Annotated in this window: 51 protein-coding genes (1 of these 51 cut by a window edge); 26 read left to right on the top strand and 25 right to left on the bottom strand. The window is 64.5% G+C overall.

The features are described from left to right. A protein-coding gene (locus AC1RCO_RS28905) for an FMN-dependent NADH-azoreductase (protein WP_492618305.1) crosses the window boundary here: on the bottom strand, positions 1 to 559 show its 5' portion. Its footprint begins 62 nt before the window's first position; only the first 559 of its 621 coding nucleotides appear in the window; it begins with the start codon at positions 557 to 559; the stop codon falls past the left edge of the window. After that, positions 556 to 1,002: a GNAT family N-acetyltransferase gene (locus tag AC1RCO_RS28900; RefSeq protein WP_492618304.1), complete on the bottom strand. Its 447-nt coding sequence runs from the start codon at positions 1,000 to 1,002 to the stop codon at positions 556 to 558. Before AC1RCO_RS28900 ends, AC1RCO_RS28905 begins: the two co-directional genes overlap by 4 nt. Before the next feature lie 87 nt (positions 1,003 to 1,089). Here AC1RCO_RS28900 and pdxR point away from each other — a divergent pair, with 87 nt between their 5' ends. Beyond that, positions 1,090 to 2,493 (top strand): MocR-like pyridoxine biosynthesis transcription factor PdxR, encoded by a 1,404-nt coding sequence (pdxR, locus tag AC1RCO_RS28895; protein WP_492618303.1) that lies wholly within the window; start codon positions 1,090 to 1,092, stop codon positions 2,491 to 2,493. A 728-nt stretch (positions 2,494 to 3,221) separates the two neighbouring features. Here pdxR and AC1RCO_RS28890 read toward each other — a convergent pair. The 10 genes from AC1RCO_RS28890 to AC1RCO_RS28845 form a co-directional block, all read right to left on the bottom strand. Next, positions 3,222 to 3,503, bottom strand: a complete 282-nt coding sequence (locus tag AC1RCO_RS28890) for a hypothetical protein (protein WP_492618302.1) — start codon at positions 3,501 to 3,503, stop codon at positions 3,222 to 3,224. Positions 3,504 to 4,196: 693 nt separating this feature from the next. Beyond that, on the bottom strand, positions 4,197 to 4,880 hold the full coding sequence (locus tag AC1RCO_RS28885) for a hypothetical protein (protein ID WP_492618301.1): 684 nt from the start codon (positions 4,878 to 4,880) through the stop codon (positions 4,197 to 4,199). A gap of 240 nt (positions 4,881 to 5,120) precedes the next feature. Continuing rightward, a complete protein-coding gene (locus AC1RCO_RS28880; RefSeq protein WP_492618300.1) occupies positions 5,121 to 5,657 on the bottom strand; it encodes a hypothetical protein in 537 nt (178 codons plus the stop codon). A gap of 282 nt (positions 5,658 to 5,939) precedes the next feature. After that, entirely contained in the window at positions 5,940 to 7,424 is a 1,485-nt protein-coding gene (locus AC1RCO_RS28875; RefSeq protein WP_492618299.1) for a reverse transcriptase domain-containing protein, read from the bottom strand. Positions 7,425 to 7,876: 452 nt separating this feature from the next. Further along, complete coding sequence (locus tag AC1RCO_RS28870; RefSeq protein WP_492618298.1) at positions 7,877 to 8,677, bottom strand: amino acid ABC transporter ATP-binding protein; 801 nt, start codon at positions 8,675 to 8,677, stop codon at positions 7,877 to 7,879. Positions 8,678 to 8,693: 16 nt separating this feature from the next. Beyond that, on the bottom strand, positions 8,694 to 9,935 hold the full coding sequence (locus tag AC1RCO_RS28865; RefSeq protein WP_492618297.1) for an NAD(P)/FAD-dependent oxidoreductase: 1,242 nt from the start codon (positions 9,933 to 9,935) through the stop codon (positions 8,694 to 8,696). Positions 9,936 to 9,981: 46 nt separating this feature from the next. After that, positions 9,982 to 10,692 carry an ABC transporter permease gene (locus tag AC1RCO_RS28860; RefSeq protein ID WP_011060496.1) on the bottom strand — a complete coding sequence of 237 codons (711 nt, stop codon included), beginning with the start codon at positions 10,690 to 10,692 and terminating at the stop codon, positions 9,982 to 9,984. Then, complete coding sequence (locus tag AC1RCO_RS28855) at positions 10,689 to 11,408, bottom strand: ABC transporter permease (protein ID WP_492618296.1); 720 nt, start codon at positions 11,406 to 11,408, stop codon at positions 10,689 to 10,691. Before AC1RCO_RS28855 ends, AC1RCO_RS28860 begins: the two co-directional genes overlap by 4 nt. A gap of 86 nt (positions 11,409 to 11,494) precedes the next feature. Then, the gene (locus AC1RCO_RS28850) at positions 11,495 to 12,247 is read right to left on the bottom strand and encodes a transporter substrate-binding domain-containing protein (RefSeq protein WP_123576563.1); all 753 of its coding nucleotides are present in this window, start codon (positions 12,245 to 12,247) and stop codon (positions 11,495 to 11,497) included. Positions 12,248 to 12,263: 16 nt separating this feature from the next. After that, complete coding sequence (locus AC1RCO_RS28845; RefSeq protein ID WP_047285528.1) at positions 12,264 to 13,139, bottom strand: MurR/RpiR family transcriptional regulator; 876 nt, start codon at positions 13,137 to 13,139, stop codon at positions 12,264 to 12,266. Positions 13,140 to 13,270: 131 nt separating this feature from the next. Between AC1RCO_RS28845 and AC1RCO_RS28840 the strand changes: the two genes are divergently transcribed. The 4 genes from AC1RCO_RS28840 to nahK all read left to right on the top strand — a co-directional run bounded on the left by AC1RCO_RS28840 (position 13,271) and on the right by nahK (position 19,695). Beyond that, the gene (locus AC1RCO_RS28840; RefSeq protein ID WP_492618295.1) at positions 13,271 to 14,317 is read left to right on the top strand and encodes an Ldh family oxidoreductase; all 1,047 of its coding nucleotides are present in this window, start codon (positions 13,271 to 13,273) and stop codon (positions 14,315 to 14,317) included. A 196-nt stretch (positions 14,318 to 14,513) separates the two neighbouring features. Continuing rightward, a complete protein-coding gene (locus tag AC1RCO_RS28835) occupies positions 14,514 to 15,698 on the top strand; it encodes a porin (protein ID WP_492618294.1) in 1,185 nt (394 codons plus the stop codon). 261 nt (positions 15,699 to 15,959) lie between these two features. Beyond that, positions 15,960 to 17,123 carry a nitric oxide-sensing protein NosP gene (gene nosP, locus AC1RCO_RS28830; RefSeq protein ID WP_011060502.1) on the top strand — a complete coding sequence of 388 codons (1,164 nt, stop codon included), beginning with the start codon at positions 15,960 to 15,962 and terminating at the stop codon, positions 17,121 to 17,123. Then, positions 17,053 to 19,695: a hybrid sensor histidine kinase/response regulator NahK/ErcS' gene (gene nahK, locus AC1RCO_RS28825; protein ID WP_492618293.1), complete on the top strand. Its 2,643-nt coding sequence runs from the start codon at positions 17,053 to 17,055 to the stop codon at positions 19,693 to 19,695. The genes nosP and nahK overlap by 71 nt, the downstream gene beginning before the upstream one ends. Before the next feature lie 185 nt (positions 19,696 to 19,880). Here nahK and AC1RCO_RS28820 read toward each other — a convergent pair whose 3' ends face one another. The 6 genes from AC1RCO_RS28820 to AC1RCO_RS28795 all read right to left on the bottom strand — a co-directional run bounded on the left by AC1RCO_RS28820 (position 19,881) and on the right by AC1RCO_RS28795 (position 25,108). Then, positions 19,881 to 20,546, bottom strand: coding sequence for a response regulator transcription factor (locus tag AC1RCO_RS28820; protein WP_011060504.1), 666 nt, complete (start codon positions 20,544 to 20,546; stop codon positions 19,881 to 19,883). Between the two features lie 54 nt (positions 20,547 to 20,600). After that, complete coding sequence (locus tag AC1RCO_RS28815) at positions 20,601 to 21,143, bottom strand: PQQ-dependent catabolism-associated CXXCW motif protein (protein ID WP_053150450.1); 543 nt, start codon at positions 21,141 to 21,143, stop codon at positions 20,601 to 20,603. A 232-nt stretch (positions 21,144 to 21,375) separates the two neighbouring features. Continuing rightward, positions 21,376 to 22,167 (bottom strand): ABC transporter permease, encoded by a 792-nt coding sequence (locus tag AC1RCO_RS28810; protein ID WP_492618292.1) that lies wholly within the window; start codon positions 22,165 to 22,167, stop codon positions 21,376 to 21,378. Beyond that, positions 22,164 to 22,922, bottom strand: a complete 759-nt coding sequence (locus tag AC1RCO_RS28805; RefSeq protein ID WP_342404092.1) for an ABC transporter ATP-binding protein — start codon at positions 22,920 to 22,922, stop codon at positions 22,164 to 22,166. Before AC1RCO_RS28805 ends, AC1RCO_RS28810 begins: the two co-directional genes overlap by 4 nt. Beyond that, positions 22,919 to 23,893 (bottom strand): YVTN family beta-propeller repeat protein, encoded by a 975-nt coding sequence (locus AC1RCO_RS28800; protein WP_072444718.1) that lies wholly within the window; start codon positions 23,891 to 23,893, stop codon positions 22,919 to 22,921. The genes AC1RCO_RS28805 and AC1RCO_RS28800 overlap by 4 nt, the downstream gene beginning before the upstream one ends. Before the next feature lie 30 nt (positions 23,894 to 23,923). Then, positions 23,924 to 25,108, bottom strand: coding sequence for an ABC transporter substrate-binding protein (locus AC1RCO_RS28795; protein ID WP_492618291.1), 1,185 nt, complete (start codon positions 25,106 to 25,108; stop codon positions 23,924 to 23,926). A 119-nt stretch (positions 25,109 to 25,227) separates the two neighbouring features. On the opposite strand from AC1RCO_RS28795, the gene AC1RCO_RS28790 reads away from it, so the two are divergent. From AC1RCO_RS28790 to AC1RCO_RS28770, 5 genes are all read left to right on the top strand, one after another. Beyond that, positions 25,228 to 25,386 carry a hypothetical protein gene (locus AC1RCO_RS28790; protein WP_015635009.1) on the top strand — a complete coding sequence of 53 codons (159 nt, stop codon included), beginning with the start codon at positions 25,228 to 25,230 and terminating at the stop codon, positions 25,384 to 25,386. 2 nt (positions 25,387 to 25,388) lie between these two features. Then, the gene (locus AC1RCO_RS28785) at positions 25,389 to 26,660 is read left to right on the top strand and encodes a sensor histidine kinase (RefSeq protein ID WP_492618290.1); all 1,272 of its coding nucleotides are present in this window, start codon (positions 25,389 to 25,391) and stop codon (positions 26,658 to 26,660) included. After that, positions 26,660 to 27,298: a response regulator gene (locus tag AC1RCO_RS28780; RefSeq protein WP_015635011.1), complete on the top strand. Its 639-nt coding sequence runs from the start codon at positions 26,660 to 26,662 to the stop codon at positions 27,296 to 27,298. Before AC1RCO_RS28785 ends, AC1RCO_RS28780 begins: the two co-directional genes overlap by 1 nt. Positions 27,299 to 27,340: 42 nt before the next feature. Further along, positions 27,341 to 27,577, top strand: a complete 237-nt coding sequence (locus AC1RCO_RS28775) for a ribbon-helix-helix domain-containing protein (protein ID WP_041752124.1) — start codon at positions 27,341 to 27,343, stop codon at positions 27,575 to 27,577. A gap of 101 nt (positions 27,578 to 27,678) precedes the next feature. Beyond that, positions 27,679 to 27,903, top strand: coding sequence for a type II toxin-antitoxin system RelE/ParE family toxin (locus tag AC1RCO_RS28770; RefSeq protein ID WP_230493603.1), 225 nt, complete (start codon positions 27,679 to 27,681; stop codon positions 27,901 to 27,903). 871 nt (positions 27,904 to 28,774) lie between these two features. Here AC1RCO_RS28770 and AC1RCO_RS28765 read toward each other — a convergent pair. Continuing rightward, positions 28,775 to 29,434, bottom strand: a complete 660-nt coding sequence (locus AC1RCO_RS28765) for a pentapeptide repeat-containing protein (RefSeq protein ID WP_125063684.1) — start codon at positions 29,432 to 29,434, stop codon at positions 28,775 to 28,777. A 78-nt stretch (positions 29,435 to 29,512) separates the two neighbouring features. Continuing rightward, positions 29,513 to 31,408 (bottom strand): quinoprotein ethanol dehydrogenase, encoded by a 1,896-nt coding sequence (exaA, locus tag AC1RCO_RS28760; protein WP_492618289.1) that lies wholly within the window; start codon positions 31,406 to 31,408, stop codon positions 29,513 to 29,515. 254 nt (positions 31,409 to 31,662) lie between these two features. On the opposite strand from exaA, the gene pedF reads away from it, so the two are divergent. The 10 genes from pedF to AC1RCO_RS28710 all read left to right on the top strand — a co-directional run bounded on the left by pedF (position 31,663) and on the right by AC1RCO_RS28710 (position 43,243). Next, positions 31,663 to 32,124, top strand: a complete 462-nt coding sequence (pedF, locus tag AC1RCO_RS28755; RefSeq protein ID WP_011060515.1) for a cytochrome c-550 PedF — start codon at positions 31,663 to 31,665, stop codon at positions 32,122 to 32,124. 5 nt (positions 32,125 to 32,129) lie between these two features. Then, a complete protein-coding gene (locus AC1RCO_RS28750) occupies positions 32,130 to 33,005 on the top strand; it encodes a substrate-binding periplasmic protein (protein ID WP_492618288.1) in 876 nt (291 codons plus the stop codon). A gap of 8 nt (positions 33,006 to 33,013) precedes the next feature. Next, positions 33,014 to 33,778, top strand: a complete 765-nt coding sequence (locus tag AC1RCO_RS28745; RefSeq protein WP_492618287.1) for a quinoprotein dehydrogenase-associated SoxYZ-like carrier — start codon at positions 33,014 to 33,016, stop codon at positions 33,776 to 33,778. A 35-nt stretch (positions 33,779 to 33,813) separates the two neighbouring features. Continuing rightward, complete coding sequence (locus AC1RCO_RS28740; protein ID WP_492618286.1) at positions 33,814 to 34,743, top strand: quinoprotein relay system zinc metallohydrolase 1; 930 nt, start codon at positions 33,814 to 33,816, stop codon at positions 34,741 to 34,743. 323 nt (positions 34,744 to 35,066) lie between these two features. Continuing rightward, a complete protein-coding gene (pedH, locus tag AC1RCO_RS28735) occupies positions 35,067 to 36,842 on the top strand; it encodes a PQQ-dependent alcohol dehydrogenase PedH (protein WP_011060519.1) in 1,776 nt (591 codons plus the stop codon). Between the two features lie 421 nt (positions 36,843 to 37,263). Further along, complete coding sequence (gene exaC / locus AC1RCO_RS28730; protein ID WP_492618285.1) at positions 37,264 to 38,784, top strand: acetaldehyde dehydrogenase ExaC; 1,521 nt, start codon at positions 37,264 to 37,266, stop codon at positions 38,782 to 38,784. Positions 38,785 to 39,058: 274 nt separating this feature from the next. Continuing rightward, entirely contained in the window at positions 39,059 to 39,130 is a 72-nt protein-coding gene (gene pqqA, locus AC1RCO_RS28725; protein WP_011060521.1) for a pyrroloquinoline quinone precursor peptide PqqA, read from the top strand. A 61-nt stretch (positions 39,131 to 39,191) separates the two neighbouring features. Then, the gene (gene pqqB / locus AC1RCO_RS28720; protein ID WP_492618284.1) at positions 39,192 to 40,106 is read left to right on the top strand and encodes a pyrroloquinoline quinone biosynthesis protein PqqB; all 915 of its coding nucleotides are present in this window, start codon (positions 39,192 to 39,194) and stop codon (positions 40,104 to 40,106) included. A 262-nt stretch (positions 40,107 to 40,368) separates the two neighbouring features. Further along, positions 40,369 to 41,532, top strand: a complete 1,164-nt coding sequence (gene ercA, locus AC1RCO_RS28715; RefSeq protein WP_011060523.1) for an alcohol dehydrogenase-like regulatory protein ErcA — start codon at positions 40,369 to 40,371, stop codon at positions 41,530 to 41,532. Beyond that, positions 41,516 to 43,243 (top strand): PAS domain-containing hybrid sensor histidine kinase/response regulator, encoded by a 1,728-nt coding sequence (locus tag AC1RCO_RS28710; RefSeq protein WP_065363545.1) that lies wholly within the window; start codon positions 41,516 to 41,518, stop codon positions 43,241 to 43,243. The genes ercA and AC1RCO_RS28710 overlap by 17 nt, the downstream gene beginning before the upstream one ends. 44 nt (positions 43,244 to 43,287) lie before the next feature. Here AC1RCO_RS28710 and AC1RCO_RS28705 read toward each other — a convergent pair whose 3' ends face one another. Further along, positions 43,288 to 43,836 (bottom strand): YniB family protein, encoded by a 549-nt coding sequence (locus AC1RCO_RS28705; RefSeq protein WP_015635024.1) that lies wholly within the window; start codon positions 43,834 to 43,836, stop codon positions 43,288 to 43,290. A 164-nt stretch (positions 43,837 to 44,000) separates the two neighbouring features. On the opposite strand from AC1RCO_RS28705, the gene AC1RCO_RS28700 reads away from it, so the two are divergent. The 4 genes from AC1RCO_RS28700 (at position 44,001) to AC1RCO_RS28685 (ending at position 48,923) form a co-directional block, all read left to right on the top strand. After that, positions 44,001 to 44,669 carry an ABC transporter ATP-binding protein gene (locus AC1RCO_RS28700; protein WP_103291573.1) on the top strand — a complete coding sequence of 223 codons (669 nt, stop codon included), beginning with the start codon at positions 44,001 to 44,003 and terminating at the stop codon, positions 44,667 to 44,669. A gap of 1 nt (position 44,670) precedes the next feature. Next, entirely contained in the window at positions 44,671 to 47,151 is a 2,481-nt protein-coding gene (locus tag AC1RCO_RS28695) for an ABC transporter permease (RefSeq protein WP_404673268.1), read from the top strand. Then, the gene (locus AC1RCO_RS28690) at positions 47,141 to 48,226 is read left to right on the top strand and encodes a lipocalin-like domain-containing protein (protein ID WP_011060528.1); all 1,086 of its coding nucleotides are present in this window, start codon (positions 47,141 to 47,143) and stop codon (positions 48,224 to 48,226) included. The genes AC1RCO_RS28695 and AC1RCO_RS28690 overlap by 11 nt, the downstream gene beginning before the upstream one ends. A 109-nt stretch (positions 48,227 to 48,335) precedes the next feature. Next, on the top strand, positions 48,336 to 48,923 hold the full coding sequence (locus tag AC1RCO_RS28685; RefSeq protein ID WP_026020035.1) for a hypothetical protein: 588 nt from the start codon (positions 48,336 to 48,338) through the stop codon (positions 48,921 to 48,923). 269 nt (positions 48,924 to 49,192) lie between these two features. Here the strand turns inward: AC1RCO_RS28685 and AC1RCO_RS28680 are convergent, their stop codons facing one another. Beyond that, a complete protein-coding gene (locus AC1RCO_RS28680) occupies positions 49,193 to 49,579 on the bottom strand; it encodes a hypothetical protein (protein WP_065363547.1) in 387 nt (128 codons plus the stop codon). Positions 49,580 to 49,763: 184 nt separating this feature from the next. Between AC1RCO_RS28680 and AC1RCO_RS28675 the strand changes: the two genes are divergently transcribed. Continuing rightward, complete coding sequence (locus tag AC1RCO_RS28675; RefSeq protein WP_072444700.1) at positions 49,764 to 50,129, top strand: hypothetical protein; 366 nt, start codon at positions 49,764 to 49,766, stop codon at positions 50,127 to 50,129. Between the two features lie 12 nt (positions 50,130 to 50,141). Here AC1RCO_RS28675 and AC1RCO_RS28670 read toward each other — a convergent pair whose 3' ends face one another. The 3 genes from AC1RCO_RS28670 to AC1RCO_RS28660 all read right to left on the bottom strand — a co-directional run bounded on the left by AC1RCO_RS28670 (position 50,142) and on the right by AC1RCO_RS28660 (position 54,160). Next, positions 50,142 to 51,563 (bottom strand): FAD-binding oxidoreductase, encoded by a 1,422-nt coding sequence (locus AC1RCO_RS28670; protein ID WP_011060532.1) that lies wholly within the window; start codon positions 51,561 to 51,563, stop codon positions 50,142 to 50,144. Positions 51,564 to 51,703: 140 nt separating this feature from the next. Then, the gene (gene hglS, locus AC1RCO_RS28665; RefSeq protein WP_492618283.1) at positions 51,704 to 53,098 is read right to left on the bottom strand and encodes a 2-oxoadipate dioxygenase/decarboxylase HglS; all 1,395 of its coding nucleotides are present in this window, start codon (positions 53,096 to 53,098) and stop codon (positions 51,704 to 51,706) included. A gap of 135 nt (positions 53,099 to 53,233) precedes the next feature. Continuing rightward, a complete protein-coding gene (locus AC1RCO_RS28660; protein ID WP_011060534.1) occupies positions 53,234 to 54,160 on the bottom strand; it encodes an alpha/beta fold hydrolase in 927 nt (308 codons plus the stop codon). Positions 54,161 to 54,396: 236 nt separating this feature from the next. Here AC1RCO_RS28660 and AC1RCO_RS28655 point away from each other — a divergent pair, with 236 nt between their 5' ends. Continuing rightward, positions 54,397 to 55,479, top strand: coding sequence for a diguanylate cyclase (locus tag AC1RCO_RS28655; protein WP_050783808.1), 1,083 nt, complete (start codon positions 54,397 to 54,399; stop codon positions 55,477 to 55,479). Positions 55,480 to 55,712: the final 233 nt, after the last annotated feature.

Raw genomic sequence — 55,712 nt, 5'->3', positions numbered from 1 at the left:
GGGTTGCACGCACGGCCTCTTCACCGAACACCAACCCTTGCAGATAAGTGAACTGCAGGTCGAACAGGCCGAGGGTGTTCAGCACCTGGCGCAGGTAAGGCGTCAGAAAATCCGGTTGGCGTGCCCGTTCGCCCTGGTGAAAGCCGCCGGAACTGACCAGTACATGCACCGGGCGGTCCTTGAGCAGGCCGACCTTGCCCTCCGGGCCGGAGCTGAAGGTCCGGTGAATGCGCAGCACGTAGTCGATCCACAGCTTGAGCGCCGCCGGCAGGGTGAAGTTGTGCATGGGCGTGGCAATGAGCAGGGCATCGCTGCGCTCCAACTCGCCGATCAGCCCTTCGGACACCTCGAACAGTGGCGCGTCGAAGGGCGTGGGGGTGGTCAGGGCGTGGGCGTAGTCCATGCCCAGGGGTGGCAACGGATTGGCCCCCAGATCGCGCTCGACCAGTTCCAGGTGCGGATAGCGTTGGCGCAGGGAACTCACCAGTTCCAGTGCCAACTGGTTGCCATGGGAAACCTGCCCACGGGGGCTGGCGTTGATCAGTAGAAGGTTGTTCATGCCGGCTCCCCACCTTGAAGTCGCTGAGTGAAATGCATGCCACGGGCCAGCAACCCCTGACGGAAATAGAAGCGCTGGGCCAGGGGCATATGCAGGCCGGTATCCAGGACCAAGTGATCGCATTGACGCTGCACGGCCTCATCACGCACGGCGCTCAGCAGCCGCGCACCCAAGCCGCTGCGCTGAAGCTCCGGGCTCACGACCAGGTCATCGACGTAGATGAAGCGCCCGTAGAGCAGGTTTTCCAGCTCGCGGTAACCCGCCAGGCCGACGATGCGCTCAGCGTCCCACGCGGCAAGCAAGCGGTAGCCCTGTTCGGCCTGCCGTGCCCATTGGGTGACATAGGCCGCCGGGCTGGTGAGGTGGGGGCGCAAGACACGCATCAAGTCGAAACTGGCCGCCAGGGCCGCTTCGCTTTCGAGGTGTTGAAGGGTGTAGGGCATGTCCGTCATCCGCTGAAAAGAGATGACCCACTTTAGAAGGTCAATGGCTTAAGCTACAGGGCCAAAAAATGCATAAATGACTAGGCCATGATCCTTCCTTTCGAATTGGACCGCAGCCAGACGGCGCCGATCTATCGCCAGCTTTACCAGCGGTTTCGCGAGTCTATCGCCGATGGCCGCCTGCGTCCGGGGGACCGAGTGCCGGCGGTTCGCGCCTTGGCGGCGGAACTCAACCTGGCGCGGGGCACCGTGGAAGCGGCCTACCAGCTGCTGATAGGCGAGGGCTACCTGACTGCTCGCGGGGCCGCCGGGACCATTGTCACCCCGCAACTGGCGCCGGTTTCGGCGCCCACGCAGCGCGCCCCAGTGGCCCCCACGACCTACCAGGCCACCCATGCCGGCACCTCGCCCCTGGCCCTGCAAATGGGCCTGCCAGCGCTGGATGCCTTTCCGCGCAAGCTCTGGACCCGCCTGGCGGGCCGGCACCTGCGCCAGGCGGGCGTCGAAGGCCTGGTCTACCCGGACGCGCGCGGCTACGCCCCGTTGCGGGCGGCCATTGCCTCCTACCTGGGGATTTCCCGGGGCATCAGCTGCCACCCGGAGCAGATTTTCGTCTGCGCCGGCTACCGCGCCTGCCTCGACTTGATCAGCCACACGCTGATGCGCCCGGGCGCCACCTGCTGGCTGGAAGAGCCCGGCTACTTCATGGCCAGGAGCGCGCTGCTGGAAGCCGGCGCACAGTTGGTGCCGGTGCCCGTGGACGATCAAGGCCTGGACGTCGCCCAAGGCATCGCCCGCGCCCCGGAGGCCGGCTTTGCCGTGGTCACCCCGACCCACCAGAGCCCGCTGGGGGTGTCGCTGTCCCTGCCGCGGCGCCTGGCCCTGCTGGACTGGGCCAACCGGCAGGGCAGCTGGATCATCGAGGACGACTACGACAGCGAATACCGCTACCAGGGCAAGCCCTTGCCGGCGCTCAAGAGCCTCGACCAGCAAGGTCGCGTGCTCTACACCGGAACCTTCAGCAAAGTCCTGTTTCCAGGCCTGCGCCTGGCCTACCTGGTGGTGCCCGCCGAACAGACCCCAGCGTTCGCCCGCCAGGCGGATCGTTTGCACAACCACTGCCCGCACCTGCTGCAAGCGACCGTCGCGGCCTTTCTCAACGAGGGGCACTTTGCCCGGCACCTGAACAAAATGCGCGGCCTGTATGCGCGTCGGCGGCAATGGCTGGTGGAGGCGTTGCACCAGCAGGTGGGTGGGCGCTTGCAGATAGACCCGCAGGCGGGGGGCATGCATGTGGTGGCTGGGCTGGGGGAGGGGGACGATTTGCAGATTGCCCAGCGGGCTCGGGGGGAGGGGATTGCGGTGGAGCCGTTGTCGCAGTGGTATCTGGGGGGCGAGGTTAGGCAGGGGTTGGTGATGGGGTTCACCAATGTGGTCAGTGCCGAGCAGGCGGCGAGCGTGGCGTTGCGGTTGGCTCGGGCCATTGGCTGAAAAGGGGGCTACGGCCGCTGAGGCTGGAGTCTTCCCTGTGGCAGCCCCCGCCATTTGGCAGGCCACACCCCCTGTGGCGAAGGCTCAAGGGCCAGACCAAAACCTGTAGCCGCTGTCGAGCGCAGCGAGGCTGCGCACGAGGACGCAGTCCTCGCCAAACCTGCCGATGCTTTTCACCTGGCTGCATACGGTTCTGCGTACATATCCGTTGCTGCGGTCACGGCTGCTTAGGGTTTCGCTCTTACAGCGGGTCACTTTTGAAGAGCGCAAAGTAAGCAGTTTCCTGATGGCCCTGACCGTCGAAATCTGTAGCCGCTGTCGAGCGCAGCGAGGCTGCGCACGAGGACGCAGTCCTCGCCAAACCTGCTGATGCTTTTCACCTAGCTGCATACGGTTCTGTGGACATATCCGTTGCTGCGGTCACGGCTGCTTAGGGTTCCGCTCTTACAGCGGGTCACTTTGGAGAGGCCCAAAGTAACCAAAGGCCTCCTGCCCCCGCATCCGGCGCCTCGCTAAGGCTCGGCGTTCCCTCTCTCCGGCATTGCTCCGGGGGCCCGCCGCCACAGGCCATCCATGGCCTGATGGCGGCTAGCTCGGCATCCATGCCGAGCTGCCCCCTGCGCAACGCCTGCGTTCGGCCTTCTGGAGGGGGCAGGAAGATCAAGAGCAAGATCAAAAGCCAAAGCAAAACCAAGCGCGTTTTACGCGCTGGTTGAGTTCAATGGCGTTCAGGGCTCTTGCGCTGTTCGCCACTGAATCACCTCCAGCACCGCGCAACCCTCCCGGGTGAGCAGATGCACCCCTCGGGTGACCCGCGTCAGATCGCAGTCGGCAATGTCTTTCAGGTTAAGCGTGGACAGCGTGTCCATCAGATCCCGCACCACGGTGAAACGATGGGCCGCACTGCTGGCCAGATCGCTCAGGGAGGCTTGGGTGTCGAGGTAGAAAACGGCTTGGCTGGCGTCGTGGGTGTCGACGGCGGTAAAGCGCGAGAGTGGCTGGTCAATCATCGGTATAGCTCCTGTGCATGGAGCAATCACCTGTGTTGCCGACTACGAGGAAAATGACCGCTGCGCGCGTATATGACGACCGGAGAACTAACGCGCACAGCCGTCATAAGATCCTGTCGCGGGCACCGGAGAGGCGACTGCAAAGGTGTTTGGGACGCTGATGCTGCGTTGTAATTCGACCGGCCAAGGTCGTCGCGGGTGTTGCTGCGAGGGGGACTATAGGGGCGGTGTTTGGAGGCGGCAACCGTGCATTGGGTGAGATGTTTGAACGGTTATGTCGTAACAGTTAGTAACTGTCGCATCAGCTGAATTGCCTCTGGTTTTGTAGACAGGCTTGAGAGGCAGCTTTCGGCCAAAAGCAGTCAGTTACGAATATCTATTATCGCGACTCAGCTACATGAAAAATGAAACCTGGTTCCTATTGGTAGGAGAATCTAAACTCGCTTAGCGCGGCACACGACAGAAGCGTGATCACCTGATGGCTTGGAACGATATCGGGGACGTGAACGAGGCGATTCAGAACCTAATTCTGAGCTGTCATGCTCTCGGCGCGGAAGGGGTCTGATCGTCATCCAGCTCTTTTGCTGACTCCAATGCCCCCATCGCCGGCCACTTTGACCGCGATCATTGGCTTGCGTAAACACAAAACTATGTTCCAGCGACCTAAGGAAAATATGAATGGCAGGCCAATCGCTATCGGTAGCGTTCAATTTTCTCAAGCTCTGAGTCAACACCTAAGTCCCGCACATATTCTTCATAAGTGTCTTTATATATACGCCACGCTTCTTGTACCAGCTTATTATGCTCACCAATCTGGCCATACATATGAGCGATACTAGATTTTATTTTTACCTCCTCAGATACTGGCTTGTGTGAGGCTAGGTCTTCACCAGACTCACAAAGCTCTACCAATTCGCACGCTATATTTCTTATAGCCGTCATATAGGAATATATTGCAGTATGGGAAACTACAAACTCATACCTAACTAAATCCTGATATGTAATACCTTCAATTACATGCAGATTGCTTTCAAACATTCCTTTTATATGGATCTTCCAGCGTAATGACAAAACATTCAGCGCAGGAAACGACTCAAGGAGTTCCGATAGATTTCTAGAGTTTTTTGAAGCACTTGCATAAACAGCCAATAATGCTCCTGACCTAAGTGCCTTTTCTCTCTCAATAGTTTGTTGACTATTTCTAATCTGTTGAGTACCTAGATGGGCAGCCCCAAGTATTGCAGCTACGGCTCCGAATGCTTGGGCCCAAGATGCCAGACCGGCTGAGTTATTCAACCAACTATAAAGCAGACTCAGATTCCAAGATCCAAGCGACCACAAGTTTGCAAAAATGCAACCTGACAGAAACAACCCCAAACAAACGCACCAGACTACCCAATCCCGTCTCAAAAGACTTCTCCAATTTTTATCTATCTATTTATCTGTGCCGATTTCCCGACCTACCGGCAAATAGCGTCATGCCCATCATTCAAAGAAACACTTTCAGAAATACAGCAGTGCTATGTACCCGAACTTTCGCTGGATTGATGTGTCGCATTATAACCGGATTAGCTGTCCTACCATCCGCCCCCACAACCAAGTAGCGACTTAACTATTTCAATATTCTTTTATCGGTTCAAATGTCGCCGAGCTTGACAGTGCAAAAAATGGATGTTCTCCAAGTCCACCAGCGCTATGCAACTCTTTTATAAGCTCCTGACACTCTTCAAAACGGGTGCGGACTATCGACATATCTAAATGAGTTTGCCACCCAACAGGGTTATCCTGCGACTCTGAGTCTATGGTGAGTGTCAGTTCATGCCTTTCCGTTCGCCCATGAGCCATATTATTTCTGAACTTAAGAACCGCAGCAACTCCCGGATATGCTTGCTCCAGACTAAGCACAGGAAGCCCGACGGCGTCACGCAATATCCTGTATTTAGCCCAAACAGACTTACTCTCTTTTGAAGGAAACCAATCCGGAATTATTTTTGCGCCTAAATGATTCAAGTATGCCTCTATCGAAAACGCGCTCATAACCATGACACTTATCAGGTCAAAAGCGAAACCCGGCTCCTCTTTTTCGGCGATGCGCAAGTATCTTTTGGCAGACGCACTAAAAAATGCAAATGTATTTAATTCTTTATATCCCATATCTTTTCCTGAGTGGTTCTAGCATTCATAAATAGAGTCTCGGGATGCGACCACAGCAATCGACATATTCGACGGTGCGGACGACTGGAGCCCTTGCACACACGATGCGTGCGTTAGAAGTTCTATGGGCTTTCCCAGAGTCAGCTCTTGGCCGTGGACTGTCTTCCGTGAAGGGCGGCTCTGAGTCCTTTTCTACCTCATCGCGACTGGCAGAATACGGCTAAAAGCAGATCTTTCGATCTATCAGAATTTTACAAATTATTAAATTTAATCGAACACCCATCAACGATAATCATAGTTTAAAGAGTCGGGATTCATAACCCTTTCAATGCCACTCTCAATCAATCCTTTTTTCAAGGCCATGTGTATTAGTAAAAAGCTAGGAATTTCAAGCAGATGAGTTTTTGAACAAGTATTTAGCAGCTGTGTTCGAGATGCATTAAATGGAAAACGATTTGATCTGTTGTGGCCGTGACTTATCAGCAACTTTGAACGCAACTTCAAAACCCGATGAATTACGGAGAGGAGCCACCCATCAAGCATCTTTAGCTGAGTGACGTCGTCAACCAAGGGATAAAAACTCATAACACCTTTGAAATATATCCTTTTGGCTCTACCGGACAAATAGTCTTTAATTTGTTTATTACTGAGGCCTCCATACATGTACCTGCGGACCTCTAACATGGCCGACAACAGATTGACATCTCTATCATTGGCCGGTATGCGTTGACCTGCAAGATTCTGCTGCTTGAGAGGTTGAATCAAATTACGATACAAAATATATGAAATTTGTTTTTGAATTTTCTTTAGCGACTTATCCTTAATTGAAACCCTGTCAACTGAAAGAGAGTATCCTAAGAAATTTAGACTTGTTTTTGCAACAATCTCAGATGGCAAACCATCCTTTGTTAATATTGATATCCCTTCGGATTTTGCGGCATTAATTTTAACACCAGCTTGCTTGGAAAAACTATTGATAAAACCAAATGCGTTGCATATCTTAGAATAATCCGGTGACCACACAATTGTATCATCGGCATAGCGTGAAAACTTCACGCCTTCCCGCTCCAAATCTTGGTCGAACTTCCAGCAGGTTAGATTTGCCAGAAACAAACTAATCGATGTGCCTTGGGGAACTCCAACCGTCCTCTCTTTCAGAAACGAATTAACTATGAATCTTTCTTCCGAACTTATAAAAAATCCATTCTCCTGGAACTGATCTTTAAGGAAAGAATGAGAAATAGAGCCAAAGAAATCTGAAAAATCAAATTCAGCTAAGAAAGTCCTTTCATTCCTTCGAAGATCAACGGAGATGTCTTGTATCGCGAAATGAACGTTCCTATCGTTGCGATAGGCATAGGAAAATGAGCTAAACCGATGTCGATTTTTAGCCAGAAGCCTATTGAAAAAATGCTTTGATATAGCCGCGTCGGGGATTTGGTAAATCGCTACTTTTCTTATTCCACCATCAGGCTTAGGGACAGATTTTACATATGGGCTATTTGGGGTATACGTACGATCTTCTATTTTTTTTGCCATTGACCGAGCAATGCTTTTGTACTTGCCCTTCACATAGAATGGGTTATATTTTTTATCAATACCCCAATAGTCTGGTGTATAAATTTTTTTGGGAGGTACGGCATCTCCAAGACGCCTTGCATTCCTTTTAGCTTCAAGATGCACTCTATTATGGTATTCGTGATACCGAGTAATTAATTTCTCAGCTTCCTCACGAATTATGCATTCCAGTTGTTTCTCTAACCGCATACTCCCCCCAAACAAAAAAGCCTGAGTTAGACTCAGGCTTTTCCACGGTATCAACCCAAGTAAAAGTAAGTTATCACATGGTTGGGAAGGCTGTGACGCCGTCCCCCCATCAGTGCGAGTCCTCGCAGCTGAAGACCGGCTATTGCTAGTCGGTAGAAGGCAACACCGTTATCCCCATAGGGGAATCTGAGCATGATAGCGATTAGCCTGCGTCTTGCAAACTTTTCATTTTTTACAGTTACTAGATAACATCGAAAAGTCAACGACACCTGTGACCCCATTCAACAACCGGCCACTATGCCAGGCTTGTACGGCGCTTAACGGCTGCAATGGGTAGATCTACGACCCTCGCGATGGCAGCTGTTGGCCGATAGCAGTCTCTCACTAAGTGAAGCAATAAATACCTCTACTTAAGCTAAACAGGCGCCGCACAATACGCGGCGCCCATCCACTCAATGCACAATCTGTGCAAGAAACGCCTTAGCCCTCTCACTCTTCGGCGCCCCAAAAAACTCCTCCGGCGGCGCATCCTCCACAATCCGCCCCCCATCCAAAAACAGCACCCGCCCAGCCACCTGCCGGGCAAAGCACATCTCGTGGGTTACGCAGAGCATGGTCATGCCGCTATCGGCCAGCTTGACCATCACGTCCAGCACTTCGCACACCATCTCCGGGTCCAGCGCCGAAGTCGGTTCATCGAACAGCATGATCTTCGGCTCCATGCACAACGCCCTAGCAATCGCCACGCGCTGTTGCTGCCCGCCGGACAGTTGGCTCGGGTACTTATTCGCCTGATTCTCAATCCCCACCTTGGCCAGAAACCCCCGCGCCAGTTCTTCAGCTTTTTTCCGCGACAACCCGCGCACGGTCATCGGTGCCAGGGTGCAGTTGTCCAGCACGCTCATGTGCGGGAATAGGTTGAAGTGCTGGAACACCATGCCCACTTGGCTGCGCACTTGCGCTGCTTCGCGGGTGTTTTGCGAGAGGTCGGTGCGGTCCACCAGGATGCGGCCTTTTTCGGCGATTTCCAGGCGGTTGATGCAGCGGATCAGGGTGGATTTACCCGAGCCGGAAGGCCCGCAGAGGACGATGCGTTCGCCCTGGCGCACCTTGAGGTCGATGTCGTGCAGTACATGAAAGGCGCCGTAGAACTTGTTCAGCCCGGCAATATCGATCACCACTTCACGCGGGTCGGCAACGGGCTGGGCGGGCGCTTGGCGGGCGGCGGGAAGCGGGGCGGTCTGGGTCTGCATGGCGGTTCTCCGTCGGTCAGTTGAAGCGCTCGGCGCGGTAGGGGGTGGGGTCGGTAAACGGGGTTTCGCCGGTGACCATCTGCGCCAGCAGTTGGCCGCTCACCGGGCCCAGGGTCAGGCCGTGGTGGGCGTGGCCGAAGTTGAACCACAGGCCAGGGTGGCGCGGGGCCGGGCCGATCACTGGGCACATGTCCGGCAGGCACGGGCGGCGGCCCAGCCAGGGTTCGGCGTCGAGGCGTTCGCCCAAGGGGTAGAAGTTCCGGGCCAGGGCTTCGCAGCGGCGCAGTTGGATTTCGTTGATGGGGTCGTCGCGGTCGGCGAATTCGATGCCGGTGGTCAGGCGGATGCCGCCCACCATCGGCGCCAGGACGTAGCCGCCCACCGGGTCGAGGATCGGGTGCTGCAGGCGGGTGCCGGGCAGGGCGGCGTAGTGCATGTGGTAGCCGCGCTTGATCGCCAGGGGAATGCGGTAGCCCAGGGGCTCGAAGAGGCCGCTGGCTTGCGGGCCCAGCGCCACCACCACTTCCTGGGCGCTGATCGGGCCGAGTTCGCTGTGCACCTGCCAGCCGCCTTCGATCTGGGTCAGGCTCAGGGCATCACCGATGACGAATTGGCCGCCGCGCTGCTTGAACAGTTCGGCGTAGCCGCGGGTCAGGCCGCCGGGGTCGCTGACGGTCTTGGGGTCGAGCCAGTGCAGGCCGCCTACTACTTCGGGGTGCAGGCCGGGTTCCAGGGCCAGCAATTCGGCGCGGTCCAGTACCCGGTAGTTGAGCTCGTAGTCGCGCAGGTCGGCGGCGGCGCGCTGGGCGAAGTCGAAGGCCTCCTGGTCGTTGAAGGCTTCGAGCCAGCCGCCGTCGGCGATCAGCTGCAGCATGTTGGCCGGGCGGGCCAGGGCCAGGTGTTCGGTGATGCAGCGTTCGATCAGCGGCAGCATGGCGCGGGTGGCGGCAGCCAGGCCCTTGGGCGAGGAGTGGCGCCAGTATTGCAGCAGCCAGGGGCCGGCCTTGGGCAGGTGGCGCAGGCTGTAGCGCACGTCCGATTGCTGGTTGAGGCCGTAGCGCACCAGCTTGGTCACTTCCCGGGGGAAGGCGTAGGGAATCACGCTGGCGCGTTCGATCAGCCCGGCGTTGCCGTGGCTGGTGCCGTTGCCCGGGGGCTGGCGGTCCAGCAGGACCACTTGGCGGCCGCGGGCCTGCAGGTGCAGGGCGCTGCTGACGCCGACGATTCCGGCGCCCAGAACGAGGGTTTGGCAATGCATGTTTCAGTCCTTATGACAGGGGCCGCGCGGCGGCCCGCTCAAGGGTTCAGTTCAGGTGCCGGCCCAGGCGGCCTTCCAGGTATTTGAGGCTGCGCCGCACCACTTCGACGATCAGCAGGTACAGCACCGCGGCCCACAGGTAGATCTGGAAATCGAAGCTGCGGGAGAAGGCCAGCTTGGTCACCCCCATCAGGTCGTAGATGGTCACCAGGGAGGCGATGGCGCTGGCCTTGATCATCAAAATCAGCTCGTTGCCCAACGGCCCGATGGCGATCAGCAGCGACTGCGGCAGTATCACTTTGCGAAACGCGGTCCAGCGCGACAGGCTCAGGGCCTTGCAGGCTTCGCGCTGGCCCTGGGCTACGGCCAGCAGGCTGCCGCGCAGGATCTCCGCCTGGTAGGCGGCGGTGTTCAGGGTGAAGGCCAGCAGGGTGCAGAACCACGCGTCGCGGAAGAACCACCACAGGCCCACGTCCTGCCAGAAGCCTTTGAACGAACCCAGGCCGTAATACAGCATGAACAGCTGGGCCAGCAGCGGCGAGCCACGGAAGAAGTACACATAAGCCCCGGTGAAGCGCCGCAGGAAACGATTGCTGGACAGCCGCCCGAGGGCGATCAGCAGGCCGAGCACCGCGCCCAGGCTGAAGGAGATCGCCACCAGCTTGGCGGTCACCAGCAGGCCGTCAATAAAGCGCGGGCCGTAGCGTTCCAGCAGTTCCTGGTTGAGGAACAGGTTCAGCAGGTCATCCAGGTTCATGGCTGCAGGCTCCGTTGCGCACGGTTGAAGCGTCGTTCGAGAAAACTGAACAGGTGCCCGGACAGCGCCGAGAAGAACAGGTAGCCAAAGCACGCCACGCTGTAGAACAGCATGGGTTCCTTGGTCACGCTGACCGCGAGGTTGGTCTGGCGCATCAGGTCCACCAGGGAAATGGTCGACACCAGGGAGGTGTCCTTGAGCAGCGACAGCCAGTTGTTGGAAAGCCCCGGCAGAGCGATGCGCGTCAGTTGCGGCAGCAGTATTCGGTTGAAGGTGGTGCGCCGCGACAGGCTCAGGGCGCGGGCGGCTTCGTACTGGCCCTTGGGCAGGGTCTTGAACGCGGCCAGCCAGATCTCGCTGGAGAAGGCGGCGAACACCAGGCTGAAGGCGATCATCGCGGCAACGAAGGTGTTGATCGCCACTTCACCGGGGTAGCCCAGGGCGCCGAGGATCTTCTGCGCGGCAATCTGGCAGCCGTAGTAGATGATCAGCAGGGTCAAGAGCTCCGGCAGGCCGCGAAACACCGTGGAAAAGGTCGTGGCCCAGGCCCGCGCCCAGCGGTTTTTCGAGCGCGCGGCCAGGGCTACGGCCAGGCCCAGGGGCAGGCCGATGGGCACGCAGGCGAGCGCCAGGGCGATGGTCACCAGGGCCCCGGCAAGCAGGGCCGAGCCCCAGCCGCCGCTGGCGAAGGACAGGAGTGACAGCTGTTCGAACATGCGCGAACCCTCTGGAAAAATGAACCGTGCAGGGCGCCGCCGCGCTCAAGAGAACGCGGGGCAAGGGCAGCGGCAAAGGCGGGCGGTCAGTAGATGTCGAAGGCGAAGTAGCGGCTGGAGATTTTCTTGTAGGTGCCGTCGGCGACGATCTCGTCCAGGGCCTTGTTCAGGCGCTCGCGCAGGGCGTTGTCTTCCTTGCGCACTGCGATCGAGGCGTCGGCGGTGGTGCCATTGACATCGCCGATGATCTTGCAGCAATCCTTGCCGGTGCTTTCAGCCCAGGCCAGCAGCGGGAACTTGTCGGCGATCACCCCGTCCACGCGCCCGGCGGCCAGGTCGCTGTTGGCTTCGTCCAGGGTCGGGTAGAACTTCACGTCGGCACCGGCCGGGCCGTAGTGGTCCTCGGCGTAGATGGCCTGGGTCGAGGAGGCCTGGGCGCCCACGGTGCGGCCCTTGAAGTTGGTCTGGGCGTCGGTGATGTCCGAGTCCTTGGGCACCGCCACCGACAGCGGGGTGCGGTAGTAGTGGTTGCTGAAGGCGATCTTCTTCTTGCGTTCGTCGGTGGCGATCATCGAGGCCACCACGGCGTCGTATTTCTTCGCCAGCAGCGCCGGGATGATGCCTTCCCAGTCCTGGGCGACGATCTGGCATTCGACCTTCATCTGTTTGCACAGGGCGTTGGCGATGTCCACGTCGAAGCCGTGCAGTTGGTTGTTGGAGTCCACGTAGTTGAAGGGCGGGTAGGCGCCTTCGGTGGCGATCTTCAGGGTTTCAGCCTGGGCCGTGGAGGCGGCGATGACCAGGGCGCAAGCGCCGGCGAAGCGGAGGACGTTGTTCATGGAGCACCTCGGTTATTTATTGTTTTGGTCGGGCGGACGATGTGTAGCCAACAAACTCGTTATGCAGGGCAGCGGTGGCTTCCAGGCGTTTTTCCACCTCGGGTCCCAGGTGCTTGCACACCTCGTTGACCAACAGGTGCACCAGCGACAGCATGGCCGCGGTGGACTCCCAGAACAGGTTGAATTCAGTGGGTACGCGGAACACCTCGTCGGCGTTCTGCTCGGCCCAGTCGCAGAAGGTGTCGGTGACCAGGGTCACCGGAATCCCGGCCTCGCGGGCCTTGTGGCATAGGGTCAGGGCGTGGCGCGAGTAGCGCCGGGCCTCGAACACCACCAGGGCGCAGTCCTCGGCGGGGCTCAGCAGTACGTCGGCGAAATGCCCGGCGGCGCCGTCCACCAGGTGCACGCCGTCGCGCAGGTATTGCAGCAGGTGGACCATGGAGGCAGCGATGCCGCGCTCGGTCTGGAACCCCGCCACGTACACCCGGCGCCGGCTGGCCAGGCGCTGGACCACGGTCTGCCAGGCCGGGGTCAGGCTGTATTCGTAGACCTTGACCAGCGCCGCCACTTCCAGCTCGAAGCTGCGGGGCAGGCCCTGGGCCGCCGGGTTGGGCTGCTGGCGAAATTCCTGCAGGCGGTCGCCCACCAGCCACGGGCCTTCGCCGAGGTCGTTCTTCAGGTCGTTTTTCAGATCCTTGAAATGGCTGTAGCCGATGGCGCGGCAGAAGCGGCCGACGCTGGACTCGCTGACGCCGAGTTTTTCGGCGATGTCGGCGGCGGTCTGGAAGGGCAGTTCATAGAGGTTGGCCAGCATGTAGCTGGCAATCGCCCGGCCCGACGCGGTGGCGCTGGACAGGCTGCTTTCAAGGCGTTGCTTGATGGGTTGGCTCATGGTTGTTTTCATTCTTGTGGGCCGTTGACAATGGAAAATGAATGTTTTCTGTCATGAAGTCAACATTTGACAGTTAACTGGCGTGACGCGATAGTCAGGCACCTTCCAATAACAATTCCAATGGAGCTGCAATGACCGAAGCGAACCAGGCGACCCTGGCGCAGGCACCCGTCGAGTACCTCGATCTGCCTGCCTTGACCGACTTGCTGCAACGCATTTTTCTTCGCCATGGCACCTCTGCCGAGGTGGCCCGGGTGCTGGCCGACAACTGCGCCCGCGCCGAGCGCGACGGCTCCCACAGCCACGGGGTGTTCCGCATTCCCGGTTACCTGTCGTCCCTGGCCAGTGGCTGGGTGAATGGGCAGGCGCTGCCGCAAGTGGAGGATGTGGCCCCCGGCGTGGTGGCGGTGGACGCCGCAGGCGGCTTTGCCCAGCCGGCCCTGGCGGCGGCCCGCGAGCTGCTGCTGAGCAAGGCCCGCAGCGCCGGAATCGCGGTGCTGGCGATTCGCAATTCCCACCATTTCGCCGCCCTGTGGCCGGATGTCGAGCCCTTCGCCGAAGAAGGCCTGGTGGCCCTGAGCCTGGTCAACAGCATGACCTGCGTGGTGCCCCACGGCGCCCAGCGGCCGCTGTTCGGCACCAACCCGATTGCCTTCGCCGCACCCCGCGAAGGCGCCGAGCCCATCGTCTTCGACCTGGCCACCAGCGCCATCGCCCACGGCGATGTGCAGATCGCCAAGCGCCAGGGCCAGCAGCTGCCGCCGGGCATGGGGGTGGATCGCGATGGCCAGCCCACTTGCGATCCGGCACAGATTCTCGACGGCGGCGCCTTGCTGCCCTTTGGCGGGCACAAGGGCTCGGCGCTGTCGATGATGGTGGAGCTGCTGGCGGCGGCGCTCACTGGTGGCAACTTCTCCTTCGAATTCGACTGGTCACAACACCCGGGGGCGCAGACGCCCTGGACCGGGCAACTGCTGATCGTCATCGACCCCAGCCACCTGGGCGGCGGGCATTTTGCCCAGCGCAGCGGCGAGCTGGTGCGGCAGATGCAGGCCGTGGGCCTGGAGCGCATGCCCGGCGACCGACGCTACCGCACCCGGGCCAAATCGCTGGAGCACGGCATTCCCCTGGCCGTTGCCGAACTGGCGCGACTGCGCGCTTTGGCGGCTGAGGCTTAAGGCCTTATCCCTTGGCACCGGGGTCGATAAACCCTTGGTGCTACTCCAGGTAGCGGGCCGGTCGTGGATCGGATTTGCCGGTCCCTGCCAGCCCCTCCAAAGCATGCTGAATTTGCCCCCAAGGCAGCCTATGGGCGGCCTTGGCGCGTTTCGATAATCGCCTCCGACATTTCGTCCCCCGTTTGCGGAGCGCGCCATGCATAACAATAAGAACTGCCAGTACCCTCTGATTCCGGCCCTGCTTGTCGGCCTGTCGACCCTTGGCCTGGGCTCTGTCGCCGAAGCCGAGATCATGCTGTACGACAAGGACCAGACCACCTTTTCCACCGACGGCTACATCAACGCCTTCTACGTCAACAGCAAGGTCGACCGCGCCGGCGACCAGTACGACCGCCGTCAGGCGCGGGTGAAGATGGGCTTTCTGCCCAACTACCTAGGTTTCAACATGGGCAAGCAGGTGGACGACCTCAAGCTCGGCGCCCGGGCCTCGTTCTGGGTCACCATCAACGACAGCGAGACCAACGGCACCGACACCGCCATCGACGTGCGCCAGTTCTACGGCACCGTGGCCAACCCGGAGTGGGGCGAGGTGCTGATCGGCAAGGACTTCGGCCTGTTCGCCCGTTCCAACATCCTGCTCGATGAAATGCTCGCCGGGTACGGCCAGGTCAGCGACAGCCTGGGGCTGGTGGACGGCGGCGGGGTGTCGTTCGGCAACATCGGCAGCGGTTACCCCTATCCCTTTCCGTCGTCGCAGATCACTTACCGCAGCCCGGTGATGGACGGCCTGCGGGTGGCGGTGGGCATCCTCGACCCGGTGGACACCAACGACAGCAGCGCCCTGGGCAAGGCCTACCAGAAGAACCCGCGCACCGAGAGCGAGGTCACCTACCAGTTCGACCTGGGCGGGGCCAAGTTCTACAGCTGGCTCAACGGCAGCTACCAGACCTCCGACAACACCGACCCCAACGTGCAGTCGGTGACCTCCAAGGGCCTGGGCTATGGCCTGCAGGCGAAGATGGGCGGGTTGTCCCTGACCGGTTCCGGGTTCCAGGCCAAGGGCATCAACCCGTTCTTCACCAACAATGCCGGCGAGGCCACCCTGCGCAATGTCGACAGCAAGGGCTACCTGCTGCAGGGCTCGTACAAGCTCGGCAAGAACCGCCTGGCGCTGTCCTACGGCAAGACGAAGGACGACGGCAACGGCGTGGTGGGCAGCGGCGCGGATTACCAGACCCGGGGCGTGGCGCTGTTCCACGACATCAACGACAACCTCAAGCTGGTGGCCGAGTACAACCAGTTCGAGATCGACGGCCACCACACCAATGCACAGAACGAAAACACCGACACCTTCGCCGTGGGTGCCGTGCTGACCTGGTAACCCCAGCGCCGGCCCTGGCGTGCGCATCGCGCCCGGGCCGGCGCCCCGTATTCCCCCTATCCCCTGTATTTACGCCTTCCCTTGTAGGAGCCGGCTTGCCGGCGAAGAGGCCCTCAAGCCTTGCACCAGGCCGAATGATGCCTTCGCTGACAAGCCAGCGCCTACACCCATGGAACCGGCTACCCGCTACCCAAGTAGCATTCGTGCCCCGGGGCCGGCTTCGTACACTCATTGCTCAGACAACCCGCGCCGGAGGCGACGATGCAGCAAGCCCAGAGCGAGGGCGTGGTCAGCGCCATGTCCCAGGCCGTCGATCCGCAGCAGGTGGCCCAGGACCTGGCCAGCCAGTTGCTGCATCCGCACCTGGGCTTCGTGCTGTTCTTCTGTTCCGCCGAATACCCCCTGCAAACCCTCGGCCCGGCCCTGCAACAGAGCTTCGGCGGCATCCCCCTGGTGGGCTGCACCAGCGCCGGGGAAATCACCCCCCTGGGCTACGGGCGCAATTGCGTGACCGCCATCGGCTTCGATCACCGGCACTTTTCCATCGCCGCCGAACTGATCGACCAGATGGAGCATTTCAGCCTGATCGACGCCCAGCAGATGGTCGAACGCCTGGTGGGCCGCTGCCGCAGCAACACCCTGGCGCCGATCAAGGGCAACAGCTTCGCCCTGACCCTGCTGGACGGCCTGTCGAGCCGCGAGGAAATGGTGCTGGCCGCCCTCAGCGCGGCCCTGGGGGACATTCCGCATTTCGGCGGTTCGGCCGGCGATGACAACTACCTGACCCACACCCACGTGTATTACGGTGGCGAGTTCCACAGCGGCGCGGCGGTGGTGGTGCTGGTCAACACCTGGCTGGATTTCGAGGTGTTCACCACCCACCACATCCAGCCCCGGGAAGAAAAACTGGTGGTCACCGGCGCCGACAGTACCTTGCGCCGGGTCTATGAACTGAACGCCGAGCCCGCCGCCGAGGAGTACGCGCGGCTGATCGGCGTGCCCCTGGCGCAGCTCGACCATCGGGTGTTCGCCGCCCACCCCCTGGCGGTGCGCATCAACCAGCACTATTACGTGCGCGCGGTGCAGCAGGTGCACCCGGACCTGAGCCTGAGTTTCTACTGCGCGGTGGAAAACGGCATCGTCCTCACCGCCATGACCCCCGGCCCCTTGTTGCCCAACCTGCAACAGCTGTTCGACGGCTTGCAGCAGCGCCTCGGCGGGCTGTTGCTGACCATTGGCTGCGACTGTTTTTTGCGCCGCCTGGAGCTGGAGGGGCAGGGCAGCCTGGAGCAGATCGGGGCCTTTTTGCGGGAACAGCGGGTGATGGGTTTCAACACCTACGGAGAACAGTTCAATGGCATGCACATCAACCAGACCTTCACCGGGGTCGCCATTGCCCGCAGTCGAACTCCGGCCCGCCGCTGAGCTGCAAGCGCAGCTCGATGACCTGCAGCGCGAGAACCGCAAGCTGCGGCGGATCAACAGCGCGCTGATCGAACGGGTCGAATCCGGCATCACCCGTGGCAACGACCCCTATGCGGCGTTCCAGCATTCGGTGGTGCTGGCCGAGCAGGTGCGCGAACGCACCGACGCCCTGAACCAGGCCATGGCCGAGCTCAAGGCCGGCAACCATTTGCTCAGCGAAGCGCGGCTGCGGGCCGAGACGGCACACCAGCATCTGATCGATGCCATCGAGAGCATTTCCGACGCCTTCGTGCTGTTCGACCAGGAGCAGCGCATCGTCCTGTTCAACAGCCGCTTCCGTGCCTTCTGGAGCCACAGCCGGGTACGGATCATGGCCGGCATGCGCCTCTCGGAAGTGCGCAGGTTGCTGACCAGCACCGGGCTGTTCAGCGAGGAACCGCGCAGTGGCGGTGACGAGCAGTTGCTGTATCGCCTGCACAACGGCCGCTGGCTGCAGGTCAGCGAGCGGCCGACCCGGGAAGGCGGGCGGGTGATCCTGTTCACCGATATCACCGAGGTCAAGCACAGCGAAACCCTGCGCCGGGAACAGGCGGTGGCGCAAAAGTCCCACCTGCTGCAACGGGCGGTGGACAACCTGTCCCAGGGCGTGGCCATGGTCAGCGCCGAGGGCGTGCTGGAGTTGTGGAACCGGCGCTTCCTGGAGCTCAGCGGGCTGGCCCCGGTGGCCGCGCATCGCTTGTTTGCCGAGGTCATCGGTGACAGCGAACTGCGCCTGCTGAGCCCCGACAGCCGCGACGCCAACGGCCGGCCAATCCACGAATGCGAGCAGCGCCTGAGCGATGGCCGGGTGCTGGAGATCCGCACCCATCCGCTGCCCACCGGTGGTTTCGTCAACACCTTCACCGACATCACCGAGCGCTACCAGCACGCCGAGGCCCTGAGCGAAAGCGAACGCTGGATCCGCCTGATCACCGACCATGTGCCGGCGCTGATCGCCTACCTCAATGCCGACCTGGTGTACGAGTTCACCAACAAGGTCTACGAGGAATGGTACTGCTGGCCCCGCGGCGTGATGCTCGGCCAGAGCCTGCGCGAGGTGCACAGCGAGCAGCACTACCAGCGCCTGGAAAGCTATGTGGAACGGGCCCTGGCCGGGGAGAGCGTGACCTTCGAATTCGCCGAGACCAACATCAACAATCAGGAGCGCTACATGCTGCGCTCCTACGTGCCCAACCGCCTGGCCAATGGCGAGGTGGTGGGGATCTTCGTGCTGATCCGCGACATCACCGAGCGCCGGCGCACCGCCGAGGCGCTGCATCAGGCCTACCAGAACCTGGAGCTGCGGGTGCGCGAACGCACCGCCGAGCTGACCACCCTCAACCAGCAGCTGCTGCGCGAAATCGAAGAGCGCAGCCGGGTGGAATCACGCTTGCGCGAAGCCAAGGCCGAGGCCGAACGGGCCAACCTGTCGAAGACCAAGTTCCTCGCCGCGGTCAGCCATGACCTGCTGCAACCCCTGAACGCCGCGCGGCTGTTCACCAGCGCCTTGCTGGAGCGCCGCGATCCCCAGGCCAGCAGCGCCCTGGTGCGCAATGTCAGCAACTCCCTGGAAGACGTGGAAAACCTGCTGGGCACCCTGGTGGACATTTCCAAGCTCGATGCCGGGGTGATCAAGGCCGATATCGCGCCCTTTGCCTTGAGCGAACTGCTGGAAAACCTCGCCGCCGAGTACGCCCAGGTGGCCCGCAGCGAAGGCCTGGAACTGCACTTCGTGGCCTGCTCGGCGCTGGTGCGCAGCGACATCCAGCTGCTGGCGCGGATTCTGCGCAACCTGTTGAGCAACGCCATCCGCTACACCCGCCAGGGCCGGGTGGTGCTGGGCTGTCGGCGCCAGGGGCGCTGGTTGTCGATCCAAGTCTGGGACAGCGGCATGGGTATCGCCGCCGAACGCCTGGAGGAAATCTTCCAGGAGTTCAAGCGTGGCGAAGAACAGCGTCCGGACCAGGATCGCGGCCTGGGCCTGGGGCTGGCCATCGTCGAGAAGATTGCCGGGATTCTCGGGCACCGCATTGGCGTGCGCTCCTGGCCGGGGCGTGGTTCGGTGTTCAGCGTGCAGGTGCCGATCAGCGCCAGCGCGCCCTTGCCAGCGCCGCGCCCGGAGCTGGGCGACGCCCTGCTGGAGCGTTTGCAGGGGGCGCGGATCTGGGTGCTGGATAACGACGCGGCGATCTGCGCCGGCATGCGCACCTTGCTTGAAGGCTGGGGCTGCCAGGTGATCACCGCCTTGTCCGAAGAAGACCTGGCGCGCCAGGTGGACGACTACCGCGCCGAGGCCGACCTGCTGATTGCCGACTACCACCTGGACCAGCAACAGAACGGCATCGATGCGGTAGCGCGAATCAACGCCCGGCGCGCCCTGGCGATCCCGGCGATGATGATCACCGCCAACTACAGCAACGAGCTCAAACAGCAACTGCGCGAACTGGGCCACACCCTGATGCACAAACCGGTGCGCCCGATGAAACTCAAGACCGCTATCAGCCACCTGCTGGGCCCAACGCGGCACTCCTGACAACCGTAGGCGCTGGCTTGCCAGCGAAGGGGCCCGCAAGACCGCTTTCGCCGGCAAGCCGGCTCCTACAGGTCCACGCCACAGTCTCTACCAATCGTAGGAGCTGGCTTGCCAGCGAAGGGGCCCGCAAGATCGCCTTCGCCGGCAAGCCGGCTCCTACAGGGTCGGTGCACGATCAGCGCAATTCAACGGCGCAGGTAGGCGCCGAAATCGATGTCCCCGGCACTGAGGATCGCCTGCACCCGGTTGTGCACGTTGAGCTTGCGCAGAATTGCCGAGACGTGGGCCTTCACCGTGGTTTCGGCAATGTCCAGGGTGTAGGCGATCTGCTTGTTGGATTCGCCCTTGGTCATGCGTTCCAGCACCAGGAGCTGTTTGCGGGTCAGGGCCTGGAGCAGTTCCGGGGGGAAGCTCGGGGTTTCGCTGCTGCGCCGCCCTGGCTGGCTTTTCTGGGTGCGGATGATGTCCGGCGGCAGGTACACGTTGCCGTTGAGGATCTGTTCGATGGCCTCGGTCATCTGCGAGCGCGCCGAGGATTTGGTGATGAAGCCGACGGCGCCGTAGGTGATGGCCTGGAGCACGATCTGCTTGTCCTGCTCGGCGGAAACGATCACCACCGGAATGGTCGGCGCTTCGTTGCGCAGGGTGATCAGGCCGTTGAGGCCGTGCATGCCGGGCATGTTCAGGTCCAGCAGGATCAGGTCGAGGTCGTCGTGTTCCTGGGTCAGGGCCAGGGCGCTGTCCAGGTCGGCGGTTTCCATCACCTCGCTGCCGGGAAATCCGTCGCTGATGACGTTGTGGATGGCTTCGCGAAACAGTGGGTGATCGTCGGCTATCAGAATTTTATACATGGCCTTTCACCTCGTTATTGTGGTTATGGGGGCGGCAACGCCGTGCTGCGGCGCTCAGGGAAAGGGTTGCGGCCGGGCCGCCTCCACGGGCAGGCCGGCGGCCTCCCAGGCATCCAGGCCGTCGCGGTACCAGTAGATGTTCTTATAGCCCAGGGCTGCCGCGCGTTTTACCGCGTTCCAGCTCAGCCAGCAATCGGCACGGCAATAGAACACCAGGGCGCGCTGCGGGTCGGCGTGGCTCAGCCGTTGCAGGTTGCCGGCGAAATAGGCCTGCCACTCGGGGCTCAGTTCGCCGTCGCCGGTGTTGGCCAGCCAGTGGCTGCCGGGGAGGTTGGCGTGGGGCTCGCTGTCGATGAAGCGGCCCTGCAGCCATTGCCGACGGTAGACGTCGATCAGCAGGGGCGCCGGTTGCTCCTTGAGCAGCTCTTGCAGGCCCGGGGTGTCGATGATCCGGCCCTGGTCGATCTGCAGCGGGGTCGGGCTGCGGTACAGGCTGGTGCGATAGCCCTCGGTGGAAAACAGCGGGGCAGCGGCATGGGCGGCGCCCAGCGCCAGGCTCAGGGTTAGCGCGGCCAGGGTCTCTAAGGCACGGGGCATAAGGCTTTTATCCTTTTTGTTATAGGCCCATTACATGCCAGGGCAGGGCCTTTTGTGAATGCGACCATCGACAGCAAAAGCAGTACCAAAGTCGTAGATCGCCCATGGGCAAGCGCTGTGTAGGAGCCGGCTTGCCGGCGAAAGGGGCCTGGGGTCTGGCGTTGGGATTGCGGGCCTGTTCGCTGGCAAGCCAGCTCCTACGTTGGGTGGAGGTGGGTGGCAGGATGGTGGCTCAGGTGTTTTTGCGCAGGGCGGCGTGCTGGGGGTTGAAGGTCAGCACCGCCAGCAGGGAGAACACCAGGGTCAGGCCCAGGCACACCGCCAGGGCCAGGAGGTTGAGGCGTTGATACAGGGCAAAGCGCACCAGTTCCACGGCGTGGGTGAAGGGGTTGAGGGCGCACAGCCAGTACAGCCAGGGGCTGGCTTCGAGCATCTTCCACAGCGGGTACAGCGCCGAGGACAGGAAGAACAGCGGGAAGATCACGAAGTTCATCACCCCGGCAAAGTTCTCCAGCTGGCGGATGGCGTTGGACAGCAGCAGGCCCAGGGCGCTGAGCATCAGGGCCACCAGCAGCAGCGCCGGCAGCGCGGCCAGCAGGCCCATGGCCGGCGGTTGCACGCCATACAGCCAGGCCACGGCGAGGAAGGCGTAGACCTGCAGCAGCGAGATCAGCGAGGTGGCCAACAGCTTGCTGGCCAGCAGGAAGGCCCGGGGCAGGGGGCTGGTGAGCAGCACGCGCATGCTGCCCATTTCCCGGTCGTAGACCATCGACAGCGAGCCCTGCATGCCGTTGAACAGCAGGATCATGCAGGCCAGCCCCGGGACGATGTAGACCTCGTAGGGAATGTAGGTGCTGTAGGGCTCGATGATGGCGATGCCCAGGGCCGCGCGAAAGCCGGCGGCAAACACCAGCAGCCATAGCAGGGGCCGCACCAGGGCACTGAGAAAACGCGTGCGCTGCAGCACGAAGCGCAGCCATTCGCGCAGCACGATGCCGCGCAGGCACTGCCAGTAGGCGTTCATGCAAGCGGTTCTCCGATCGGGGCCGGGCGTGGCAGGGGATTCTGGGTCAGGCGGGCGAAGGCCGCGCCCAGGTCGCCGCCCTGCTGCTGGCTGATGGTGCCGGCCACGCCACTGGCCACCAGGCGCCCCTGATGCAGGATCAGCAACTGGTCGTCGGCCTGCACCTCATCCAGCAGGTGGGTGGTCCAGAGCACGCTCAGACGCTGTTCCTGGCACAGCTGGCGAATGTGCCGGTTGAGCGCCAGGCGGCTGGCGGGGTCGAGGCCGGCGCTGGCTTCATCGAGCAGCAGCAGGCGCGGTTCATGCAGCAGGGCGCGGGCGATCTCCACCCGTCGGCGGTGGCCGCCATTGAGGGCGCGCACGCTATCCCGGCGCCGTTCGCTCAAGCCCTGGCGCGCCAGTTCGGCGTCGATCCGCGCCTGCCCCTGGCGCCGTGACAGGCCATGCAGCGCGGCGTGGTAGTGCAGGTTCTGCTCCACGCTCAGGTCCAGGTCCAGTGTGCTTTGCTGGAACACCACGCCGAGCTGGCGCAGGGCGGCCCGGGCGGCGTTGCGCAGCGAGCAGCCGCCGACGCGGATGTCGCCCTGCTGCAGGTCGTAGAGCCTTGTGAGCAGGGCGATCAGGGTCGACTTGCCGGCGCCGTTGGGCCCCAGCAGCGCGGCAAAGCGCCCGGGAGCCAGGCTCAGGCTGACCTGATCGAGGGCCTGGCGCGGGCCGTAGGCGAAGCTCAGCTGGCTGACCTCCAGGGCGTTCATGGGGTCACCACCACGCCCCAGGGATAGCGCCCGACCTTCACCGACTTGAGCACCTTGAGGCTGTTCACGTCGATCACCGAAACATCGCCGCTGACCCCGTTGGTGGCCAGCAACTGGCTCTGGTCCGGGGTGAATGCCAGCTGCCAGACCCGCCGCCCCACCAGCAGGTAGTCGAGGATCTCGTAGGTCTTGGCGTCGATCACCGCCACGTGGTTGGCCGGGCCCAGGGCGACGAAGGCGTACTTGCCGTCGGCGCTGAGCTTGATGCCCACCGGCTGCACCTTGTCCGGGTGCACGCCCTTGATCTTGAAGTTCAGGGTCTTGAGCACCTGGCGCGTGGCCACGTCGAGGATGGTCACGGTGCCGCCGATTTCCGCCGAGGCCCAAAGCCTTGAGCCGTCCTGGTTGAACTCGACGAAGCGCGGGCGCTGGTCCACCAGGGTGCTGTCGGCCAGGGTCTGGGTGCTGGTGTCGATCCAGTGCAGCATGTTGGTGGTTTCGCTGGTGTTCACCGCCCACTTGCCGTCGGGGCTCACCGCCATGCCTTCGGGCTCGACCCCGACGTTGATCTGGCCGAGGACCTTGGCGGTCTCGGTGTCGATCACCGTGACCAGCGCATCGTCCTCGTTGGACACGTACAGCCAGCGGTTGTTGGGGTGCAGGGCGAACTGCTCGGGGTCCTTGCCGGAGGGCAGCTCCTTGATGATCTTGCGGGTCGACACGTCCATCACCTGGACCCGGTCCGAATCGCTGGCGCAGATGTACAGCAGCTTATTGTCATGGGACAGCAGCAACCCCCGCGGGCGCTGACCCACCGGCAGGGTCTCGGTGACTTCCAGGGTCTGCAGGTCGATCAGGCTCAGGCTGTTGTCCTTTTCATTGGAGACCCAGGCCGTGGCGGCCATGGCGTGCCCGGCGGCGAGCAGCAGGCCCGCGCAGAGGGCGGAGCGGCAGAGAAGGGGGCGGCGCATGGCGGATTCCTTGTTGTTGTGGTTATGGGATCAGGGGTAGCGGCAGGTCACTTCGGGGCGGTCGTAGCCCAGGCTGTCCATTTCGTTGAAGGGGTGCAGGAAACCGTCCTGGGGCGAGGTGCTGACCAGGGCCCGGGGCTGTACCAGGGGAATCGGCTGGCGCAGTTCACCGTTCCACGGCCGGTAGCTGAGCTTGCGGCCCTTGAACCCGTCCAGGGGCAACTGCTCGCTGAGCAGCAGGGTCTGCAGGGCCCGAGGGTCGGCCTGGCGCAGTTTGCTCACCGCGCTGGCGACGCTGCGCACGGCCATCCAGGCGGCGAAGTCGCGGTCGTTCATCCAGCGTCCGGCCTGGGCTTCGAAGCGCTTTTGCAGTTGCGCGGCGCCGAAGGTTTCCACGCTCTTGTGCCAGCCGGTGGGGGTCAGGCCCTGGGTGCCGGCCACCGGGCGCGGGAACCAGGTCTGGTAGGGCAGGTATTCGCCGAAGTCGCCGCGCTCGTCGGCCACCAGCACCACGTCGTATTCGGCGGTCTGGGTGAACAGCGGCATGTCGGCCTGGGCGCTGCGGCGCTGGTCGTTGTCGAAGGTCCAGTCTTTCTCGGCGACCAGCTTCACGCCGAAGCGCTGGGTGGCCCGGCGCAGGGCATCGGCGTAGGCCCGGTCATCCTCGGTCTGGCCGACGATCAGCAAGGCCCGTTGCCATTTGCGCAGCACCATGAACTGCACCAGGGCGTCGGCCAGCATCGCCCGGCCGGGCAGGCTGTGCAGCACGTTGCCCAGGCACTGGCTGCTGCGCAGGGCGTCGTCGGGGCTGCCGGCGTTGAACAAGAGGCTGTCGGGCAGGGCGGCGGACAACTCCCGCAGGCTGGCCGCCGGGGCATTCACCACGAACAGCCGCAGGCCCTGGTCATGCTGGGCCTTGGCGGCTTGCAGCAGCGCCTCGGGGCTGTCGACGCTGGCGCTGTCGAGCTGGAACTGCTGCTTGAGAAAGCGTCCGGTGCTGTTGCTGTCGACAATCGCCAGCTGCGCGCCCTGCAGCCCGGCGTCGGCAGGCTCGGGAATGATGTTGGACAGCAGCGGGCCGGGGTCGGGGCGATAGCCCAGGTAGCCGATGCGCACCTGTAACGGTTCCTCGCCGGCCTGGCTCGCGGCCAGGGGCAACAGGACCGAGGCCAGGGCCAGCAGGCAGGTTGGGATAAGCGGGGCAGGCTGGTGCATAAGGCACTCCACGGCAGGTGGCGCCAGCATAGGAAGAGTACCGGGGCGGGGAAATATGCAGAAAGTAGCGCCCGGGCAGTACCAAGGTAGTAACCCGGCGCGGGTGCGGCGGTCTTAGCATGGTTGCAGCGGCCCCGACCCTGGAGAACACCGTCATGCGCATCCTCAAATTGCTGCTGTTGCCGTTACTGCTGATCCTCAGCCTGATCGGCGTCGACCGTCTGCACGGCCCGCGCCCGGTGCTGCCCCAAGCGCTGCCGTTGGTGCCGGGGCGCTAGGCATGTCGGCACTGTGGCGGATCAACCTGTGGGTCACGGCATTCTTTGCCGTGGTGACCCTGGCCTGCGCCGCCTTGCTGCTGCATCAGGCGGTGGCCGATGTCGAGCGTGAGTTGCAGTCCGCCGAGGCGGTGGTGGAGTACCTCAGCGACAGCGCCGCGCGCAACCCGGCGGGCCTGCAACCGCACCTGACCCAGAGCCTGCGCCATGTACGGGTGCACTGGCTGGCGGCGGACGAGGCGGCCCGCATGCCGGAAGAGGCCGGGCTGGACGCCTGGCTCGGCCGCCAGCTGTTCAGCGAGCGCCGCCACAGCGCCCGCGAGCTGGACCTGGGCGACGGCCGCCGAGTGCTGATCGCCGTGGACGCGCGGGATGAGATCGACGAAGTCTGGGAGTCCCTGCAACAGCTCTTGAGCCTGTGCGGCCTGGCCCTGTTCCTGAGCCTGCTGACCATCCGTTGGGCCGTGCGCCGCGGCATGGGCTTGCTGGATGATTTGCTGCGGGCCTTGCAGCAGGTGTCCGGCGGGCAACTGGCGGTGCGCCTGCGCGAAGCTGGCCTGCCGGAAGCGCGGCAACTGGCCGGGCACTTCAACCGCATGACCGCGACCCTGGAACAGACCCGCGCCGACAACGCGCAACTGACCCAGGCCCTGCTGGCGGTGCAGGAGCGCGAGCGCACCTACCTGGCGCAGACCCTGCACGACGACCTCGGGCAATACCTGGCGGGCATCCGCGCCCAGGTCTGCCTGCTGCGCATGGTGGCCGACCAGCCGACGGTGGTGGAGCACACGGCCCAGGCCCTGGAGCTCAACTGCGAGCGCTTGCAGCAAGGCTTTCGCGCCCTGGTGCAGGACCTGTACCCGGTGGTGCTGCAGCACCTGCCGCTGGCCGAAGCCTTCGGTTTGCTGGTGAGCCAATGGCAGGACAGCCAGGGCATCGACTGCCAATTGCGGGTCGGCGCCGACCTGCCAGCGTTGCCCAGCGCCAGCAAGACCCACCTCTACCGCCTGCTGCAAGAAGCGCTGACCAATGTCGCCCGGCACGCCGACGCCAGCCAGGTACGGGTGCGCCTGCAACGCAGCGCCCGGGGCCTGCGCCTGCTGGTGCGCGACAACGGTTGCGGCGCGCGCCAGCCCCAGCGCCCCGGCGTCGGCCTGCACTCGATGGCCGAGCGGGCCCGCAGCCTGGGCGGCGAACTGCACATCCTCAGCCGTCCCGGCGCCGGTTGGGCACTGGCCTTGAACATGCCCCTGAACATGCCCATGGAGGCCTGATGAACATCTTGTTGGTGGATGACCACGCCGTGGTCCGCCAGGGTTACGCCAGCCTGCTGCGCGCGGTATTGCCGGCGATGCAGGTGCGCGAAGCGGCCAGCGGCGAAGAGGCCCTGGCCCGGGTCGCCGAAGAAGTGCCGCAGCTGGTGATCATGGATTTCGGCCTGCCGGGCATCAGCGGCCTGGAGACCACCCGCCGCCTGCGCCAGCGCCTGCCGCAGCTGCGGGTGCTGTTTTTCAGCATGCACGACGAACTGCCCCTGGTGCGCCAGGCCCTGGAGGCGGGAGCCTCGGGCTACCTGACCAAGAACTCCGCGCCCCAGGTGCTGATCGAAGCGGTGCACCGTGTGCTGGCCGGGCACGCCTACATCGAACAGCCCCTGGCCACGCAACTGGCCTGCACCCCGGCGCAGAACAGCAGCGACCCGCGTTTGCAGAGCATGACCCAGCGCGAGCTGGAGATCTTCGTGATGCTGGCCAAGGGCACCCCGGCGCGGGTGATTGCCGAGCAGCTGTGCATCAGCGCCAAGACTGTGTCCAACCACCTGACCTTGCTCAAGAGCAAGCTGCAGGTCAGCTCCCATGCGGAGTTGGTGCATTTGGGGATTGATATGGGGGTGGTGCGGGTGGCGGGGTGAGGGGGTATGGTTTGGCAAATTTTGTCAAAAGCGGACAAAGCCATGAGCACCATGAACATCTCCCTGCCGGACGCTCTCAAGTCCTTTGTCGATGATCAAGTCAGCCAGCGCGGCTACAGCACCAGCAGTGAATATGTGTGTGAGCTGATTCGCAAGGATCAGGATCGGCAACATCTGCGTGGCCTGTTGTTGGCCGGTGCTCAATCGGCGCCGGGCACTGCTGTGCAGGGTGACTATTTCGAATCCCTGCGTGCCAGGGTTCACAAGGCGCGAGGATGAAAGCCAAGCCGGTCATGCCACGTGCCCTTGCCAGCCATGACGTGGGAGGCGCTATCAGCGACTAGCTTGACCAACAGGCCGAGCAGGCTGCGCTCGGTTTTATCGATGCTTTGGAAAAGGCCTATCTTCATATCGGCCGCCATCCGGCCTTGGGTATGTCTCGCTACGCCCACGAGCTGGATCTGCCGGGGGTGCTTTGCTTGCCGCTGAAGCGCTGTCCCTATCTGGTGTTCTACGTTGAACGCGATGACTACATCGACGTATGGCGGGTTTTGCATGGTATGCGGGACTTTCCTGAGTGGTTGGCTGAAGGTGTTTTCCGGTAGTGGTGGGGGATGTTGGGGGCTTTTTGTGGTGAGGGGGTGGGGTGTATATCCGTTGCTGTGGGTGTGGCTGCTGGTGGTTTCGTCTTGATGGTTTGGGGTTTGGGTACATATCCATTGCTGCGGTAACGGCCACTTAGGGTTTCGCCCTTACGGCGACTCACTTTTTTCAAACGCCGGAGTGCCGGCCCAGCAAAAAGTAAGCAAAAACGCTTGCCCCTCCATGGGCCCCTCGCTGAGGCTCGGTGTTCCCTCGCTTCGGCATTGCTCCGGGGGCCGCCGCCAACCGGCCATCCATGGCCGGGTGGCGGCTAGCTCGGCATCCCTGCCGAGCTGCCCCCTACGCAACGCCTACGCTCGGCCGGCTGGGAAGGGGCCTGAAGATCAAGAGCAAAAGCAAAAGCAAAGCGCGTTTTACGCGCTGTTCGTAGGAGCCGGCTTGCCGGCGAAGAGGCCCGTGAGACATGCATCGCCTGGGCCGACGTCTTCGCTGGCAAGCCAGCTCCTACAGGAGGTGGTGGGAGGGACAGCCCATTCCATCTTCAGGCCGGCCGCAACGCCGCCGTCAGATTTTGCTTTTGCTTTTGCTTTTGCTTTTGATCTGCTTGCCCCCTTAGACACGATGGCCGAACGCAGGCATTGAGCCGTGGGTAACCCGGCAGGGATGCCGGGTTAGCCGCCACCCGGCCATGGATGGCCGGTGGCGGCGGCCCACGGAGCAATGCCGGAGTGAGGGCATGCCGAGCCTAGGCGAGGCACCGAGTGGAGGGGCAGAAGCGTTTTGCTCACCTTTTGCGCTTTTCAAAAGTGAGTCGCTGTAAGAGCGAAACCCTAAGTGGCCGTTACCGCAGCAACGGATATGTACACATCCCCCTCACTTATCCCAACTCCCCGGACACCCCACACACCCCTCCATATTGGCATCCTGAAAATTCCCATAGTGCTGCCGCGCCCCGCGCAGGTCGGCGCGTTCCAGATTGCTCTCGCCAAACTTGGCCTCCTGCAGATTGGCATCGCTCAGATCGGCCCCTTGCAGATCCGCCTTGCTCAACCAGGCCATCTCCAGGTCCGCCGCCCGCAGTTTGGCCTGGTGCAGCTTGGCCCCGGACAGGCGGGCAAATTGCAGGTAGGCCGCGCTGAGGTCGGCTTTTTCGAATTGCGCGCCCTGGGCAAACAGGCCCCAGCCCTGGATCGCCATCAGCTTGGCGTCGGTGAAGTCCGCCAGCCGCAGGTTGCTCTGTTGCAGGCTGGCGCGGGTCAGGTTGGCGCCTTGCAGGCGGGCCTTTTCCAGGTTGGCCAGGTCCAGCTGGGCGTGGCGCAGGTCGGCGCCGGAGAGGTCGGCGCCGGCCAGGTTCATCTTGCGCAGGTCCTGGTTGGCGAGGTTAGCGCCACGCAGGTTGGCGCCGGGGCATTGGCTGGATTCGGCGATCAGGCAGCCGTTGACGGTCAGCGGTACATCGTTGCCGTCGTCGTCGACATTCATTGCCAAGGCGGGGGAGAGGCTCAGCAGCAGGGCCAGTGGCAGGTAGTTCATGGTGCGGTTCTCCAGGCGGGAGTGAAGGCGGGTGTGGCGAGGGAGCGGGCTCCCTCGCCACAGACAAGGCGGGGATGATCAGCGTTGGGCGGTCTTGTTATCCCAGCTCGGGATCTTGAACACCCAGAACGAGCCGCCTTGGGCCACCGGCTTGGTCAGTTCGGCCATGTCGCCGCCCCACAGCGGCACCGCGCCGCCGTAGCCCACGGTCACGCCGATGTACTGCTCGCCATCCTGTTCCCAGGTGATGGGCGGCGAGACGATGCCGCTGCCGGTCTGGAATTTCCACAGCTCCTTGCCGGTCTTGGCGTCGAAGGCCTTGAAGAAGCCGTCGCCGGTGCCGGTGAACACCAGGTTGCCCTTGGTCGCCAGGACGCCAGCCCACAGCGGCAGGTGTTCCTTGTGCTCCCAGACCAGCTTGCCGGTGGTCGGGTCCATGGCGCGCAGGGTGCCGACGTGGTCGTCGTACATGCGCTTGATACGGAACCCCATGCCCAGGTAGGCCGAGCCTTTCTTGTAGTTCACTTCCTCGGTCCAGTACTCCTCCTTCCACTGGTTGCCGGGGATGTAGAACAGCCCGGTGTCCTGGCTGTAGGCCATGGGGTTCCAGTTCTTGCCACCCAGGAACGGCGGCGAGACTTCCACCGGCTTGCCCTTGGTTTCACCCGGCAGCGGCTTGGCCGGACGCTGGCCTGCGTTTTCCACCGGGCGCCCGGTCTTGAGGTCGATGTGGCTGGCCCAGGTGATGTTGTCGACGAAGGGGAACGCGTTCTGCAATTTGCCGTTGTTGCGGTCCACCACGTAGAAGAAGCCGTTGCGGTCGGCGTGGCCGGTGGCCTTGACCACCTTGCCGTCCTTGCCCTTGTAGTCGAACAGCACCAGTTCGTTGTTGCCGGAGAAGTCCCAGGCGTCGTTCGGCGTGTGCTGGTAGAACCATTTCACTTCGCCGGTGCTCGGGTCGACGCCGACCTGGCCCGAGGTGTACAGGCTGTCGTAGTCGTGGGGGTTGCCGTCCTTGGCGGTGCGCGCCCAGGTGTTCCACGGCCCGGGGTTGCCGGCGCCGACGATGATGGTGTTGGTTTCGGCATCGAAGCTGGCGCTCTGCCAAGGGGCGCCGCCGCCGTGGCTCCAGGCTTCGACCTTGCCGGTTTCGGTGGTCTTGTCGTCGGGCCAGGACGGCGCCTTGACGTCGCCGGTGGGGGTGCTGTCCTTGCCGTTCAGGCGGCCCATGTGGCCTTCGACGAAGGGCCGCATCCACACCTCTTCGCCGGTCTCCGGGTCGCGGGCGAACAGCTGGCCGACCACGCCGAATTCATCGCCCGAGCTGCCGTGGATCAGCAGCACCTTGCCGCTGGTCTTGTCCTTGATCAGCACCGGGGCGCCGGTCATGGTGTAGCCGGCGCTGTGGTCGCCGAACTTCTTGTTCCACACCACCTTGCCGGTGTTCTTGTCCAGGGCGATGACCCGGGCGTCGAGGGTGCCGAAGTAGATCTTGTCGCCGTAGATCGCCGCGCCGCGGTTGACCACGTCGCAGCACGGGCGAATGTTGTCCGGCAGGCGGTGGTTGTAGGTCCACAGGCGCTTGCCGCTCTTGGCGTCCAGGGCGAACACCCGCGAGTAGGAGCCGGTGACGTAGACCACGCCGTCGCGGACGATGGCCTGGGATTCCTGGCCGCGCTGCTTCTCGTCGCCGAAGGAGTAGGACCAGGCCGGGGTCAGCTTGAACACGTTCTTGTCGTTGACCTGGGCCAGGGGGCTCCAGCGCTGGGCGTTGGTGCCCATGCCGTACTGCAGTACGTCCTTGGTGGTCAGGTGGTCGTTGGCGATGTCTTCCCAGGTCACGTTCTTGCCGGCAGGTGCCGCCGGGGCGGTGGCCGCTGTGGCCGCCGCGCCCAGGGACAGGCTGCCGGCCAGCAGCAGGGCCTGGACGGCAAGGCTCAGGGGGGAGAGGGCGGGTAGCGATCTTATTGTCATGGTTGCGGTTCCCAGTGGAGGTTTTGGCCTGACTAGGGTCTGCCGCGCGAGGCGCTTTGAGATACGGAAAAAGTCCCGCCCTTGCCGGGAATAGTTCCCGGGCGGCACCTGATTTAGGCCTGCGCCACAAGCCCTACTACCAAGGGAGTAGGGCGCGGCCACCAAAGCAGCATACGGCCGCCCTCCGGCTGTTTCTAAGATGGCGCCATGGCCTCTGTAGCTGAGGTCTTGCGTGCAATCTTGAGGGCATAACAATGACAACAAAACGCAACGCCTTGCTCGCGGTAGGGCTGCTGACCGGTGCCTTGGCCACTGGTGCCGTATGGGCCCATGGCAACGTGGTGCCCCAGGCGGTGGAAACCAAGGGCCTGACGCCGATCAAGGATGCCGGGGTGAGCGTCGATGGCGACGGCTGGGCCGCGGTCAACCCGTACCGCACCTCGCCCGAGCACGACAAGGCGGTGGAAATCGGCGCCTCGGCCTACAACCAGAACTGCGCCGCCTGCCATGGCCTGGAAGCCAAGTCCGGCGGTATCGCTCCAGACCTGCGCATGCTCGACGCCGGCGAAGCCGGGGATGAATGGTTCGTCGAGCGGGTGCGCCACGGCGCGGTGCGCGATGGCCGGGTGTACATGCCGAAGATGGCCGATTACCTGAGCCAGGAAGCCCTGTGGGCGGTGCGCACCTATCTGGACAGCGTGCGCGTCGAGGAGTGATCGCCATGGGCCGCTTCGCCCTGTTCCTGGTTGGCCTGCTGCTGTGTTGCGCCACGGCCCAGGCCGAGGTGCGCAACTACGACACGATGATCGCCTCCGGTGAACTGAAGGTGGCGGTGTACGAGGATTTTGCCCCCTACAGCTTCGAGGACCAGGGCCAGCCCCGAGGCGTCGATGTGGAGCTGGCGCAAGCCCTGGCCGAGGCCCTGGGGGTGCGCCTGCAACTGATCTGGGCGCCCCCGGGGGAGAAACTCGACGACGATTTGCGCGACTACATCTGGCGTGGCAGCCCGCTGCGCCACCAGCAGTTGGCCGACCTGATGATGCGCGTGCCCTACGACCACGACTACGCGCAAAAGCGCAACGAACTGGGGGAGCTGGCCAACGATCACGTGGTGATGTTCGGCCCCTATCAGGAGGAGCGCTGGCAGGTGGCATTCGACCGCCGCCGGCTGGATTCGGTGGCCAGTGTCGCGGTGTTCCAGGAGCACCCCATTGGCGTCGAGGTGGACAGCGTGCCGTCGTTCTACCTGACCTCGGTGTTCAACGGCATGCTCAGTGCCAAGACCCACCATTACCCCAGCGTGCAACAGGCGTTCGGCGCCTTGCGGGCCGGGCAGGTGGACGCGGTGATGGCCATGCGCGGCGAGATCGACTGGCAGTTGCATAAGGCCGGCGACCCGCAACTGGCCCTGGCGGAAAACGCCTACCCGAACATGGGCAAGCAGGTGTGGGAGATCGGCATGGCGGTGCATGAAAGCAACCGCCAGCTGGCCTATGCCGTGGAAGAGGCCCTGGAAGGGTTGATCCGCGACGGTCGCCTGCAGGCGCTGTACGCCCGTTATGGCCTGCGTTACGAGGTCCCACAGATGTATCAATAGGAGCTGCGATGAACTGGCGAGCGACCTGTCTGCTGGCGTGCTGGCTGCCCTTGGCGACCCCGGCGCTGGCCGCCGATCCGCAGGCCCCGGACCCGGTGCCTTCGGTGATGTGGGCCTTCTACCACAAGCAATTGCTGGGGGGCGCGGCGTTCGTCTTCGATGACCGGGTCAAGTTGCTGGCGCCGCCCTTTGCCGAGGATGCGCGGCAGGTGCCCCTGGAAATCGACGCCCGGGCCTTCACCGGCGATGTGGTGCGCATCCTCGCTTGGGCCGAGCTCAACCCCTTGCCGCGCATCGTCGATTTCGAGCCGGGGGAGCGGGTGCTGCCCTGGCTGTCGATCCGCATCCGTATCGAGCAGGCCACGCCGCTGCGCGCCGCGGTGCTGACCCGCGATGGCCTGTGGCACGTGGGTTCGACCCTGATCGATGCCGCGGGCGGCGGCTGTACCGCCCCCAGCGTGGTGCGCACCCAGCCCGGCTGGGAAGAGCACATCGGCGAGGTGCTGGGCGGGCGTTATCCCCGTGGGGATGCCAGCCGCCTGCGCCTGCAAGTGTCCCACCCGATGGACAACGGCCTGGTCAGCGGCATCCCTGAGTTCTTTCTCAACCACGCCGAATTGCGCGACCAGAACGATCAGCGCCTGGCCAGCCTCGAACTGTTCCCGGCGGTCAGCGAAAACCCCAACCTGGGGTTCGATATCCAGGGGCCGGGGCAGACCCGCTTGCTGTTGCGCGACAACAGCGGCAACCAGTTCGAGGCCAGGCTGCCCTGACCGCATCCTTTGACCCACCCGAGCCGAGGCGCGCCATGCGTTGGATCCTGCTGTTGCTGCTGTGCCTGGGCCTGCCGGCCCGGGCCAACCTGGACTATTCACTCAAGCCCCGGCAGATCGCCGCGGGCACCTGGCTGCTGGAAGGCAGCACCGACAACTTCGCCAAGGCCAATGGCGGCAATATCGTCAATAGCGGGTTCATCGTCACCGACAGCGGGGTGGTGGTGATCGACAGCGGGCCGTCGAAACGCTACGGCGAAGCCTTGCGCCGGGCGATTGCCGCCACCACCGACAAGCCGGTGATCCAGCTGCTGCTGACCCACCATCACCCCGACCATGTGTTGGGCAACCAGGCCTTTGGCGACGTGCCCATCGGCGCCCTGGCCGGCACCGGCGACCTGTTGCGCCAGCAGGGCGAGGCCATGGCCGAGAACATGTACCGCATGGTCGGCGACTGGATGCGCGGCACCGAGGTGGTGCTGCCGACCCAGGTGCTTGAGCCCGGGGTGCTTGAGGTGGGCGGGCATCGCTTGCGCTTGCTGGGCCTGAGTGGGCACACCGGCGCTGATCTGGCGATTCTCGACGAGAACACCGGGGTGCTGTTTGCCGGTGACCTGGTGTTCTACGAGCGCGCGCTGACCACCCCCAACAGCCCGGGGCTCGGGGTCTGGCTCGAGGACCTGGACACCTTGCAGGCCTTGCCGTGGAAACTGATCGTGCCTGGCCATGGCCCGGTGGCGACGGATGCCCGGCCCTTTGCCCAGATGCGCGACTACCTGGGCTGGCTGGACGGGTTGATGCGCGACGGCGCCGCCCAGGGCGACGACATGGCGGAGATGATCCGCCGCCCGATCCCCGAGCGTTTTGCCGGCATCAGCCTGACCCGCTATGAGCTGATCCGCAGCGTCAGCCACCTGTACCCGCGTTACGAACGCCAGCGCCTGCAGCGTATCGACGGCCTGTAGGCGCCGGCTTGCCGACGATGGCGATCTTGCGGGCCTCTTCGCTGGCAAGCCAGCTCCTACGGTAGGCAGGTATATCGCGTGGGGCTTTGTAGGAGCCGGCTTGCCGGCGAAGGCGGTCTTGCGGGCCCCTTCGCTGGCAAGCCAGCTTTTACGGTAGGCAGGGAGATCGGGTGGGGCTTTGTAGGCGTCGGCGGCCGCTCCTGTACCAAGGAACTAGAAAACTCCGCACTGCGGGCAATTGTTGGCAGGCAGGCCGGGACCAAGAATTCCCGGCAGACCGGGAAAATTTCCCGGGAACAACAATAACCGCCGAGGTAGCCGTCATGACCCAACCCCCACGTCGTCCCTTTTTCGCCGTGAGCCTGGTGCTCAGCGCCATGCTGCTGTCCAGCGCGGCCCTGGCCGCCGTCACCGATGAAGAGATCCTCCAGGACCCGAAGAACCCGCAGCAGATCGTCACCAACGGCCTGGGCGTCCAGGGCCAGCGCTACAGCCCGCTGGATATCCTCAACGTCGATAACGTCAAGGAGCTGCGGCCGGTCTGGGCCTTCTCCTTCGGCGGCGAGAAGCAGCGCGGCCAGCAGGCCCAGCCGCTGATCAAGGACGGGGTGATGTACATGACCGGTTCCTACTCGCGGGTGTTCGCGGTGGACGCGCGCACCGGCAAGAAGCTCTGGCAGTACGACGCGCGCCTGCCGGACGACATCCGCCCGTGCTGCGACGTGATCAACCGCGGCGTGGCGCTGTACGGCGACCTGGTGTTCTTCGGCACCCTGGACGCCAAGCTGGTGGCCCTGAACAAGGACACCGGCAAGGTGGTGTGGAGCAAGAAGGTCGCCGATCACAAAGAGGGTTACTCCATCAGCGCGGCGCCGATGATGGTCAACGGCAAGCTGATCACCGGGGTCGCCGGCGGCGAGTTCGGCGTGGTCGGCAAGATCCAGGCCTACGATCCGAAAAACGGCGAGCTGCTGTGGATGCGCCCCACCGTGGAAGGCCACATGGGCTACGTGTACAAGGACGGCAAGGCCATCGAGAACGGCATTTCCGGTGGCGAGGCGGGCAAGACCTGGCCGGGTGACCTGTGGAAGACCGGTGGCGCGGCGCCGTGGCTTGGCGGCTACTACGACCCGGAAACCAACCTGCTGCTGTTCGGCACCGGCAACCCGGCGCCGTGGAACTCCCACCTGCGCCCTGGCGACAACCTGTATTCCTCGTCGCGCCTGGCCCTGAACCCGGACGACGGCACCATCAAGTGGCACTTCCAGAGCACCCCCCACGACGGCTGGGACTTCGACGGCGTCAACGAGCTGATCTCCTTCAACTACAAGGAAGGCGGCAAGGAGATCAAGGCCGCCGCCACTGCCGACCGCAACGGCTTCTTCTACGTGCTCGATCGCACCAACGGCAAGTTCATCCGCGGCTTCCCCTTTGTCGACAAGATCACCTGGGCCACTGGCCTGGATAAGAACGGCCGGCCGATCTACAACGAGGCCAGCCGCCCTGGCGCCCCGGGTAGCGAAGCCAAGGGCAGCTCGGTGTTCGTCGCCCCGGCCTTCCTCGGCGCCAAGAACTGGATGCCCATGGCCTACAACCGCGACACCGGGCTGTTCTATGTGCCGTCCAACGAATGGGGCATGGACATCTGGAACGAAGGCATCGCCTACAAGAAGGGCGCGGCGTTCCTCGGCGCGGGCTTCACCATCAAGCCGCTGAACGAGGATTACATCGGCGTGCTGCGGGCCATCGACCCGATCAGCGGCAAGGAAGTCTGGCGCCACAAGAACTTCGCGCCGCTGTGGGGCGGGGTGCTGACCACCAAGGGCAACCTGGTGTTCACCGGCACGCCTGAGGGCTTCCTCCAGGCGTTCAACGCCAAGACCGGCGAGAAGGTCTGGGAATTCCAGACCGGCTCCGGGGTCCTGGGCTCGCCCGTGACCTGGGAAATGGACGGCGAGCAGTACGTCTCGGTGCTCTCCGGCTGGGGCGGCGCGGTGCCGCTGTGGGGCGGCGAAGTGGCCAAGCGGGTCAAGGACTTCAACCAGGGCGGCATGCTCTGGACCTTCAAGCTGCCCAAGGACCTGGTGAGCAAACGCTGATCGTAGGCGCCAGCTTGCCGGCGAAGGCGCCCGCACGACCGCTTTCGCCGGCAAGCCGGCTCCTACAAAGCCCTCGCAATATCCCTGCCGACCGTAGGAGCCAGCTTGCTGGCGAAGAGGCCCGCGAGAGCGCCTTCGCCGGCAAGCCGGCTCCTACAACGCCACCGCAATGTCCCTGCCTACCGTAGGCGCCAGCTTGCTGGCGAAGAGGCCCGCAAGACCGCCTTCGCCGGCAAGCCGGCTCCTACAAGGCCGATCTGCCGCTTCATTCCCGCCTCGGTGCGGGGTGGGCGGGGGCAATCAACCTACGACCAAATGACGAGAGCCCCCCCTGCCAACGATGCATTCGTCCGGCAGGCGGGGCTCTCTACCATCGAGCCATCGCCTGTCGTGGACAGGCATCGACCAGCAGAGGCCCAGCATGATCTACGCACAACCCGGAACCCCAGGCGCCGTCGTGTCCTTCAAGCCACGCTACGGCAATTTCATCGGTGGCCAGTTCGTGCCGCCGGTGGACGGCCAGTACTTCAGCAACACCTCGCCGGTCAACGGTGAGGTGATCGCCGAATTCCCGCGCTCCACTGCCGCGGACATCGACAAGGCGCTGGACGCCGCCCATGCCGCCGCCGATGCCTGGGGCAAGACCAGCGCCCAGGACCGTTCGCTGGTGCTGCTGAAGATCGCCGACCGCATCGAGCAGAACCTGGAGATCCTCGCGGTCAGCGAAACCTGGGACAACGGCAAGGCCGTGCGCGAAACCCTCAACGCCGACGTGCCCCTGGCCGCCGATCATTTCCGCTACTTCGCCGGTTGCATTCGTGCCCAGGAAGGCGGCGCCGCAGAGATCAACGAACTGACCACCGCCTACCATTTCCATGAACCGCTGGGCGTGGTGGGGCAGATCATCCCGTGGAACTTCCCGCTGCTGATGGCCGCCTGGAAGCTGGCCCCGGCCCTGGCCGCCGGCAACTGCGTGGTGCTCAAGCCCGCCGAGCAGACCCCGCTGTCGATCATGGTCTTCGCCGAGCTGATCGCCGACCTGCTGCCGGCCGGGGTGCTGAACATCGTCCAGGGCTTTGGCCGCGAAGCCGGCGAGGCCCTGGCCACCAGCAAGCGCATCGCCAAGATCGCCTTCACCGGTTCCACGCCGGTGGGCTCGCACATCATGAAATGCGCCGCCGAGAACATCATTCCGTCCACCGTGGAGCTGGGCGGCAAGTCGCCGAACATCTTCTTCGAAGACATCATGCAGGCCGAACCGAAATTCATCGAAAAGGCCGCCGAAGGCCTGGTGCTGGCGTTCTTCAACCAGGGGGAAGTCTGCACCTGCCCATCCCGGGCCCTGGTCCAGGAATCGATCTACGAGCCGTTCATGGCCGAGGTGATGAAGAAGATCGTCAAGATCAAGCGCGGCAACCCGCTGGACACCAAGACCATGGTCGGCGCCCAGGCGTCGCAGCAGCAGTACGAGAAGATCCTCTCCTACCTGCAGATCGCCCAGGAGGAGGGCGCCGAGCTGCTCACCGGTGGCGCCGCCGAGCTGTTGGAAGGTGACCTGGCCAGCGGCTATTACATCCAGCCGACCCTGCTCAAGGGCCACAACAAGATGCGCGTGTTCCAGGAAGAGATCTTCGGCCCGGTGGTGGGCGTGACCACCTTCAAGGACGAAGCCGAGGCCCTGGCGATCGCCAACGACAGCGAGTTCGGCCTGGGCGCCGGGCTGTGGACCCGCGACATCAACCGCGCCTACCGCATGGGCCGGGCGATCAAGGCCGGCCGCGTGTGGACCAACTGCTACCACCTGTACCCGGCGCACGCCGCGTTCGGTGGCTACAAGAAATCCGGTGTGGGCCGCGAGACCCACAAGATGATGCTCGACCACTACCAGCAGACCAAGAACCTGCTGGTGAGCTACGACATCAACCCCCTGGGCTTCTTCTAAGGGCAACAACAGGCGCGGTGGTTGGGTGCCGCCGCGCTTGTGCGGGACGGACACGGGGAGGGCTCATGGGTGGGCACCTCCCCGTGTGCGTTGTGGGCGCAGCACCGCCAACCCTGTAGGAGCCAGCTTGCTGGCGAAGAGGCCCGCAAGACCACCGTCAATCCCCCCTACCAACGCACCCGCCGGTTCGTCCCAAAGTAGCATTCGGCCCCCGTGCTCCCCGTGCATTAATGCCTTTACCGGAATCCCCCGGCACAACAAGAGGCTTGACCCCATGTGGCATAAACCCGCGTACACCGACCTGCGTATCGGCTTTGAAGTGACCATGTACTTCGCCAACCGCTGAGCCGTCCCGCTCCGGCCGGTACTGGTGTCGGCCGGAGCCTTTTGCCCTTCAGGAGCACCTCATGCATATCCGCATTCTCGGGTCCGCGGCGGGCGGCGGTTTTCCCCAGTGGAACTGCAACTGCCGCAACTGCGCCGGCGTGCGCAACGGCAGCCTGCGCGCCCGGCGCCGCACCCAGTCGTCCATCGCCCTGAGCGACCATGGCAGCGAGTGGATCCTGTGCAACGCCTCCCCGGACATTCGCCAGCAGCTGGAGTCCTTTCCGGTGCTGCAACCGGCCCGACAGCTTCGGGACACCGCCCTGGCCGGGGTGATCCTGCTGGACAGCCAGATCGACCATTGCACCGGCCTGCTCAGCCTGCGCGAAGGCTGCCCGCATCAGGTCTGGTGCACCGAGATGGTCCACCAGGACCTGTGCAGCGGCTTCCCCCTGTTCAACATGCTCAGCCACTGGAACGGCGGCTTGCAGTGGCAGCCCATCCACCTCGATGGCCGGGAATTCAGCCTGCCGGCCTGCCCGGACATCGCGCTGCGGGCGATTGCCCTGCGCAGCAGCGCGCCGCCGTATTCGCCCCATCGCGGCAACCCGCACCCGGGGGACAATATCGGCCTGTTCATCGAGGACCGGCGCAGCGGCGCCAGCCTGTTCTATGCCCCGGGTCTGGGGCAGGTGGATGAGGCCCTGCTGGCGTGGATGGACCGCGCCGATTGCCTGCTGGTGGACGGCACCTTGTGGCGCGACGATGAAATGCGCGTCTGTGGCGTCGGCGACAAGCTGGGCAGCGAGATGGGCCATCTGGCGCAAAGCGGCCCCGGCGGCATGCTTGAGGTGCTGGAGCGCTTTCCCCGGGCGCGCAAGGTGCTGATCCACATCAACAACACCAACCCGATCCTCGACGAGGACTCCGCCGAGCGCGCCGAACTGACCCGCCGCGGCATCGAAGTGGCGCATGACGGCATGGACATCCATCTCTGACGCCACCCGGTCCCTGTAGCCGCTGCCGAGCCCGCGAGGCTGCGCAAAGGCCCGCAGGGCCTTGCCTGACCATCTCCCGCCAAACCCGCAGCGACCTCAAGAGCGCCGCGGCCCTTCGTGCCGTTCGCAGCCTGCGGCAGCGGCTACATGGCCTGTAGCCGCTGCCGAGGCTGCGAAGTCCGCCGATGGTCGGATTGCTTTCAGCAACGGATGCTTTAGGCTGGCGTTCTTCTCCAGAACAATAAGAAAACAGGCTTCCCCCATGGGCCAGAATCTCAGTCTGCTGCGCAAGTTCGTCTCTCCGGAAATCATCTTTGGCGCCGGTTGCCGGCACAACGTCGGCAACTATGCGAAGACCTTCGGTGCGCGCAAGGTGCTGGTGGTCACCGACCCCGGGGTGATCGCCGCCGGCTGGGTCGCCGATGTCGAGGCCAGCCTGCTGGCCCAGGGCGTCGAGTACTGCCTGTACAGCGCGGTGTCGCCCAACCCGCGGGTGGAGGAGGTGATGCACGGCGCGCAGATCTACCGGGAAAACGCCTGCGATGTGATCGTCGCGGTCGGTGGCGGCAGCCCCATGGATTGCGGCAAGGGCATCGGCATCGTCGCCGCCCACGGGCGCAGCATCCTCGAGTTCGAGGGGGTGGACACCATCCGCATGCCCAGCCCCCCGCTGATCATGATCCCGACCACCGCCGGCACCTCGGCGGATGTCTCGCAGTTCGTGATCATCTCCAACCAGCAGGAGCGGATGAAGTTCTCCATCGTCAGCAAGGCGGTGGTCCCTGATGTGTCGCTGATCGACCCGGAAACCACCCAGGGCATGGACCCGTTCCTGTCCGCCTGCACCGGCATCGACGCCCTGGTGCATGCCATCGAGGCTTTCGTTTCCACCGGCCACGGGCCGCTGACCGATCCCCACGCCCTGGAAGCCATGCGCCTGATCAACGGCAACCTGGTGCAGATGATCGCCAACCCCTCGGACATCGCCCTGCGCGAGAAGATCATGCTCGGCAGCATGCAGGCCGGGCTGGCGTTCTCCAACGCGATCCTCGGCGCGGTGCATGCCATGTCCCACAGCCTGGGGGGCTTTCTCGACCTGCCTCACGGGCTGTGCAACGCGGTGCTGGTGGAGCATGTGGTGGCCTTCAACTACAGCGCGGCGCCGGAGCGATTCAAGGTGATTGCCGAGACTTTCGGCATCGACTGCCGCGGGCTCAACCAGCGGCAGATCTGCGGGCGCCTGGTGGAGCACCTGATCGCCCTCAAGCGCGCCATCGGCTTCCACGAGACCCTGGGCCTGCATGGGGTCAGCAGCAGCGATATTCCGTTCCTCTCGCAGCACGCAATGGGCGACCCATGCATCCTCACCAACCCTCGTGAATCCAGCCAGCGTGATGTCGAGGTGGTCTATGGCGAGGCCCTCTGACGAACAGCAACGAGCCCTGGCCGGGCTCCTGGGGCTGGGCAACCACTCGGCGCGCAAGAGCCATTACCCGGAACTGGCGGCGCGCCTGGAAGACCTGGAAACCGAGCGCAACCGCTACAAGTGGCTGTTCGAGAACGCGGTGCACGGCATCTTCCAGGCCAGCCTGCAGGCCGGCATGCGTGCCGCCAACCCGGCCCTGGCGCGCATGCTGGGGTATCAGGACCCCCAGGAAGTGCTGTTTTCCCTGGCCGACCTGGCGGGCAACCTGTTCGTGGGCGGCGCCGCGGAACTGGCGGCCATCGGCGAGCAGTTGCAGAACCAGCGCAGCCTGCTGGGTTACGAAACCCAGCTGCGGCGCAAGGACGGCAGCAGCATCGATGTGCTGATGAACCTGTTGCTCAAGCCCGACCAGGACGGGCTGGTGGAAGGGTTCGTCGCCGACATCACCGAGCGCAAGCTGGCCCAGCAGCACCTGGAACAGCTCAACGACCAGCTGGAGCAGCGGGTGGCGGCGCGCACCGATGAGTTGCTGGACGCCAACCGCAACCTGCAGCAGCAGATCGCCCGGCGCGAGCGCATCGAGCGCGACCTGCGCGAGGCCCGGGACGCCGCCGAGGCGGCCAACCGCAGCAAGGACAAGTACCTGGCCGCCGCCAGCCACGACCTGCTGCAACCTCTGAATGCCGCACGCCTGCTGATTTCCACCCTGCGCGAGCGCAGCCTGCCGGCCCCGGAGCAACTGCTGGTGGAACGCACCCACCAGGCCCTGGAGGGCGCCGAGGACCTGCTCACCGACCTGCTGGATATTTCCAGGCTCGATCAGGCGGCGGTGAAGCCGGACCTGGCCACCTACCGCCTGGATGAAATGCTCGCGCCCCTGGTCTCCGAGTTCCAGTCGGTGGCCGAGGCGGCGGGGCTGGGGCTGCGGGTGCGCTTCGGTGACTTTGCCCTGTTCACCGACTTGCGGCTGATGACGCGGATCCTGCGCAACTTCCTCAGCAATGCCTGCCGCTACACCGAGCGCGGCAGCATCCTGCTGGCGGCGCGGCGCCGGGGCGACCAGTTGCGGCTGGAGGTGTGGGACACCGGGCGCGGCATTGCCGCCGACCGCCTGGAGTCGATTTTCCTTGAATTCAACCAGCTGGATGTGGGCCGCGCCGCCGACCGCAAAGGGGTGGGCCTGGGGCTGGCGATTGTCGAGCGCATCGCCAAGATCCTCGGCTATCGGGTGCAGGTAGCGTCGCGGCCGGGGCACGGTTCGCGGTTCAGCATCGAGGTGCCACTGGCGGCCCGGGTGCCCTTGCCCTTGAGCCAGCAGGCGCCGCAGCCGGGCACCGGCAACCCGCTGCCGGGGCGGCGCCTGCTGGTGCTGGACAACGAGTTGAGCATTCTTGAAAGCATGGCCGCGCTGCTCGGCCAGTGGGGCTGCGAGGTGCTGACCGCCACCGATCAGGCCGCGGCCCTGGAGGTGCTGCAGGGCCGGGCGCCGGAGTTGATCCTGGCGGACTTTCACCTGGATCACGGGGTCACCGGCTGCCAGGTGGTCAGGCGCTTGCGCGAGCATTTCCAACAACCGCTGCCGGCGGTGATCATCACCGCCGACCGCAGCGACCAGTGCCGCCGCGCCTTGCAGCAACTGGGCGCGCCGCTGCTCAACAAACCGGTGAAGCCGGGCAAGTTGCGGGCCGTGCTCAGCCAGTTGCTGGGCTAGTGGTGGCAAGGGGGGGCGGCCAAATCGATGCGCCGGCGCGGGGCTCAGATGATGCCCAGCATCCACAGCAGGCCCAGGTAGACCGCTGCACCGCCCAGGGGCCAGACCACCAGCAGGCGGGTCTGGCTGAAGAACGACGGCGCTTTGCCCACCAGGGTCGAGTCCTCCAGCTGTTGCAGGGTCTTGGCGGGGACGCCTTCCTCCACCGGGGCCTGGAGCTGGGCCTCGATCAGCGGCTCGACTTCTTCGACCTTGCGTATCATCCCCCGGCCCGTGGCGAACAGCGCCGCGCCGACGAAGATCAGCAGGTAGATCACCAGGAATTTCCAGTGGGAGGAGTAACTCAGGTCGAGGAAGCTGGGTGTCGGGCTGTTGTCCCAGAACCAGTTCAAAGGCTGGGTGTTGGCATTGACCTGGTACACGAAGTACTTGATCGGGCGATTGATGGTCGAGGCCATGGTGGTGTAGCTGTCCAGGCGCCAGTAGAGCATTTTCAGGGTCGAGAAAAAGGTCGAGATCAAGGCACCGGTAAACAACAGTGCGCCTGCGGCGATGTACAGCCGGTACTGCAATTGGGCCCTGGTGTAGGTCATGGGTGCTTCCTGCAATGAACAAAAGGGCCGCAATACTATATTCCGTGGCCGCTGGGCGATAGGGGCGCGCCCTGGCTCATCGGTTGCCGCGTTGCAGGTTTGCGCTGGTGCCATGGGCGACACGGGTTATCCTTGAGCCCCCTTCAGGTCGGACGAGTCAGCCCATGCTGGAAGTACAAGGAGTGTTCAAGAGCTATGCCACCCCCCAGGGGCCGCTGGCGGTGCTGCAGGGTGTCGATTTGCACCTGGGGCAGGGCAGCAGCCTGGCGCTGATGGGCGAATCCGGCAGCGGCAAGAGCACCTTGCTGCACCTGGTGGCCGGGCTGGACCAGGTGGATGCCGGCAGCATTCGCATCGGCGCCCAGCGCCTGGAGCGCATGAGCGAAAGCCAGTTGGCCAACTGGCGCCGCACCGAAGTCGGCCTGGTGTTCCAGCAGTTCAACCTGATCGGCAGCTTGCGGGTCGAGGACAACCTGGGCTTCCAGGCGCGCCTGGCCGGGCGCTTCGATCCGCGCTGGCAGGCGCAGTTGGTGGAGCGCCTGGGCCTGGGGGACTTGCTGCGCCGCTACCCCGAACAGTTGTCCGGCGGCCAGCAGCAGCGGGTCGCTTTGGGCCGGGCCCTGGCGTCGAGGCCGGGGCTGTTGCTGGCCGATGAACCCACCGGCAGCCTCGATGAAACCACCAGTGACCAGGTGCTGGATTTGCTGCTGGAATTGCTGGCCGACAGCCCCACCAGTTTGCTGATGGTGACCCACAGCCAGCGCGTGGCCAGCCGTTTGCAACACACCGTGGTCCTGCAGCGTGGCCGCCTGGCCGCAGCGGGCGGGGCCTGAGATGCGGGTGCTGCGTGGCACCTTGCAGGCGCTGTTGAGCCACTGGCGCCAGCACCCGGTGCAGTTCTTCAGTGTGCTCACCGGTTTGTGGCTGGCCACCAGCCTGCTGACCGGGGTCCTGGCCCTCAACAGCCAGGCCCGGGACAGCTATGCCCGGGCCAGCCAGTTGATTGGCGGTGAACCCCAGGCCAGCCTGGGCACGGCCACTGGCGCAAGCTTTGCCCAGCAATGGTTCGTCGACCTGCGCCGGGCCGGCTGGCCGGTGTCGCCGGTGCTGCAAGGGCGGGTGCAGTTGCAGGGCTTCGAGGCGCTGCGCCTGCAACTGATGGGCATCGAGCCTTTGTCCTTGCCCGCCGGTTCCGCAGTGGCCGGCAAGCCACTGGCGATGCAGCAGGTGGTGGAATTCTTCAGCCCGCCGGGGCGTACCTGGGTTGCCCCAGAGACCCTGGCCAGCCTCGGCTATCGCGAGGGCCAGCAGCCCCGGGCCAGCAATGGCCGGCTGCTGCCGCCGTTGCAGGTGCAGGCGGACATGGCCCCGGGGCTGCTGCTGATGGACATCGGCTTTGCCCAGCAGGTACTCGACCAGCCGGGGCAACTGAGCCGCCTGCTGCTGCCCCGGGACTTTGCCGCCCGCGCGCCGCCCTTGCCGGCCGAGCTGGCGGGGCAACTGGTGCTGCATTCGGGCGAATCGGAAAACACCCTGGCGCGCCTGACCGAGAGCTTTCACCTGAACCTGGATGCCTTGGGTTTCCTGTCCTTCGTGGTCGGGCTGTTCATCGTGCATGCCGCCATCGGCCTGGCCCTGGAGCAGCGTCGTGGCCTGCTGCGGACCTTGCGCGCCTGCGGGGTCAGTGCGCGGCTGCTGATCTTCAGCCTGATTCTGGAACTGGGGGCCCTGGCGCTGCTGGGTGGAGTGGCGGGAGTCATCAGCGGCTACCTGCTGGCCGGGCTGCTGCTGCCGGACGTGGCCGCCAGCCTGCGCGGCTTGTACGGCGCCGAGGTGGCGGGGCAGTTGAGCCTCAGCCCCGGGTGGTGGTTCAGCGGTATCGGCCTGAGCCTGTTGGGGGCCTTGCTGGCCGGCGCCGCCAGCCTGCTGCGGGCGGCGCGCCTGCCGCTGCTGGCCCTGGCCAACCCCCAGGCCTGGCATCAGGCTCATGTCCGCTGGCTGCGCCGCCAGGGTGCGGTGGCCGTAGTGGCGCTGCTGCTGGCCCTGGCGGCGTGGCAGTGGGGCGACAGCCTGGCCAGCGGCTTTGTGCTGATGGCGGCCTTGCTGCTGGCGGCGGCCCTGGGCCTGCCGGTGATGCTCGATGCCTTGCTCGGGACCTTGCTGGGGCACCGGCGTGGGGTGCTGGGGCAGTGGTTTCTTGCCGATTGCCGCCAGCAACTGCCGGCCCTGAGCCTGGCCCTGATGGCGCTGCTGCTGGCGCTGGCGGCGAATATCGGCGCCGGCAGCATGACGGCAGGGTTTCGCGAAACCTTCAACGACTGGCTGGAGCAACGCCTGAGCGCCGAGTTGTATGTCAATCCGCAGAGCCCGGAGCAGGCCCGGCAGTTGCTGGACTGGTTGCCGCAACAGGCCCAGGTGGCCGCTGTGCTGCCCAGCTGGCAGGTGGCGTTGCAGGTGCAGGGTTGGCCGGCGGACCTGTATGGGGTGATCGACCATCCCAGCTACCGCCAGCACTGGCCGCTCCTGGAAAGCGACGGCGCCGAGCCCTGGGCACAACTGGCGAGCCAGGACACCCTGATGCTCAGTGAACAGCTGGCCCGACGCCTGAAGGTGCGCCCCGGCGACCGCCTGAGCCTGCCGGTGCCCGTCGGGCAGTGGGCGCCCCGGGTGGTGGGGATCTACGCCGACTATGGCAACCCCAAGGGCCACCTGCTGGTGAATGCCGGGCACTTGCTGGCGCATTGGCCAGCGCTGACGCCGAGCCGCTTCAACCTGCGCCTGGCGCCGGGAGCGATGCCCGGGCTGGTCGGCGCCTTGCAACAGCGGTTCGCCCTGGACGACAGCCGGATCATCGATCAGGCCCGGCTCAAGGGCTGGTCGCAGCAGGTCTTCGAACGCACCTTCGCCGCCACCGCCGCCCTCAACAGCCTGACCCTGGGGGTGTCCGGGGTGGCGCTGTTCATCAGCCTGCTGACCCAGAGCCAGAGCCGGCTGGGCCAGCTGGCGCCGCTCTGGGCCCTGGGGGTGGGGCGGCGTCAACTGATGCTGCTGAACCTCGGGCAGACCTGGCTGCTGGCCTTGCTCACCCTGGTCCTGGCGCTGCCGCTGGGCATCCTCCTGGCCTGGTGCCTGGACAGCGTGATCAATGTCCAGGCCTTTGGTTGGCGCCTGCCGTTGCGGGTGTTCCCCGGGCAGCTTCTGCAACTTTTGGGCCTTGCCATGCTGGCGACTCTGTTGGCATCGGCCTGGCCGCTGCTGCGTTTGTACCGCGCGCAACCGGCGGACCTGCTGAGGACTTTTGCCCATGAAGACTGATGTGTTGGGCCGGGCCCTGGCGGGGTTGCTGCTGGCGCTGCTGGCCGGTTGTGAACAGCCCGCCGAGCCGCCCCAGGGTTTCGCCGGCCTGGGCAGCGAGGCCGCGGCCTTCACCCCGGTGCTGCCGGGGCGCAGTTTCAGCTTTCCTGCCGACCACGGTGCCCATGACGGGTTTCGCATCGAGTGGTGGTACCTCACGGCAGACCTGAGCGACGCCCAGGGCCGCCACTTCGGCGTGCAGTGGACGCTGTTTCGCAGTGCCCTGCGGGCCGCTCCCGAACAACCGGGCTGGGGCGCGCCGCTGGTGTGGCTGGGCCATGCAGCGGCCACTTCGGCCCAGAGCCACCACGCCGCCGAGCGCTATGCCCGGGGTGGCGTCGGCCAGGCCGGGGTGATCGCGCAGCCGTTCCAGGCCTGGATCGACGACTGGCAGTTGAGCACCCTGAACAGCGCCGGCGACCCCCTGGCGCGGATGCAGGTGCAGGCCGCGGGGCCGGGGTTTGCCTATCGCCTGCAGCTTTCCAGCAGCCGGCCGCTGGTGCTGCAGGGCGAGGGCGGCTACAGCCGCAAATCCGACCAGGGGCAGGCCTCCTACTACTACAGCCAGCCGTTCTTCCAGGCCGCGGGGGAGTTGCAGATCGATGGCCAGCGCTATCAGGTCAGCGGCCCGGCCTGGCTCGACCGGGAATGGAGCAGCCAGCCCCTGGGCGCGGACCAGAGCGGCTGGGACTGGTTCTCTCTGCACCTGGACAGCGGCGAGCGGCTGATGCTGTTCCGGGTCCGCGAGCGGGACAAGGCGCCCTATATCACCGGCACCTGGATCAGCACCGATGGCCACACCCAGAGCCTGGGCAAGGAGCAGATCCAGTTGCTGCCGTTGGCCCAGTCCAGGGTCCAGGGCCGCAGCCTGCCCACCACCTGGCAACTGAAGATCCCCGCCAAGGGCCTGGATATCACCACCCGGGCCCTGAACCCCCAGGCCTGGATGAACCTGAGCATTCCCTACTGGGAAGGGCCGCTGCAATTCGCTGGCAGCCACAGTGGCAGCGGCTACCTGGAGATGACCGGTTATTGAGGGCACCGCGACGCTTGCACCCATCCCCCCGGTGAAAGCTGGCAGGGCGTCTATGCTCAAGGGCCTGACTGAAAGTCAGTGTGTTTCTCAACCACAAGGAATGTTCATGATGAAAACCCTCAATACCCTGGCCCGCGCCATCGCCCTGGCCACTGTGCTGGGCACCGCCAGCCTTGCCGCACACGCCGCCGATATCCCGCTGTCCGGGGCCATCGAGGCCGACCAGGTGGTGACCAAGGTCCTGTCGGTGGACGCCGCCAAGCACCAGGTGGTGCTCGAAGGCGCCGGGGGCAAGCCGGTGCATGTGCAATTGAGCGATCAGGCCAAGGACCTGGGCCACCTCAAGGTCGGCGATCAGGTCAAGGTCACGGTCACCCACTCGGTGGTGGCGGTGCTCGACACCGACGTTGAAAAGGGCAAGCCCGATTCCAGCGAAGCCAGCGGCGTGGTCCGCGCTACCGCAGACAACCCCAACCCCGGCGGCGCGGCCTATCGCCAGGTGCAGGTGCAGTTGAAGATCACCGCCATCGACTTGAAGAAAAACCAGCTGACCTTCGAAGGCCCGGCGGGCAACAAGAAAGTGGTGAGCGTGGAGAAACCCGAAGTCCAGCAGCGCCTCAAGGACCTCAAGGTGGGCCAGAGCGTGCTGGTGACCTACACCGACATCCTGCAGGTCAGCACTGCCCACGAAGGCTGAGGGAGCAGGACTGAGCGGGGGAGGCAATGGGCAATCGGGTTAACTGCACTGTGCAGTTTTATTCAGAATCTGCCCACGGACTTTCCCCGCCAGTTGCACTAGAATGCCAACCGTTCGCCCGGTGCAAGGGCTCTTTACCGGTGCAAGGATTGCCAAGGCCAGAGCACTGGGCGAACACCTTTCCCTGTCGCGTCCTGCGACTTTCCCGCTGTACATCACCCTGAATCGACCCTGGCTGGATGCTCCGGCGCGAGCCTGCCGTGCTCCCTCTACAGCGCCACCGGACTCAAGCTGACCTGGCGTGCAAGCAGGCTGACGAAGCCGCCTGGCTGCGCGTGGCCACCCTGCAGCGACAGCAGGACGATGTTCGGACCTATGGCCAGCGCCGCGACAGCCTCGTCTTCCCGGGGCAGCAACTGCCCGGTGACCCGCAGCCCCGCTTGTTCCCGGCTGATGCGTGGCCTGTCCTGGGTCGCGGCCCACAGGTTGTGATCCCAGACAAAATCGTCCTCCAGGCTCAACTCCACCTCATGCACCTGGCCCATTTGTGGCGGCGTGCCCAGCCATTGGCCCCGGCCTTCGCCGAACGCACTGCTGAAATTGACCCACAGGCTATGGTCGGCTTCTACATGGAGGGTGTTGAGGGTGATACGCATGGCCAATCCTTTCCTTGGTACTGCGGGTTCAAGAGGCGTCCGGCCGGCTTTCCGGGGGCGCGGCCGGGCTGGATGGCAAGCGGCCACTGCGCTTGTTATTGCACACTGCGCGGGCCTTCAACAGAATGCGCGATTGCCCGACCGGGACAGGTCGAGGGCGGTGAATGATAGCGGAGATCCTGGATTGATCTGGTTAAAACGTTTGCTCATGTCGGTGGGCGTACTGGCGCTGGTATTGCTGGCGGCGGTCGTGTTCAAGAACGGCTTCTCCACGACGCCGGCCCATGTATTGGCCGAGCACCCTGATGCGCGGTGGCAGGGGGGCCCCGATGGTGGGCATTACATTGAAATCACCCGCTCCGAGCCGCCTTATTTCTTTGTGCAGGTGCGTCATGAAAGTGGCGACTTGTGGGATGAGGGCTGGCTCAAGTACGAGGACGGCGACGCCAGCGCCCTGACCACCGACAAGGTGCTGGCCTTCGACGGTGACGGAGTGATTTACCTGCAGCAACGCAAGGTATTGGCGCCACTGCGCTCCGCGGCCCATTGATGGCCCCCGGCCTTAAGGTTGGGCAGCCCCATCCCCTGTGGCCCCCAGCCCATAGGCATCCCACAACTTGTTGCGGAACTTGTTCTGCGGATCGACCCGGGCCTTCAGCGCCAGGAACTCCCCGGCCCGTGGATAGGCCGCGCGAAACTGCTGGGCCGTGGCGTGGATCTGGTACGGCAGGTAGTAGCTGCCGCCGCGCTCGATGGCGCTGTCCACCAGGGCGCGGGTCCATACGCCGACTTTTTCCCGTTCCTCTGGCGCGGTGCTCTGCTGGTAGTACAGCACCAGGGCGAAGACCTCGGTCTTGGCCCAGGCCAGCAGGGTGCCGGGGTCGGCCTTGGCGTGGCGGATCGACAGGTTGATCACGTTGACCTTGTGCGCCCGCAGGGTCGCGCCCATCTCCTGGACGAAGCTTTCCAACTGGTCGGGGGGCACGAAGTATTCCTGCAGCACGTAGGTGCGCTTGGCCCGGGAGTCGGGTTCCAGTTCACGCACATCGAGGCTGGCTTCGTGGTTGCGCCAGGACACTTGCGGTTTTTTCAGCACCAGGGGGTCGATCACTTCCTGGCGCAGGGTCTTGCCGCCGGGCCACTGGCTCACCACTTTCAGGGCCTTCTGTTCTTTCCAGTAGTTCTGGTCCAGGGGCGTGAGGCGTTCCTTGACCGTGACCGGCAGGTCGGTCTGGCTGTAGGAAACCGCGCGCAGGGTCTGGTACTGGTCGGGGTAGAGCACGGCGTTGTGCAGGATGACCTTGGGGTTGTTCTGGATCCGGGCCTGGAAGTAGGGGCGGTAGTCCCCCAGGGGCATCTCGTCGACGCTGCGCAGCAGGCGCACGTTGTCGCTCAGTTGCAGGGTGGCTTGGACGATCACCCCCAGGCCGCCGTAGCCGCCGATGGCGCCGTAGAACAGGTCGCTGTTGTGCTGCGGGCTGGCGTCCACCACTTGGCCGTCGGCCAGCACCAGCTTGATGGATTTCACCGAGCTCACCAGCGGGCCGTAGCCGATGTAGCGGCCATGGGCGTTGACGCTCAGGGCGCCGCCGACGGTGAAGTTGGCGTAGCTCTGCATGATGCTCACGGACAGATCGTGGGGGTCGATGTAGTCCTGCACGGCGCGCCAGGTGATGCCCGGCTGCACGGTGATTTCCTTGCGTTCCTTGGAGAAGTCGAGCACCCGGTTGAAGCCGCGCATGTCGATCTGCAAGGCCTGTTCGGTGGCGGTCTGGCCGCCCATGCTGTAGCGCCCGCCACCAATGGCGATGGGGCCGGGGTGCCCGGCCACCAGCTGGACGATCTGCTCCAGGCGGGTGGGGCGCACCACCTGGTCTACCACTATGGGGTTGAGCTGGGTGATGTCGTTGACGGTTTCTGCGGCGTGGGTGGTGAGTGCGCCGCCGAGTGCCGCGCATAAAAACAGGCCGATCGCGAATCTCATTCGCCGTGTCCATCCCTGGTGGTGGCGCGCCGCTGATGGGGGCGCAAGTGGCGGCAGAATAACGCCGCGACGGGTCCATGACCATGGGGGCAGCGCACCGGTTGCAAGGCCGGCATCGGCCCGCGGGCCTGCCCTGCGCCTTAGAGCGCCGGCAGGCCCAGGGTGGCGGCGCAGTGCTCCAGGGAGCGCTGCTGGGTCTGGGCGTAGAGCTGCAGTTCGTCGAGGGTGGGGCGGCCCAGGGCGGCTTCGAACGCCTGGCGGTTGGATTGCCCGGCGTAGTGGCTCTGGCTGTCGTCCCCCAGGTTGGACTGGAAGATCCCGGCGGCGCTGACCGGCAGGAAATCTTCATACACCAGGGGTTCGGCGCTCAGGTGCCCGGCCGCCAGCAGCGCTGCCAGGCTGGTGGGCCGCTGGGGCTGGTTGCGCGCGGCCAGCCCGGTTTCGCTGACGAAGTAGCGAAAGTAGGCCAGGCCCTGTTCGCGCATGGCTGGGTGGCTGTCGGGAAATTCCCTGAAGTGCTCTTGCATCAGTTGGTTGTAGCGTTGGGCATTGGCTTCGTTGGGGAAGTCGCCCAGGGCGTCGCGGGCGGCGTTCAGCAGGCGGTCGTAGAGCTCGCGGCCCTTGGGGGTCAGCGCCGCGCCGCGCTGTTCGATCTCGCCGAAACGCGCGCTGTGGCTGCCCTGGCTCTGGGCCTGGTCGGTGAAGGCCACGGATTCCTCCAGGGCCTTGAAGCTGGTCTGGCGCAGCAGGATCGGGCATTCCCGGCGCGGCGGGCCTTCGATCACCGCCTTGGGGGTGATGCCGCGGGCAGGCATCAGCCGTTGCACTTCATCGATGTCCAGGGTACGCGGGGTCAGGTGGTTGATGTGCGGGCCCTTGAAGGCCACCACGTCGGCGATCAGCCGGTGCTGGGCGCTGAGGCTGGCGTACTGGGCGGCGGTCACCGTGGCGTGGTGGTGCCAGCGGAAGGTTTCCAGGGCCTGGCGGATAAAGCGCTCGGCGTCTTCGGCGTCCAGGCCTCCGGCAGCCTCGGCCTGCTGGATCAGTTCCAGCACCTGGGGGGTGAAGATCTGGCGCCGGGCCAGGACCTGTTCGGCAAAGCTGCGCAGCTCCGGGTTGTCGATCAGCTCCAGGCGCAGCAGCGAGGTGAAGACCCGGAACGGGCTGACTTGCAGGGCCGCTTCGTGCACCGCGCGAAAGGCCGTGGAATACACCGGCACCCCGGCGGGGGTCAGGTCGTAGTAGCCCACCGGCTGCATGCCCATCACCGCGAACAGCCGGGCCAGGGTCGCCAGCTCGGCGGCGCTGCCGACGCGGATCGCGCCGTGGCGCTCCAGGTCCAGGCGCTGCAACTCGCCGCTGCTCTGCAGGTGCCGGGCAAGCGCCGGCTGCCGCTCCAGGACCTGGGCGTTGACTTCGGCCACCAGCTCCATCAGGGCGCCGTAGAGCGGCACCTCCTCGCGGTACATGTCCGACATCGCCCGGGAAAATCCCTGGCGGATCAGGTCCGGGCTGACGAAGTGCTGGTTGCTCATGAACAGGCTTCCCGTGGCAGAGGGGCGAGGCGTGAAAGGGCGGGTCGGCCTCGATTCTGCTGGGCCTGCCCGAGGCTGACAAACGAAGTTTCCTCTGAACTTCATTCTGCAAATGAATGCATGAGCGGGCCGCTGTCAGTGCCGCTGGCGTTCCAGGAACTGCTGGTACAGCCGGGCACTGCGCACCGGGCGTTCGACCATGGGCATATGCCCGATGCCCTCCCAGAGTTGCACCTGGGCCTGGGGCAGGCCCTTGGCCCAGACCTGGGCGCTGCTGGGGTGCAGCAGGCGGTCCTCGCGGCCCCAGAGCAGCAGGGTCGGGGCCTGGATCTTCGCCAGCTCGGGCTCCATGGGCGGGCTGGCCTGGAGCTCGGCGAAGATCCGCGCCAGTTGCCCGCGGCGCGCCTGATAGCGTTCGGCGATGGCCGCCAGCACTGCTTCGGGCACCCAGGGCGGGGCGGCCATGGTCAGGCTGTAGAAGTGCTGGAAGTCGGCGCGGGAGCGGACCAGGAAGGGGTTCTTGCCCTGTTCCAGCAGGTGCTGCAGGTCGCTGGTCTCGGGGGCTTCGACGCCGGCCGGGTCGAACAGCGCCAGGCCGCTGATCCGTTGCGGGGCATGGGCGGCCAGCCAGGCGGCGATATAGCCGCCCATGGAGTTGCCGATCACCTGCACCCGCTGGATGCCGCAGGCGTCGAGCAAGCGCAAAAGGCGCTGGGCCTGGGCCGGAACACGGTAGTCCTGGTGGGCGGCATAGGCGGTTTCGCCATGGCCGCCCAGGTCCGGGATCAGCAACCGGTAGTCGCGGTTGAAGTGCCGGGCAAAACGCAGCCAGATGCTCTTGTCCGCGCTCAGGCCGTGCAGCAGCAGGATCACCGGCGCCTGGGCCGGGCCGCCCTGGTAGGTCATCAGGGTCTCTTCGCCGATCTGCACCGGGACTTTCTGCAGCCGGTACAGGCGTGCTTCCAGGGCCACGCTGGCGTCGTACAGCAGGTGGCCGATGCGCGGGTAGGTGCGGTAGCACCAGAGTGCGGCAAGGAGCAGCAGGACCAGGATCACCAGCATCGGCGGCCTCCAGGGGCAGGGTGGAACGGCTCAGGGGCGGCGCGCGCCGTGCTCGCCACTGCGAAGTCGGTTATCGGCCGCCCCTCAGTTATAGCCAAATATTCCCCACCTGCTGGCGCTGGCAGGCCGAAACTGGGCGTTGGCAGTGATGGCGCTTTGAAACGCGACTGATAGACTTTCACCGGTTGCTTGCCACCCGCTCGTTCCACCTTTACCCATTGCTGATCGGAGGCGACTTGCTCCCTGCGCAGGACACCAGAGGGAAGGGACTGTCATTGGCCAGGAGGCTTTATCGGTCACGGACCCTGGGCCTGGCCCTGGGGTTTTTCTGCGTGGCCGCGGGGATGGCGCCCCTGCAACCGGCGCCCTGGGTCTGGGGCTTCATGTTGTTCAATGCATTTGCCTGGCCGCACCTGGCCTACCAATGGGCGCGGCTGGCCCGGGTGCCGTTTCGTGCCGAGTACCGCAACCTGCTGGTGGATTCGCTGCTGGGGGGCTTCTGGGTCGGCGCCATGCACTTCAATCCGCTGCCGCTGGCCACCACCCTGGGGATGATGGCCATGAACAACATGGCCCTGGGCGGGTTACGTTTCTTCCTCGCCGGCAGTGCGGCCCAAGTGCTGGGCATGGGCGTTGCCCTGTGGCTGTTCGGGCCGGCGTTTGTCGCCCAGACCACCCCCGAGCAGGTGTATGCCTGCCTGCCGATGCTGACCCTGTACCCGCTGGCCCTGGGCTACATCTGCTATCAGCAGGCGGTGACCCTGGGCCGGCACAAGCGCGAGCTGCTGGCCCTGAGCCGCACCGACAGCCTGACCGGGCTGCTCAACCATGGCGCCTGGAAGGACCAGTTGGAGATCGAGTTCCAACGCTGCAAGCGCCAGGCCCATGGTGGCGCCATCGCCCTGATCGACATCGACCACTTCAAGGCCATCAATGACACCTACGGCCATGTGGCCGGGGATGTGGTGCTGCGCCAGTTGAGCAAGCTGCTGCGGCAGAACCTGCGGGTCAGCGACCAGGCCGGACGTTATGGCGGCGACGAGTTCTGCGTGATCCTGCCGGACGTGCCCCTGGCTCATGCCGCCGAACTGATGGAGGCCCTGCGCGGTCGTTTTGGGGCCCTGGGCTATGAACAGAGCCCGGCGCTGCAGGTCAGCCTGAGCATCGGCCTGGCGGCCTTCAACCCCCTGCACGACGACGCCATGGGCTGGCTCAACGATGCCGACCAGGCCCTGTATGCGGCCAAGACCTGCGGCCGCAACAACGTCACCTGCCACCCGCCGGAGCAGCCGTCCAGGCGTTTGCTCAACTCCCTGTAGCCGCTGTTCCTTGTGTCCCGCGAAGGCGTCTGTGGGTACGCCTCGGGGTCGGAGGTGTTCCCTTCGCCGGCAAGCCGGCTCCTACGGGGGGCTCGCTGGTGGTTGTAGGAGCGGGCTTGCCCGCGAAGGCGTCTGTGGGTACGCCTCGGGGTCGGAGGTGTTCCCTTCGCCGGCAAGCCGGCTCCTACGGGGGGCTCGCTGGTGGTTGTAGGAGCGGGCTTGCCCGCGAAGGC

Source organism: Pseudomonas sp. GW823-FHT03E05 (assembly GCF_058796855.1).
This window is presented reverse-complemented; position numbering and strand designations above follow the sequence as displayed.

Bases quoted from the DNA above. Each gene is read 5' to 3' on its own strand.
- AC1RCO_RS28900 (WP_492618304.1), bottom strand. From the start codon at position 1,002: ATGCCCTACACCCTTCAACACCTCGAAAGCGAAGCGGCCCTGGCGGCC.
- pdxR (WP_492618303.1), top strand. From the start codon at position 1,090: ATGATCCTTCCTTTCGAATTGGACCGCAGCCAGACGGCGCCGATCTAT.
- AC1RCO_RS28890 (WP_492618302.1), bottom strand. From the start codon at position 3,503: ATGATTGACCAGCCACTCTCGCGCTTTACCGCCGTCGACACCCACGAC.
- AC1RCO_RS28880 (WP_492618300.1), bottom strand. From the start codon at position 5,657: ATGGGATATAAAGAATTAAATACATTTGCATTTTTTAGTGCGTCTGCC.
- AC1RCO_RS28875 (WP_492618299.1), bottom strand. From the start codon at position 7,424: ATGCGGTTAGAGAAACAACTGGAATGCATAATTCGTGAGGAAGCTGAG.
- AC1RCO_RS28870 (WP_492618298.1), bottom strand. From the start codon at position 8,677: ATGCAGACCCAGACCGCCCCGCTTCCCGCCGCCCGCCAAGCGCCCGCC.
- AC1RCO_RS28865 (WP_492618297.1), bottom strand. From the start codon at position 9,935: ATGCATTGCCAAACCCTCGTTCTGGGCGCCGGAATCGTCGGCGTCAGC.
- AC1RCO_RS28860 (WP_011060496.1), bottom strand. From the start codon at position 10,692: ATGAACCTGGATGACCTGCTGAACCTGTTCCTCAACCAGGAACTGCTG.
- AC1RCO_RS28855 (WP_492618296.1), bottom strand. From the start codon at position 11,408: ATGTTCGAACAGCTGTCACTCCTGTCCTTCGCCAGCGGCGGCTGGGGC.
- AC1RCO_RS28850 (WP_123576563.1), bottom strand. From the start codon at position 12,247: ATGAACAACGTCCTCCGCTTCGCCGGCGCTTGCGCCCTGGTCATCGCC.
- AC1RCO_RS28845 (WP_047285528.1), bottom strand. From the start codon at position 13,139: ATGAGCCAACCCATCAAGCAACGCCTTGAAAGCAGCCTGTCCAGCGCC.
- AC1RCO_RS28840 (WP_492618295.1), top strand. From the start codon at position 13,271: ATGACCGAAGCGAACCAGGCGACCCTGGCGCAGGCACCCGTCGAGTAC.
- AC1RCO_RS28835 (WP_492618294.1), top strand. From the start codon at position 14,514: ATGCATAACAATAAGAACTGCCAGTACCCTCTGATTCCGGCCCTGCTT.
- nosP (WP_011060502.1), top strand. From the start codon at position 15,960: ATGCAGCAAGCCCAGAGCGAGGGCGTGGTCAGCGCCATGTCCCAGGCC.
- nahK (WP_492618293.1), top strand. From the start codon at position 17,053: ATGGCATGCACATCAACCAGACCTTCACCGGGGTCGCCATTGCCCGCA.
- AC1RCO_RS28820 (WP_011060504.1), bottom strand. From the start codon at position 20,546: ATGTATAAAATTCTGATAGCCGACGATCACCCACTGTTTCGCGAAGCC.
- AC1RCO_RS28815 (WP_053150450.1), bottom strand. From the start codon at position 21,143: ATGCCCCGTGCCTTAGAGACCCTGGCCGCGCTAACCCTGAGCCTGGCG.
- AC1RCO_RS28810 (WP_492618292.1), bottom strand. From the start codon at position 22,167: ATGAACGCCTACTGGCAGTGCCTGCGCGGCATCGTGCTGCGCGAATGG.
- AC1RCO_RS28805 (WP_342404092.1), bottom strand. From the start codon at position 22,922: ATGAACGCCCTGGAGGTCAGCCAGCTGAGCTTCGCCTACGGCCCGCGC.
- AC1RCO_RS28800 (WP_072444718.1), bottom strand. From the start codon at position 23,893: ATGCGCCGCCCCCTTCTCTGCCGCTCCGCCCTCTGCGCGGGCCTGCTG.
- AC1RCO_RS28795 (WP_492618291.1), bottom strand. From the start codon at position 25,108: ATGCACCAGCCTGCCCCGCTTATCCCAACCTGCCTGCTGGCCCTGGCC.
- AC1RCO_RS28790 (WP_015635009.1), top strand. From the start codon at position 25,228: ATGGTTGCAGCGGCCCCGACCCTGGAGAACACCGTCATGCGCATCCTC.
- AC1RCO_RS28785 (WP_492618290.1), top strand. From the start codon at position 25,389: ATGTCGGCACTGTGGCGGATCAACCTGTGGGTCACGGCATTCTTTGCC.
- AC1RCO_RS28780 (WP_015635011.1), top strand. From the start codon at position 26,660: ATGAACATCTTGTTGGTGGATGACCACGCCGTGGTCCGCCAGGGTTAC.
- AC1RCO_RS28775 (WP_041752124.1), top strand. From the start codon at position 27,341: ATGAGCACCATGAACATCTCCCTGCCGGACGCTCTCAAGTCCTTTGTC.
- AC1RCO_RS28765 (WP_125063684.1), bottom strand. From the start codon at position 29,434: ATGAACTACCTGCCACTGGCCCTGCTGCTGAGCCTCTCCCCCGCCTTG.
- exaA (WP_492618289.1), bottom strand. From the start codon at position 31,408: ATGACAATAAGATCGCTACCCGCCCTCTCCCCCCTGAGCCTTGCCGTC.
- pedF (WP_011060515.1), top strand. From the start codon at position 31,663: ATGACAACAAAACGCAACGCCTTGCTCGCGGTAGGGCTGCTGACCGGT.
- AC1RCO_RS28750 (WP_492618288.1), top strand. From the start codon at position 32,130: ATGGGCCGCTTCGCCCTGTTCCTGGTTGGCCTGCTGCTGTGTTGCGCC.
- AC1RCO_RS28745 (WP_492618287.1), top strand. From the start codon at position 33,014: ATGAACTGGCGAGCGACCTGTCTGCTGGCGTGCTGGCTGCCCTTGGCG.
- AC1RCO_RS28740 (WP_492618286.1), top strand. From the start codon at position 33,814: ATGCGTTGGATCCTGCTGTTGCTGCTGTGCCTGGGCCTGCCGGCCCGG.
- pedH (WP_011060519.1), top strand. From the start codon at position 35,067: ATGACCCAACCCCCACGTCGTCCCTTTTTCGCCGTGAGCCTGGTGCTC.
- exaC (WP_492618285.1), top strand. From the start codon at position 37,264: ATGATCTACGCACAACCCGGAACCCCAGGCGCCGTCGTGTCCTTCAAG.
- pqqB (WP_492618284.1), top strand. From the start codon at position 39,192: ATGCATATCCGCATTCTCGGGTCCGCGGCGGGCGGCGGTTTTCCCCAG.
- ercA (WP_011060523.1), top strand. From the start codon at position 40,369: ATGGGCCAGAATCTCAGTCTGCTGCGCAAGTTCGTCTCTCCGGAAATC.
- AC1RCO_RS28710 (WP_065363545.1), top strand. From the start codon at position 41,516: ATGGCGAGGCCCTCTGACGAACAGCAACGAGCCCTGGCCGGGCTCCTG.
- AC1RCO_RS28705 (WP_015635024.1), bottom strand. From the start codon at position 43,836: ATGACCTACACCAGGGCCCAATTGCAGTACCGGCTGTACATCGCCGCA.
- AC1RCO_RS28700 (WP_103291573.1), top strand. From the start codon at position 44,001: ATGCTGGAAGTACAAGGAGTGTTCAAGAGCTATGCCACCCCCCAGGGG.
- AC1RCO_RS28695 (WP_404673268.1), top strand. From the start codon at position 44,671: ATGCGGGTGCTGCGTGGCACCTTGCAGGCGCTGTTGAGCCACTGGCGC.
- AC1RCO_RS28690 (WP_011060528.1), top strand. From the start codon at position 47,141: ATGAAGACTGATGTGTTGGGCCGGGCCCTGGCGGGGTTGCTGCTGGCG.
- AC1RCO_RS28685 (WP_026020035.1), top strand. From the start codon at position 48,336: ATGAAAACCCTCAATACCCTGGCCCGCGCCATCGCCCTGGCCACTGTG.
- AC1RCO_RS28680 (WP_065363547.1), bottom strand. From the start codon at position 49,579: ATGCGTATCACCCTCAACACCCTCCATGTAGAAGCCGACCATAGCCTG.
- AC1RCO_RS28670 (WP_011060532.1), bottom strand. From the start codon at position 51,563: ATGAGATTCGCGATCGGCCTGTTTTTATGCGCGGCACTCGGCGGCGCA.
- hglS (WP_492618283.1), bottom strand. From the start codon at position 53,098: ATGAGCAACCAGCACTTCGTCAGCCCGGACCTGATCCGCCAGGGATTT.
- AC1RCO_RS28660 (WP_011060534.1), bottom strand. From the start codon at position 54,160: ATGCTGGTGATCCTGGTCCTGCTGCTCCTTGCCGCACTCTGGTGCTAC.